This window comes from Streptomyces sp. NPDC104202 (assembly GCF_055584185.1).
Map to the genome: position 1 here is coordinate 1 of NZ_JBVJMN010000065.1, position 48768 is coordinate 48768.

Genomic DNA, 48768 nt, shown 5'->3' on the forward strand with positions numbered 1-48768 from the left:
CCACCCCCCCCCCCCCCCCCTCCCCCCCCCCCCCCCCCCCCCCCCCTCCCCCCCCCCCCCCACCCCCCCCCCCCCCCCGTCCCCCCCCCCCCCCCCCCCCCCCCCCCCCCCCCCCGGGGCGGGCCGTCAGGAGCGGGCGATCGGCTCCTGGAGTTCCGTCACCCATCCCGACGGGTCCTGCGGGCATTCCAGGTAGAGCTCGCGGGCGTAGCCGGCGGAGGTGTACCCGTGGCTGCCGATCCAGGCGGCGAGCGTCTGGGCGGTCGGCAGGATCTCGTCCATCGACCCGCGGTGGACGACGGTCGCCGCCTCCTCGATGCCGGGCAGGACCAGCACCTCGACGCCCTCGGCGGCGGCGCCCTCGGTGACGGTCATGCAGGCGTGCACGACGACGGAGCCGTCGCCCCGGCCGGCGTCCTCGTAGTAGGCGATGCCGGGCCCGAAGCCGCTGACGCCCGCGTCCTCCAGGCGGCGGCACAGCTCCTCGTACAGGGGCCCGATGACCGGGCCGATGTCCCGCGGACCGAAGCCGGCGGCGACGCCGCTCAGTTCGGCGACGCGGACGGCGGGGATCTTCTTGACGACGACGTCCTGGGTGGACATGCGTCCCTCGCTCTCGATGGCTCGGAGCCGCGCGCCGACCTGGGCGAGCCGGGCCCGCGCCTCCGCCACGGCCGATTCCAGCTCGGCCCGGCGCAGACGCAGCATGCCCCGCAGCTCGTCGGCGTCGACCTGCTCGTCGAGGATGGCCCCCACCTGTTCCAGGGTGAAGCCGAGGTCCTTGAGGGCGATGACGCGGTTGAGCCGGGCGAGCTGGTCCGCCGCGTAGAAGCGGTAGCCCGTGTGCGGGTCGACCCGGGCCGGGTGCAGCAGTCCGATGGCGTCGTAGTGACGCAGCATGCGGACCGACACCCGCCCGTGCCGTGCGAAGTCTCCGATGGTGAACATGACGACTCCTACGGAACGCCCTCACACGGTGTCAGGGTCAAACGTCAGGCGGCGCTGCTGAGCGAGAGCTTCGCCGCGAAGCCGAGGAAGAGGGCGCCGGCGGCGGAGGTGGCGCCGGCCGACAGGCGCCTGCGGCGGCGGAAGGCGGCCGCGAGCCGGGTCCCGCCGAAGATGAGCGTCGTGAGGTAGAGGAAGCTGCCGGCCTGGAGCAGGGTGCCGAGGACGAGGAAGGACAGCGCCGGGTAGGCGTAGCCCGGGTCCACGAACTGCACGAAGAACGAGATCAGGAAGAGGATCGCCTTGGGGTTGAAGAGGCTGATGAGCAGCGCCCTGCGGTACGGGTTCTCCCCGGCCGCGACGGCCTCCTCCGGCTCCTCGGCGGGCGTCTCCCCCCGGCTGCGCCACATGCTCCACGCGGCGCGCAGCATCCCGACGGCCATCCAGGTCAGGTAGCCCGCGCCCGCGTACTTCACGATCATGAAGAGCAGCGGTGTCGTCTGGAGCAGCGACGCCGCGCCCAGCGCCGCCAGCGTCATGAGCACCGCGTCCCCGGTGAACACCCCGGCGGCGGCCTTGTACCCGGTGCGCGTCCCCTTCCGGGCCGCGACGGAGAGCACGTACAGCGAGTTCGGCCCCGGCAGCAGAATGATGAGCACGAGGCCCGCGAGATACGTCGGCAGATCGATGACACCCAGCATGAAGCGGAGTGTCGCATGTCAGTACGACACTCCGCTCCTGTGTTTCGCATCGCGGAAGATCAGAAGGCGTCGGTGGGGACGTAGGTGCCCCAGACCTCGCGCAGGGCGTCGCAGACCTCGCCGACGGTGGCCCGGGCCCGGAGCGCGTCCTTCATGGGGTACAGGACGTTGTCGGTGCCCCGGGCGGCGGTCCGGAGGGCGGTGAGGGCGGTGTCGACGGCCGCCTGGTCGCGGTCGGCGCGCAGGCGGGCGAGGCGGGCGGCCTGCCGCTCCTCGATGGCGGGGTCGACGCGGAGCGGCTCGTAGGGCTCCTCGGTCTCGACGGTGTAGCGGTTGACGCCGACGACGACCCGTTCGCCGGCGTCGGTCTCCCGCGCGATCCGGTAGGCGGAGCGCTCGATCTCGCCCTTCTGGAAGCCGCGTTCGATCGCGGCGACGGCGCCGCCCATCTCCTCGACGCGGTCCATCAGGGCCAGCGCCGCGGCCTCGACGTCGTCCGTCATCCGCTCCACGACATAGGAGCCCGCGAACGGGTCGACGGTGGCCGTGACGTCGGTCTCGTAGGCGAGGACCTGCTGGGTGCGCAGGGCGAGGCGGGCGGACTTGTCGGTGGGCAGGGCGATGGCCTCGTCGAAGGAGTTGGTGTGCAGCGACTGCGTGCCGCCGAGGACGGCCGCGAGGCCCTGGACGGCGACCCGCACGAGGTTGACCTCGGGCTGCTGGGCGGTGAGCTGGACGCCCGCGGTCTGGGTGTGGAAGCGGAGCATCAGGGACTTGGGGTCCTTCGCCCCGAACTCCTCCCGCATCACCCGCGCCCAGATCCGGCGCGCGGCACGGAACTTCGCGACCTCCTCCAGGAGCGTGGTGCGGGCCACGAAGAAGAAGGAGAGCCGGGGCGCGAAGTCGTCGACGTCCATGCCGGCGGCGACGGCGGTCCGCACGTACGCGATGCCGTCGGCGAGGGTGAAGGCGACCTCCTGCGCCGGCGAGGCACCGGCCTCGGCCATGTGGTAACCGGAGATGGAGATGGTGTTCCACCGCGGGATCTCGGCCCGGCAGTACCGGAAGATGTCGGCGGTCAGCCGCAGCGACGGCTTCGGCGGGAAGATGTACGTGCCGCGGGCGATGTACTCCTTCAGCACGTCGTTCTGGACGGTGCCGTTCAGCCGGTCGGCCGGGACGCCCTGCTCCTCGCCGACGAGCTGGTAGAGCAGCAGCAGGAGGGCGGCGGGGGCGTTGATCGTCATCGACGTGGAGACCTCGCCCAGCGGGATCCCGTCGAACAGCTCCCGCATGTCGTCGATCGAGTCGACGGCGACGCCGACCTTGCCGACCTCGCCCGAGGCGATCGCCGCGTCCGAGTCGTGGCCCATCTGCGTGGGCAGGTCGAAGGCGACGGACAGTCCCGTCGTGCCGTCGGCGATCAGCTGCCGGTAGCGGGCGTTGGACTCGGCAGCGGTGCCGAACCCGGCGTACTGCCGCATGGTCCAGGGCCGGCCGGTGTACATCGTCGGGTACACGCCCCGCGTGTAGGGGTACGCGCCGGGTTCGCCCAGCTTCTCCGCGGGATCCCACCCCTCCAGCGCGTCCGGTCCGTAGACCGGCTCGACGGGCAGACCCGACTCCGTCTCGCGTGCCATGCGTGCTGCCTCCCGACCGACGTGTCACCCTGCGGTGGCGACCTCGCGACGGACTGTAGCGGGGGCCCCGCCGGACCCGGAGGGACCGCGCCGGGACCTTCCTCCAGGATGCGAGGTCGGTGCCCGGAGAGCGCAACCGCGCAGGCCGGGGAGCGCATCCCTACGTACACACGACTCGTCCCGGGGGGCAATCATGAAGCGGTCCACGACCGTCACGCGCGGATCCGTCATACGCAGAGCGGTACTGGCGGCGATGGCGGTGGCACTCGCCGCGGGCTGTACGCCCGACGCGGCCGGCCCCGCCGCCGGCCCCACGACGGCGCCCGCGTCCCCGTCGGCCGTGGCCCCCGCCCCCTCCTCGGACGCCCCGGGCGGGAGCCCGGCCTCGGACGACAAGCCTCCGTCCCCGTCGGCCTCGTCCTCCACCGGAGCGCCCTCGGCGAAGCCCCTCATGGACGACGGCGACGAGACCGAGCAGGTCCGCGAACTCCAGGCGCGGCTGCGCCAGCTGGACTTCTTCGACCGCGCGCCGACGGGGTTCTACGGGACGATGACCGCGGGGGCGGTGAAGAAGTTCCAGAAGCGGCGGGGGCTGCCGGCGACGGGCACGGTCGACGAGACCACCTGGCGCCAGCTGCTCGACGTGAGCCGGAAGCCGACCGCCGACGAGCTGAAGCCCTCCACCACCAACAAGCTGGACACGCCCGACCCGCAGTGCATGACGGGCCGGGTGCTGTGCATCAGCAAGGAGAGCCGGACCCTCGCCTGGATGATCGACGGCCGGGTCGTCTCGTCGATGGACGTCCGCTTCGGCTCGGAGAACACCCCGACCCGCGAGGGCACCTTCCACGTGGGCTGGAAGGCCCGCGAGTGGACGTCGACGATCTACCACACGCCCATGCCGTACGCGATGTTCTTCAGCGGCGGCCAGGCCGTGCACTACTCGGCGGACTTCGCGGCCCGCGGTTACAACGGCGCCTCGCACGGCTGCGTCAACGTCCGGGACAAGGCGAAGCTCTCGGCGCTCTTCGACGCGGTGAAGGTCGGCGACAAGGTCGTCGTCCACTGGTAGCGGCGACCGGGGAGGAAGGGGCGCGGGTGGGACCGGGGGAACGTGTCCCACCCGCGCCGGGTGCGCGGAGCCGTAGGTACGGGGGGAACCCCGGCTCACTGCGCGGCCGATGACCAGTCGGCTCACTCAGTACTGCGCCGACGGGCCGAGAAGTGTTACACCGGCACCGGAACGCGTGCCCCGGCGGGCGGAGCGACGGGGGTGCGGGCGGGGAACGCCAGGGGGAGACCGGTGGAGAGCGCGGTGGAGAGACCCGCCGAGAGCCGGGTGCGGGGCGCCTCGCCGGTGCGCCGGGTGTCCCCGCCGCCGCGCCCCTCGCTGCCCCGGCCGCCGGTGCGGCCTCGGTCCTCGTCCTTCTTCTTGTCGCCGTCGGACGTGTCCTCGGAGCCGTCCTTGGGCGTGCCCGTCCCGTCCGAGGTTCCGGTGCCGCCGGAGAGGATCCGGTCGCAGTAGCGGCGCAGGGTGTCGCCGTCGCGGAGGGTGCGGTTGAGCTGGGTGCGTCCGGCGGTGTCGAGCTTCCCGGACCGGTAGTCCCGGCAGGCCTTGAGGATCTTCTCGCGGAGGTCGGTGCCGCCGTTGCCGTTGCCGCCGGCGTCGCCCTCGGTGCCGGGGTCGGCTCCGCCGCCCGCACCCGTGTCCGGCGTGGTCCTGTCCGGCGCCGGGGTGACCTCGCCGCGCCCGTCCGGGCCGGGGGTGACCGAGGGGGTGGCGTCGGCGGAGGGGGACGCGCCGGGCGTCCCGTCGCCGTCCGGCACCGCCGGGGGCGTCTCGGGGTCCCGGCGTATTCCGGGCTCCTTCGACACGAGCGTGTCCGCCGTCTCCCCCGCCGTGACGGAGCTGGCCGGCGCGGGGCCCACCAGGGGCAGGACTCCGGTGCCGGCCGCGACGGCGACCCCGCCGACGGTGACGGCGGCGACCGCGGCGGCCAGCCCGTACCGCAGGGAGCGGCCCCAGCGGCGGGCCGGTTCGGCGGCGGGCGCGAGCCGGACCCGGCCCAGTTCGAAGGTCTCGGCCGGCGTGCCGGCCCGCGCGGGCGTCCGGGCGGGCGCGGCGGCGCGGGCCGCGGCGGCCTCGCGGAAGGCGGCGAGGGCCGCCGCCTCGCCCGGGAGTTCGGTGCCGGCGGCCTGGACGCGGGCCGTGCCGAGGGCTTCGGAGAGACGTTTTGCCTGGGTGCGCGCATGGTCGTCGGCGGCGTCGACCGGCTCGCCGCGGAGCAGCCGCTCCGCGGCCTCCTGGTCGAGCCACTGGTACCGCTCGTCGGCCATCACATGTCCTTCTGCGTACGCGGACGTGATTGCGTCACACCGCCGGGGGCCACGGGCCCCGGTCCGCGGCCGCGTTGCGGAGGCACGCCGTCCAGCGGGACGAGCGCCCCGCCCGTCGCTTCCGCCCCGTCCGTGTCGCCGTCGACCCCGAGGAGCTCGGCGAGTCTCTTGAGCCCCCGGTGCGCCGCGGTGCGGACCGCGCCGGGGCGTTTGCCCAGGGTGTCGGCGGCGCTCTTGGCGTCCAGGCCGACGACGACGCGCAGCACGACGGCCTCCGCCTGGTCCTGCGGGAGCTGGGCGATCAGTCGCATGGTGTGGCCGGTGGCCAGGGCCTCCAGGGCCTCGCCCGCGGTGTCGGCGTCGGCGGGCTTGTCGGTCAGTTCGGTCTCGTCGCCTCCGGACGCGGGGCGCCGGCCGCGCATCCGGAGGTGGTCGAGGGCGCGGTTGCGGGCGATCCGGGCGGCCCAGCCGCGGAAGCGGTCGGCGTCGCCGGAGAAGCGGTCGAGGTCGCGCGAGATCTGGAGCCACGACTCCGAGGCGACGTCCTCGGCGTCGGCGTCGCCGACCAGTGTCCGTATGTAGCCGAGCAACCGGGGGTGCACGGCGCGATACACAGTCCGGAACGCGTTCTCGTCCCCGTCCTGCGCAGCGAGCACCGCGGCCGTCAGCTCCGCGTCGTCCCCCAGCACTCCCCAAACCCTGTTCGTCGGTCGCGTCGTCACGGCGCGGCGGCCGGTCACCGCCGCCACGCTGTCTCGCGCATCTGCACGCTACGTCGTGGTGCGGCGTCGCGTCCACGCGGTCCGGGGGTCTTTGTACAACTTGCAACCTTCGACGGTTCGGCGCATGCACGTGCCGGTGCACGTGCGGGTGTGACAGAAAACGCACCGGCGGCGCTGTATGGAGTACGGAGCCGTGCTGCGGCTCCGTGGATGACGACCGGGGCCTCTCCTGTGGGGGGTGGCGGCCCCGGTCGTCTGCCTTTTCCCTCTCCCTCCGGCTCCTTCGCCCCTGGGCACACGTCACCCTCTTCGGTGTCAACCTGCCGTTGACACCTCGCGACTGTCAACCTAGGGTTGCCTCATGACGCATCCCGTCGTTCCCCAGGTCCCCATCCGTCTCGACGAGCTCATCGACGCCATCAAGAAGGTCCATCCCGACGCGCTGGAGCAGCTCTCCGGCGCGGTCATCGCGGCGGACCACCTCGGCGACGTCGCCGACCACCTCATCGGCCACTTCGTCGACCAGGCCCGGCGCTCCGGCGCCTCCTGGACCGACATCGGCCGCAGCATGGGAGTCACCCGCCAGGCCGCGCAGAAGCGCTTCGTGCCGAAGGAGCCGGACGCGGAGAAGATGGACCCGAACGCCGGGTTCAGCCGCTTCACCCCCCGGGCGCGGAACGTCGTCATGGCCGCCCAGAACGAGGCCACGGCCGCGCGCAACGACGAGACCCGGCCGGCCCACCTGGCGCTCGGCCTGCTCGCCGAGCCCGAGGGGCTCGGGGCGCGCTGGATCCTCTCCCGCGGGGTGACCCCCGAACAGGTCCGCGAGGCCGTCACGGCCACCCTGCCGCCGGCCGTCGAGGAGGTCCCGGCCCTGGTCCCGTACGACGCGGCGGCCAAGAAGGTCCTGGAGCTGACCTTCCGCGAGGCCCTCCGCCTCGGCCACCACTACGTCGGCACCGAGCACATCCTGCTCGCCCTCCTGGAGCACGAGGCCGGTGAGGGCGTGCTCACCGGCCTCGGGCTCGACAAGGCCGCGGCCGAGCGGGAGATCGCCGAGGCGATCGCCTCCGCCACGGTGGAGGCGCCGGAGGCCTGACTCCTCCGGCGCCGGTCAGGCGGTGCGGGCGCGGCGTGAGACGACCGCGCGCAGCACCCGGCCGCCCTCGACGGACAGCTCCCGCGCCCGGCGCAGACCGGTCGGGCCGTGGGCGACCGATTCGAGGACGGCCTGCTGGCGCCGGAGCTCCCCGGCGAGCAGCGGGCCGGCGCCCTGGGCGTCGCCGGCCCGGCAGCGCTCCACGAGCCCGTCGGGCACCCCGGCGGCGTCGTACCCGCCGTGCAGGGCGAGGGCGGTCGCCGAGCAGGCGCCGGCCCAGGCGCGCAGTCCCTCGCCCGCCCAGTCGTCCGGCGCCAGGGCCAGCATGCCGCGCACGGCCCCGGCGTCCCCGGGGGCGTCGGCGTCGAGCTCGACGCGGGCCTTGGCGACGGCCTCGCCCCAGGCCCCGCCGTCGCCGCGCGCCACGGCGGCCCACACGGGCCTCAGCGCGTCGCCTCCGTCCGGGGCCAGCAGCGGCAGACAGCGGTCGAGGCAGGCGAGCCCGGCCGCGGCCAGTCCTCGCTCGTCGGCCCCTTCGATCAGTTCCAGCAGGCTTCGGCCGTTCCCCGACGTCATGGACGCCTCCTCGCCACCCGATGCGGACGCAGTACTTCCCCTACTGCGCCGGGGGGCGCCTTTTCGTCACTGCGCGGCCGGAATCATGCCATTCGCCTTGGCGTGCTGCATAGAGGTCAGACGCCGGACGAAAAGGATCGCGAGGACCGCGGCCGCCGCGTCGAGGACGTATCCCGCGAGCGACCACTGGGTCGCCGCCGTCCAGCTCTCGGTGGTGTCCACCGTCTTGTACATCTGGCCGGAGATCCAGTTCGCCAGCGATCCGACGGCCCAGCACGTCCACCAGCCGTTGAGCAGCGCCAGTTCCCCCCGGCCGTCGGCCGCGTACGGCTCCCGGCGGCTGGCCCGCCAGATGTCGACGGCGACGGCCCGCGGGATCCAGAGGTTGCCGATCGGGATGAACCAGGCGCCGACGGCGTAGCCCGGCGTGCGTGCCTGCAGGTCGGGCGCCCAGATCTCGGCGTTCCGCCGGAGCCGGTGGAACCACAGGATGAAGACGATCCCGGTCGCCAGGAAGACCATGAACGACAGGCTGTGGAGGACGTTCACGTTGACCGGGCCGACGTACGTCGGGTCGAAGTCCTCCGTCCGGCCGGCCGTCAGGTCCCGGACGTCGACGACGCCGAGCAGGACGTCGAAGACGACGTTGCCGGCGAGCAGCACCGCCACGGCTCTCGCCAAGCCGTTCGGATCGCGGAGCACGAGTGTGTTCTTCAAGCGGTTCCCCCCAAGGAACGGCGGCGGCCGGGCGGCCGCCGCCGGGGGAACGTACGCGACCGGTGATCTTCGCGTCTACGGCGTTTCTCAGCGCACCTGCGCGGCCAGGGCGCGGAACCGGTCCCAGGTCAGAGTGGGCTTGTCCGGGTTCCAGAGCTTCTGGGAGAGGGCGGCGAGGGGCAGCCGGATGCCGTCGGCGACCTGGGCCGGGGTCTGGGCGCGGGAGAGGTCGCACCAGACGGCGAAGCGGGCGCCGAGGATCTGGGAGTCGTAGCGCGCGGGGACGGGGGCGGTGCCGCGCACGACGAGGGGGGTCCACTGCTCGTAGATGCGGCGGCCCGTGGGGTAGGTGAAGTCGTTGGGCTCGCCGAGGACGTAGTAGAGGTACTCGTCGTTGAGGTTGACCAGCTTGCGGCCGGCGCTCAGGTACGAGACGGGCTGCCGGGCGCCGATCTCCTTGCCCGTCCAGTACTCGACCTCGATGTCCTTCGCCGGGCTGACCACCCCGCCGGTGAAGAAGCCGTCGTTCCACGCCTTGAGGGTCTTGCCGGTGGGGCGGACGGCGGCCGCGCGGTCATTGAGCCAGCCGGTGGCGAGGTCCTGGACGCGGCCGGAGGGGCCGTACTTCGCGCGCGCGGCGCGGGCCAGCTGCGGGTAGGCCGCCTCGGGGTCCTTGGACATCAGCGCGACGTACTCGTCGGCGCCGAGGTGCCACTCGGCCCCGGGGAAGAGCGCGGTGTACTCGCGCAGCAGGTCGTCCACGATCTTCGCGGCGTCCGGGTTCGAGATGTCGACGGCCCCGCGGGGGGCGCGGCCGGTGGCGCTGCGGAGCTGGAGACCGGGGTGGGCGTCGATGACGGCGCCGAGGTGTCCGGGCGAGTCGATCTCGGGCGTGACCGTGATGTGGCGGGAGGCCGCGAGGGCGAGGATCCGCCGCACCTCGGCCTTGGTGAGGTGCTGGGCGGAGACGATCTCGGGGTGGCTGGCGGACTCGATCCGGAAGCCCTGGTCGTCGGAGAAGTGCAGCCCCAGCCGGTTCAGCTTGAGGTCGCCCATCTCGCGGATGCGGTCCTCGATCCAGGCGGCGGTGAAGTGCTTGCGGGCGGTGTCGAGGTTGAGTCCGCGCTGCGGCTTGGCGGGCCGGTCCTGGACGGTGCCCTCCGGCATGGCGCCGGTGGCCTTCACCGACTGCTTCAGGGTGCGGGTGCCGTAGAAGACCCCGGCCTCGTCGGGGCCGCTGATCCGGACGCGGCCGTCGCGGACGGTGAGCGCGTACGACTCGGGGGCGCCGGTCCCGCCGAGGGCCAGCTCCACGTCGCCGGGCCCGGCGGCGACGGCGCCGCGGTAGGGGATGCCGAGCTCGCCGGCGATCAGCTTCCCCTCGTCGGCGAGGCCGTCGCTGCCGGCGGCGAGGACCACGCCGCCGGTGGCCGCGGGCTTCCAGCCCGGGCCGCGGGCGGCCTCGTGGTCGCGGACGGCGGGGACGGTCCGCGGCGCGGCGGAGAGGGGATAGGTCTTCGTCGGCGTGGGGGTCGGCGTCGGGCTGGGCGGGGCGCTGGTGGGCGCGGCGCTCGCGGACGTGCCGGAGGGGGAGGACGGCCCGTTCGGGGAGCCGCCGGAGCAGGCCGCCACGGTGGCCAGTGCCACCGCGGTCGCCAGGAGGGCGGGGCCCCGTCGGGGCCCCCGTATGGAGTACCGCATCATTCGGAATCCTCCCGTACGGAAGCCCGTCGGGCCAATCGGGGGACGGGACGGAGAGCGACGACGGGCCGGTGGCCGTGGGCGGAGCGGAACCGGGCCGTCCATCAGATGTTCCGAAACTCTCCCTTCCGGGTGAAAATCGCGCATCCGTCGGACACTTCCCTCGTCCCGTCGATAACGTTGAGTCACGTCCACCCCACCCGTCCCGGAGTACCGGAGCCCTCGCTGACCAGCGACACCCACGCGCCCTGCCGGAAACCGGGCTCCACGGACGCGCCCTCCCTCCCCGCCCAGCAGGCCCTTCCCCGTCACACCCGCGGTCTCGTCGGGTTCAACGCGGCCTCGCCCGCGGAGGCCGAGGCCCTGCTGCTCTCCTGCTGCCACAGCCCCCGCTGGGCCGAACGGGTGGCGGCGCACCGTCCGTACCCGACCGTCGACGCCCTGCTCGCCGCCGCCGACGAGGCCGGATACGACCTGTCCCGGGCCGAGCTCGACGCGGCCCTGGCCGCCGAGTCCTCGGCGCTGCCGCACCCCGACGCGCCGCCGGCGGCCCGGACGGCGCTGCGGGCCGCCCACGCCGCGTACGAGCACAGCTTCGGTCACGCGTTCGTGATCAGCCTCGACGGAGTGCGTCCGGGCGAGCGGCTCGACCAGGTCCTGGCGGGAATCCGGTCACGTCTCGGCAACGAACCGGAGGAGGAGCGGGTGATCGCGGCCGAGGAACTGCGCCGGCTCGCCCGCGCCCGGCTGGCCTTCCGACTGGCCGAGGGGCTCACGCCCCGACACTCCGAACCGTGAATACGTCCGGAACACGGCGATTCCGGCCTGGGCGATAGCCCGTCCGTGCCTGTTTGATCACACCTATGGACCCCGCGCGAGCGAACCGACAAGTCGTCGCTACGATGACCGGGGCCGGTGGACCGTACCCGGCCGGGCCAGACCGACAGAGAAGCCGGCCGGCCCTGATCCCCGCTCCCGGAGGGTTTTTCCGTGCCGGCTGGAACGCTGTACCGCGGCCGGGAAGGAATGTGGAGCTGGGTGGCTCATCGAGTCACCGGCGTCCTCATCTTCTTCTTCCTGTTCGTACACGTGCTGGACACCGCTCTCGTCCGCGTCTCCCCCGAGGCGTACGACGAGGTCGTCGCGACCTACAAGACGCCGATCGTCGCTCTTCTGGAGTACGGCCTCGTCGCCGCCATCCTCTTCCACGCGCTGAACGGTCTCCGTGTCATCGCCGTGGACTTCTGGTCCAAGGGCCCGCGCTACCAGAAGCAGATGCTCTGGACCGTCGTGGGCATCTGGGTCGTCCTGATGGCGGGCTCGCTGTACCCCGTCCTCGGCCACGCCGCACGTGAACTGTTCGGGAGCTGACGCCACTCATGTCCGCTGACACCTCCGCCGCGATCGGCCCCGTCGAGGGCGGCTCCCACTACGACGTGGACAACCCCGCGCCGTACATCGAGGCCCCCCGCAAGCGCACGGGCAAGACCCCGCGCGCGACCCGCGGCAACTTCGAGATGGCCGCGTGGCTCTTCATGCGCCTCTCGGGCGTGGTCCTCGTCGTCCTGGTCCTCGGCCACCTGCTGATCCAGCTCTTCCTGGACGGCGGCGTCTCCAAGATCGGCTTCGCCTTCGTGGCCGGCCGCTGGGCGTCCCCGTTCTGGCAGGTCTGGGACCTGCTGATGCTCTGGCTCGCCATGCTGCACGGCGCCAACGGCCTCCGTACCGTCATCAACGACTACGCGGAGCGGGCCAACACGCGCCTGTGGCTCAAGGGCCTGCTGTACACCGCCACGGTGTTCACCATCCTTCTGGGCACGCTGGTGATCTTCACCTTCGACCCGAACATCCGCTAGGCACGGGGCTGAGGTAATCCACGTCATGAAGATCCACAAGTACGACACCGTCATCGTCGGCGCCGGTGGCGCCGGCATGCGCGCGGCCATCGAGTCGACCAAGCGCAGCCGCACCGCCGTGCTGACGAAGCTCTACCCCACCCGCTCCCACACGGGCGCCGCGCAGGGCGGCATGGCCGCCGCGCTGGCGAACGTGGAGGAGGACAACTGGGAGTGGCACACCTTCGACACGGTCAAGGGCGGTGACTACCTGGTCGACCAGGACGCCGCCGAGATCCTGGCGAAGGAGGCCATCGACGCCGTCCTCGACCTGGAGAAGATGGGCCTGCCGTTCAACCGGACCCTGAACGGCACCATCGACCAGCGCCGCTTCGGCGGTCACTCCCGCAACCACGGCGAGGCCCCGGTCCGCCGGTCCTGCTACGCCGCGGACCGCACCGGCCACATGATCCTCCAGACGCTGTACCAGAACTGCGTCAAGGAGGGCGTGGAGTTCTTCAACGAGTTCTACGTCCTGGACCAGCTGATCACCGAGGTCGACGGGGTCAAGCACTCCGCGGGCGTCGTCGCGTACGAGCTGGCCACCGGCGAGATCCACATCTTCCAGGCCAAGGCCGTGATCTACGCGTCCGGCGGCACCGGCAAGTTCTTCAAGGTGACCTCCAACGCGCACACCCTGACCGGTGACGGCCAGGCCGCCTGCTACCGCCGCGGCCTGCCCCTGGAGGACATGGAGTTCTTCCAGTTCCACCCGACGGGCATCTGGCGCATGGGCATCCTGCTGACGGAGGGCGCCCGCGGTGAGGGCGGCATCCTCCGCAACAAGGACGGCGAGCGCTTCATGGAGAAGTACGCGCCGGTCATGAAGGACCTCGCGTCCCGTGACGTCGTCTCCCGCTCCATCTACACGGAGATCCGCGAGGGCCGCGGCTGCGGTCCCGAGGGCGACCACGTCTACCTGGACCTGACGCACCTCCCGCCGGAGCAGCTCGACGCCAAGCTCCCGGACATCACGGAGTTCGCCCGTACGTACCTCGGCATCGAGCCGTACACGGACCCGATCCCGATCCAGCCCACCGCGCACTACGCCATGGGCGGCATCCCGACCAACGTCGAGGGTGAGGTCCTCTCGGACAACACCACCGTCGTCCCGGGCCTGTACGCGGCCGGCGAGGTCGCCTGCGTGTCGGTGCACGGCGCCAACCGCCTCGGCACCAACTCGCTGCTGGACATCAACGTCTTCGGCAAGCGCTCCGGCATCGCCGCGGCCGAGTACTCCGCCAAGCACGACTTCGTCGAGCTGCCGGAGGACCCGGAGTCCCTCGTCGTCGCGACGATCGAGAAGCTGCGCAACTCCACGGGCAGCGAGCGGGTCGCCGACCTGCGCCGCGAGCTCCAGGAGACGATGGACGCCAACGTGATGGTGTTCCGCACGGAGCAGACCATCAAGACGGCCGTCGAGAAGATCGCCGAGCTGCGCGAGCGCTACGAGAACGTGTCCATCCAGGACAAGGGCAAGCGCTTCAACACGGACCTCCTGGAGGCCATCGAGCTGGGCAACCTGCTCGAACTGGCCGAGGTCATGGCCGTCTCGGCCCTGGCGCGCAAGGAGTCCCGCGGCGGTCACTACCGCGAGGACTACCCGAACCGCGACGACGTCAACTTCATGCGCCACACCATGGCGTACCGCGAGGTCGGCGAGGACGGCTCCGAGACCGTCCGTCTCGACTACAAGCCGGTCGTGACGACCCGCTACCAGCCGATGGAGCGTAAGTACTGATGGCTACCCCCGTACTGGACAAGGTCGAGGCGGAGTCCGCCGCCTCCCCGTACATCACGGTCACGATGCGGATCCGCCGCTTCAACCCCGAGGTGTCGGACGCGTCGGTCTGGGAGGACTTCCAGATCGAGATCGACCCGAAGGAGCGTGTGCTCGACGCCCTCCACAAGATCAAGTGGGACGTCGACGGCACGCTGACCTTCCGCCGCTCGTGCGCGCACGGCATCTGCGGCTCGGACGCGATGCGGATCAACGGCAAGAACAGGCTCGCCTGCAAGACGCTGATCAAGGACATCAACCCCGAGAAGCCGATCACGGTCGAGGCCATCAAGGGCCTGACGGTGCTCAAGGACCTCGTGGTCGACATGGAGCCGTTCTTCCAGGCGTACCGGGACGTCATGCCGTTCCTGGTCACCAAGGGCAACGAGCCGACCCGCGAGCGCCTGCAGTCCGCCGAGGACCGCGAGCGCTTCGACGACACCACCAAGTGCATCCTGTGCGCCGCGTGCACGTCGTCCTGCCCGGTCTTCTGGAACGACGGCCAGTACTTCGGTCCGGCCGCGATCGTCAACGCGCACCGCTTCATCTTCGACTCGCGTGACGAGGCGGGCGAGCAGCGCCTGGAGATCCTGAACGACAAGGACGGCGTGTGGCGCTGCCGCACGACGTTCAACTGCACCGACGCGTGCCCGCGTGGCATCGAGGTCACCAAGGCCATCCAGGAAGTGAAGCGCGCGCTGATCACGCGACGTTTCTGACCTTCGGTGTGGCGGGAAAGCCCGCTTCTGTACGCTGCGGCGTGCAGGAGCGGGCTTTTTCCTTGCCCGCGTCGTAGTGGAGAGCGGGGACTGATGAGCGAGCCGAATCCTTACGCGGACGGCGAGTACAAGTGGGGGCCGGGACAGCAGGGTGGTGCGTCCGGCACTCCGGCGTACGGGTATCCGCAGGGCGCGACGCCGGGATACGGCTATCCGCAGGCCGGTTCCACCCCCGCCGCGGGCGTGCCGTACCAGCCGACGCTTCCGGGCGGCGTGCAGCTGCCGCCGCAGCCCGCCCCGATGGGCTCGGGTGCGCCGCTGCTGAGCCTCGGCGACATCACGGTGGTCGGCGACCAGATCATGACGCCGGCCGGTCCGATGCCCCTGAAGGGCGCCGTGTGGAACGCGATGGACATGTCGCGGACCGAGGAGAAGATGCCGACGGTCGCGATCGTGCTGGCGATCGTGTTCTTCATCTTCTGCCTGCTGGGGCTGCTCTTCCTGCTGATGAAGGAGAAGCAGACCACCGGCTTCGTCCAGGTCACCGTCACCAGCGGGGGCCGGCACCACGCGACGATGATCCCGGCCACCGGCCCGGACACCATCCACTGGGTGATGGGCCAGCTCAACTACGCGCGCTCGCTGAGCATCTGATCCCCCGCCGGGCCGGGGCGTCCCGGCTCAGGCGTGCCACGCCCCGGCGGGTCCGCCCGCCTCGGCCTGGATCATGATCCGGCGCAGCATGTCGTTGAGCAGGACGCGCTCTTCGGGGGCGAGGACGCCGAGGAGGCGGTACTCCTCGTGGCCGAGGACGTCCATGGCGCCGAGCCAGGTCTGGCGGCCGGCCTCGGTGAGTTCGACGACGACCCTGCGGCGGTCGGTCGTGGACTGGGTGCGGCGGACGAACCCGCGCTTCTCCAGTGCGTCGAGGCGGCCGGAGACGGACGCGGGCGCGAGGTCGAGGTCCTGGGCGAGTTCGGAGGGCGCGGCGCTGCCGCCGCGGCCGGAGAGCTTGTGCAGGGTGTCGAACTCGTGGCGTTCCAGGTCGAAGTCGACGAGGGATTGTTCCCTGACCCGGCGGAAGTGCACCGAGAGCTTCTTCATGCGGGTGACGGCCCCCTCGACGACGGGGTCGAGGTCGGGCAGGACGGGCTGCCAGCGGGCGACGTGCTCGTCGGTCCAGTCACGCGGTTCGGGGGCGTGGGGGGCACGCGGTTCCTCGGGGAGCGCCATGGGGTGATCGTACGTCGGCGGACGGTCCGTCTCACGGGAAAGTATTTCGTTGACGAATTATTCGACACCGAAATACTCTACGGCGCATGCCCGCCTCCCCCGAGGACACCCTCGCGCCCCCGGCCGCACCCCACCCCCTGCGCACCCGCTCCTTCCGGCTGCTCTTCACCGGACGGGCCCTCTCCCTCCTCGGCGACGCCGCGATCCCCGCCGCCCTCGCCCTCGCCGTCCTGGAGGCCACCGGCTCCACCGCGGCCCTCGCCCTCGTCCTCGGCTGCGCGATGGTCCCCAAGCTGCTGCTGCTCCCCGTGGGCGGCGTCGTCGGCGACCGCTTCGACGCCCGCGCGGTCGCCCTCACCACCGACGCGGTCCGCGGCGTCACCCAGCTCGTCGTCGGCCTCCAGCTGCTCGGCGGCACCCCCAGCCTCGCCGTCCTCGCCGTCGCCGAGGCGCTCGGCGGGGCCGCCGGCGCGTTCGCCATGCCGACCGTCTCGCCCCTCGTGAAGGGCACGGTGCCGACCGCCTCGCTGCACCGCGCCAACGCGGCGGTGGGGGTCGCCCAGAGCGCCACCCGGCTCGCCGGACCCGCGCTCGCAGGCTCCCTGGTGCTGACCGTGGGGGCGGGCTGGGCCTTCGTCCTGGACGCGGCCACCTTCGCGGCCAGCGCCCTGCTCCTGGCGGCGGTCCGGGTCGAGCGGATCAGGATCCCCCGCCGCTCGCTCCGCGCCGACCTGGCCGAGGGCTGGCAGGAGGTCCGCTCCCGTGACTGGTACTGGACCAGCCTGATCGGCCACAGCGCCTGGAACGGCGCCGCCGCCGTCCTGATGACCCTCGGCCCCGCCATCGCCCTGCGGCACCTCGGCGGCGCCGGCACCTGGGTCGTCCTCCTGCAGACCGGCGCCGTCGGCTTCCTCCTCGGCGCCCTGCTCGCCGACCGCGTCAGCCCCCGGCGCCCGGTCCTCACCGCCAACCTCGGACTCGCCACGTACGCGCTGCCCCTCGTCCTGCTCGCCGTCGCCGCGCCCGCGCCGGTGACCATCGCGGCGTACGGGATCGCCCAGGCGGGCCTCGGCTTCCTCTCCCCCGTCTGGCAGACGGCCGTCCAGCGCGCCGTCCCCGACCACGCGCTCGCCCGCGTCACCTCCTACGACTGGCTGCTCTCCCTCGCCGCCATGCCCCTCGGCTACGCCCTGGCCCCCCTCGCGGCCTCCGCCTGGGGCCCCGAAGTGCCGCTCCTCGCCGCCGCCGTCATCGTCGGCGGCTGCTGCCTGGGCACGGCCCTGGTGCCCGGGGTGCGGCGCTTCCGGTAGGCCGGGCCCCGGGCCGTCAGCCCGCGGTCGCGGTGGGGCGCTCTCCGGCCTCCCGGGCCGCCGCCTCGGCCAGGAAGGCGACGAGGAGGCGGGCGGTGTCGTCCGGGCGTTCGAGGGCGGGAAGGTGGCCGGCCCAGTCGAGTTCGAGGAGGCGGGCGGCCGGGAGGAGGGCGGCGAGCCGGGCGGCGACGGCCCGGAAGTCGGGGAGGTCGTGGGCGCCGACGGCGACGAGGGCGGGGGCGGGGATGGCGGCGAGCTCGTCCCGGGTGACCTCGGGGTCGACGGGGTCGTACTCCTCCGGCGCGGCGAGCTGGACGTCGAAGGCGCGCCGCTGCCCCTCCCGGACGAGGGCGCGGGCGTCCGCGCCGGCCTCGGGGCCGAGCCAGGTGTCGACGTTCAGCTCGACGGCCCCGTCGAGGTCGCCCGCGTCGAGGAGCGCGTCCTCGCGGGCGCCCCAGGCGCGCAGTTCCGCGCTCGGCTCCATGCCGGGCATGCCCGAGCCGAGGAGGGCGAGGGCGGTGACCCGGCCGGGATGGCGGGCGGCCAGCTCCAGGGCGACGCGGCCGCCGAAGGACGAGCCGACGACGGCGGCCCGGTCGACGCCGAGGTGGTCGAGGAGGTCCCGGACGTCCTCGGCGTGGGTGTGCGGGGCGTCGACGGGGGTGTCGCCGAAGCCGCGGAGGTCGCAGCGGACGACACGGTGTCCGGCGGCGGCGAGGGCGGAGAACTGTCCGTCCCACATCCGGCGGTCGCAGACCCCGGAGTGCAGCAGGACGACGGTCGAGGTGCCGTGGCCGGCCTGGTCGTGAGAGAGCGTCATCCGGCCGACCCTAGAGGGCCGCGAGGGCGGCGGCCACCGGATTCCCGCATGACTTGAACACGTTCAAAGATGGGTCTACAGTCATGACCGTCAGCTTTTGAACGTGTTCAAGGGAGGGTGGGGCATGGACCTCACTGTCGTCGCCTACATCGCCTATCTGCTGATCAGCGTGGCCCTCACGATCTGGGTCGCCCGGACGCTCAGCCGCAACGGAAAGGTCTTCCTGGCGGACGTCCTGCACGGCAACGAGAAGCTCGCCGACGCCGTGAACCACCTCCTGGTGGTCGGCTTCTACCTCGTCAACTTCGGCTTCGTCGCCCTCTACCTGAGCCAGGACGACGCCGTCCTGGACGCCCGCGCCCTCTTCGAGGCCCTCTCGGTCAAGCTCGGCGTCGTCCTGCTCGTCCTCGGCGTCATGCACCTGGCGAACGTCTACGTGCTCAACAGGATCCGCCGGCGCGGGGTCATGGAGCGCGAGCAGGTGCCGCCGGTCGGCCCGCAGGGGTGGACCGCGACCCCCAAGGGCGGCCCCTGGGCCCCGCCGGCCCCCCAGGCCTGAGCCCACCGTGCCGACCCCGACCGCGCCGTCGACCCCGGTGGGACGCCTGACCGTGCTGTACGACGCCGACTGCCCGCTCTGCGTGCACCTGAGGCACTGGCTCCTGCGCCAGCGGCAGCTCGTCCCGCTCGACCTCGTACCCGCCGGATCGCACGAGGCCAGGCGGCGCTTCCCGGACCTCGACCACGCCGCCACCCTGCGGGAGATCACCGTGGTCGCGGACCGGGGCCAGGTCTACCGGGAGACCGCCGCCTGGATCGTCTGCCTCTGGGCCCTGGCCGACCACCGGGCCAAGGCCCACTGGCTGGCCACCCCGGCCGGGCAGCCGTTCGCCCGGGTCACCGTCCTGGCCGCCGCGCGGTGGCGGGAGGCCCTGAAGGGGCCGTCCTGCGACGACGGGCGCTGCGAGGCGCCCGTTCCGCCCGGCTAGGCTCGGCCCCGTGACGGACGTGAACGAAGAGAAGAAGGCCCCCAAGAGCGAGCAGACCCGCACGCTCATCCTCGAGACCGCGCTCCGGCTGTTCAAGGAGCGCGGTTACGACAAGACGACGATGCGGGCCATCGCCCAGGAGGCCGGGGTCTCCGTCGGCAACGCGTACTACTACTTCTCGTCCAAGGAGCACCTCGTCCAGGGCTTCTACGACCGGATCGCCGAGGAGCACCAGGCGGCCGTCGAGCCCATCCTGACCGGTGACGAGAAGGACCTCACGGCCCGGATCCGCGGGGTCTACCTCGGCTGGCTGGACATCGCCGAGCCGTACCACGAGTTCGCGTCCCAGTTCTTCAAGAACGCCGCCGACCCGGACAGCCCGCTCAGCCCCTTCTCCCCCGAGTCGGAGGGCCCGCGCGAGGCCGCCATCGAGGTGCACCGGCGCGTCATCTCCGGCGCCTCGGTGAAGGTCGACCCGGAGCTGAAGGAGGCGCTGCCGCAGCTGCTCTGGCTCCAGCAGATGGGCCTGGTGCTGTTCTGGGTGTACGACCGCTCGGACCACGCCGCCAACAGCCGGCGCCTGGTGGAGCGGCTCGCGCCGGTCACCGCCCGCGCGATCTCCCTCTCCCGCTTCCGCATCCTGCGCCCGCTGGTCAAGGAGACCCACGAGCTGCTCTCCGACTTCATGCCCACGGCAGCCGGAATGGCGGCCTCGGGCAAGCCCAAGCGGGCCACCCCGAAGCCGCCGGCCTCCTAGGGCCTGTCGTACCGGGACCGTGCGGGCCCGGCCCCGGTGGGCCGGACCCGCACGGACGTCTCTAGACCCAGGTGAGCTCCCACAGGCGCCAGATGCCGGTGCCGTCCGTGAGGTACTGGGAGCCGGCGACGCTCTCGGTGGAGAGGACGTAGTCCTTCTTCTGCCACAGCGGGATCAGCGGCACGTCGGAGGCGACCTCGGTCTGGATCTCCCGGAAGTCGGTGGTCGCGCGCGACCGGTCGCTGTACTTCTGCGTCGAGGAGATCAGCGTGTCGATCCGCTTGCTGGAGAAGCCGTTGTGCAGGGTGTTCTGCGTGCCGACGAGCGGCGCGGTGAAGCTGTCGGAGTCCGGGAAGTCGGGGAGCCAGCCGACGGTGTACGCGTCGTAGGCACCGCGCGCGTACCCCTTCTGGAAGTTCTGCCAGTCGGCCTCGACGACGTCGACCTCGAACAGCCCGGTCTCCTCCAGCTGCTTCTTGATCTCGGCGCTCTCGGCCGCGTAGGTCGTGTCCTTGCGGAACCCGAAGGTGAACTTCACCGGCTTGGTGATGCCGGCCCCCCGCAGGATGCGCTTGGCCTTCTTGGCGTCCGGCGCCGGGTCGACGTCGTAGAACGCGGTGCTGTGGCCGACGAACCCCTGCGGGATGAGGGAGTACAGCGGCTCGACCGTGCCCTTGTAGGCGCTGGTGGTGATCGCCGGGCGGTCGATGACCGCGGCGACGGCCTGCCGGACCGCCAGCTTCGCCATCGGCGAGCCGGGGCGGACGTTGAAGTTGATGTTGCGGATCTCGGCGCTCTCCGCCTCGGTGACGCGCGTCCCGTCCCCCGTCTCCAGGGTGGACAGGTAGTCCGGCGGGAGCTGCCGGTGCGTCACCTGGATGTCCTTGGCCTTCCACGCGGCCGCGAGCTCCGAAGACTGGGCGTAGTACTTGACCACGACCGGACCGCCGGCCTTGGTGACGGCGCCCTTGTAGTTCGGGTTGGGCTCCAGGCGGGCGGACTCGCCCTCCTTGTACTCCTTGAGGACGTACGGGCCAGAGCCGTCGACCGAGGTGCCGGGCCGCAGGCCGTCGGCCGGGTACTGGCTGCTGTCGACGATCGAACCGGCGCCCGTGGCCACCTTCAGCGGGAACGTGGCGTCCCGGTCGCTCAGGTGGAACGTGACGGTGCGCCCGTCGGCCGTCACGGTCTTCAGCGTCGGGAAAAGCGGCTGCGGACCGACGTCGGTCTTGATCCGCAGCATGCGCTCGAAGGAGAACTTGACGTCCTCGGCGGTCACCTTGCGCCCGTTGGAGAAGGTGAGGTCGTCGCGGAGCGTGCACTGGTAGGTCGTGAGCTTGGTGCCCACGAACTTGCAGCTCTCGGCGGCGTCGGGAACCGGGGCGCTGAACCCCGGCTTGAACGTCAGCAGCGACTGGAAGACGTTGCTGTACATGGCCCAGGAACCGGCGTCGTACGCGCCGGCCGGGTCGAGTGAAGTGACCTCGTCGGTCGTGCCGACGCTGATCGGATCCGTGCGGCTGCCGTCGGAGGGCAGCAGTTGCCAGCCCCCGACCCCGGCCGCCACCAGTACTCCACAAGTGATGAGGATCCGTAGACGGACCGTCGACCGCATTGCCGTGCTTCCTTACATGTGGTGCCACCCCAGAAGCGACGAACCCCCCGATCACGCCGCGATGGCGCCATCCCATCACACCGTTTTCACAAGCGGAAGAGGAAACTTTCACACCACAGGTATATGTCCGGGATATGGGAATTTAAGTCGATGAGCAGCACGTATCGGCCTCGGCGCAGCGAGTGACCGATGCCGATTACGCCTGTTTCGAGGCGAGTTCGACGATCGTGATGTCCGACGGCGCCCCGACCCGCACCGGCGGCCCCCAGGCACCCGCGCCCCGGGAGACGTAGAGCTGCGTGTCGCCGTACCGTTCGAGCCCGGCGACGGTCGGGTTGGCCAGTTCTGCGAGGAGGTTCCCCGGCCACAGCTGCCCGCCGTGCGTGTGTCCCGACAGCTGGAGGTCCACGCCGTGCCGCACCGCGTCGTGCACGACGACGGGCTGGTGGGCCAGCAGGACCGCCGCACGCGCCCGGTCGCGGTCACCCAGCGCCCGCGCGAAGTCGGGCCCCTGCCCCTCGCTCTCCCCGGCCACGTCGTCCACGCCCGCCAGGTCGAACCCGGCCGCGATCTCCACCCGTTCGTTGCGCAGCGGACGCAGTCCGAGCTCCCGCACGTGGTCGACCCACGCGTCGGCGCCGGAGAAGTACTCGTGGTTGCCGGTCACGAAGAAGGAGCCGTGGCGGGCGCGCAGGCGCGCCAGCGGCTCGGCGGCGGAGCCGAGGTTCTCCACCGTGCCGTCGACCAGGTCGCCGACGACCGCGACGAGGTCCGGCTGCGCCGAGTTGATCGTGTCCACGATCCGCTGCGTGTGCGCCCGGCCCAGGATCGGTCCGAGGTGGATGTCCGACACCACCGCGATCCGGTAGCCGTGCGCCGCCCTCGGCACCTTCGCCAGCGGCACCGTCACGCGCTTGATCCGCGGCCCGCGCAGCACCCCGTACGTGCCGTACCCGACGGTCCCGGCCGCCACGGCGGCCGCCGACCCCGCGACGACCCGCGACACGAACAGCCGCCGCGACACCTCCGCCGGGGAGGACCCGGCGTCCCGCCCCGCGGGCGGCTCGGAGGCTGCGGACGACGTGGACGGCACGGACGGCACGGCCGGCGCCTCCGGGGCCGGCGACGCGGCGGACGGCTTCCCGGCGGGCTCCTCCGTCCCCGCGGAAACCGTCGCGGCCGGCACCGGGGCGGGCGCGGCAGCGGCGGCCGTCTCCGCGCGGCGGGCGAGCCACCGCCGCAGGACGGGGCGCACCGCCTCGCCGACGACCAGCGCCAGCGTCAGGTAGAGCAGCACCGCGAGCCAGAGGAACCCCGGCCAGGCCACGGCCTGCTGGACCACGAACGGGGCCCCCGCGCGTGAGGACACCAGGGCCGCGACGGACAGCACCGGCAGCGCCACCACCACGACCGTGCCGGCCCGGCGCGCGGCGCTCCCGGGCGCCGTCACGTCCCGCACCATGCGCTGCCACACGTACCGGTGCACCGCACCGAGCAGCCCCAGCACCACGACCAGGACCACGACGAACCCGACCACGCCCGAACCCCCTCTTCGTCTTCCGCCCCGTGCCGCGTCAGGCCGTGTGACCGTCGTCGCCGCGTCGGGCGCGCACCCCGCGCAACCCGATCACCCCGATCACCGTCCCCAGGACAAAGGACGTGACCGCGAGCAGCAGATGAACCCAGAAGTAGGCCGTCGGGTCGCCCGCGTCGTCGAAGGCGAGGCCGCTGCCGTCCTTCCACAGGTTTTTGACGAAGGTGATCCAGATGAACCAGCTCCACACCCCGAAGGCGAGCAGGAACCAGGCGACACGGCGGCTGAGCTTCATGGCCCCAGTATCACCGCCCGCCCCACCGGGCCCGCGTCCGGGTGGACGAGCCCGGACGAACCGCCCCGCGGGGTTCGGATCCCTGGTGCGGGCCTGTACGTTCTCGACCGTGTCTGCTTCGAAGAAGACCGCTTGGGCGGTCGCCGCTGCGCTGTTCCTGCCGCTCGTGACCTCCGCGCCCGCCGCGCACGCGGAGGAGAAGGACAAGCAGCCCCTTCCTCCCGCCGTGATGTCGAAGGTCGGCGGCCCGCTGCTCGGACTGCCCGGGACGCAGGTGCGGCTGAACGCGGGCGCTCCGGTCCTGCCGAAGGAGCTGTCCGGCCGCTCCTGGATCGTCGCGGACGCGGAGACGGGCGACGTGCTGGCCGCGCACAACGCGCACTGGCCGCTGGCGCCGGCGTCCACGCTGAAGATGCTCTTCGCGGACACCCTGCTGCCGAAGTTCCCGAAGACCCGGAACCACCTCGTCACCGCCCAGGACATGCTGGGGATAGGGGACGGGTCCAGCCTGGTCGGCATCAAGGAGAAGCAGACCTACAGCGTCCACGACCTGTGGCTCGGGGTGTTCCTCCGCTCGGGGAACGACGCGGTACACGTCCTGACCAGCATGAACAATGGTCTGGCCCGGACCGTGGCGGACATGAACGAGCACGCGGCCGAGCTCCAGGCACTCGACACCGTGGTGGTCTCGCCGGACGGCTACGACGCCCCCCGCCAGGTCTCCTCCGCGTACGACCTGACGCTCATCGCGCGCAACGGCATGCAGAAGCCGGACTTCCGCGAGTACGCGGCCACGTCCCGCGCCGCCTTCCCCGGCGAGGCCAAGCCGGGCAAGAAGCGCGAGACCTTCGAGATCCAGAACACCAACCGGCTGCTCACCGGCGACCTGGGCGTCGCCCCCTACCCGGGCATCGCCGGGGTCAAGAACGGCAACACCACGCACGCGGGTGCCACCTTCACCGGCGTCGCGGAGCGGAACGGCAAGGTGCTGCTCGTCACCGTCATGAACCCCTCCTCGAAGGAGCAGCACGCCGTCTACCGCGAGACGGCCCGGCTGCTCGACTGGGGCTTCGCCGCGACCGGCAAGGTGACCCCGGTGGGCCGGCTGGTGCCGCCGCGGTCCGCGCGGACGGAGTCGGCCGCCCCGGACGGCACGGTCCCGGCACCGGCCCCCGGGAAGAACGCCCCGCACGGCACGACGTCGGCCGCCGAGAAGGCCGGCGGTGTCGGGACCGCCCTCGGCGTGGCGGGCGGGGTGCTGGTGCTCCTCGCCGCCGCGGTCTTCCTGGTCAACCGCCGCTGGCCGCTGGCCGCGTCGGCGGCTCGTCGCCGTCGGCCCCGGGACGAGGACCGCTCGGCGGAGGAGTCCCCTGCGAACCCTGAGTCCCCGGAGTCCCCTGAGTCCCCTGAGTCCCCGGCTCCAGGTTCGTCGCCGGAGACGCCTGAGGCTCAGGAGCCTGCGGAGTCCCCTGCGGCTGCTGCGATTCCTGCGGCTCCTGCGTCGCAGGAGTCTCCCCGTCCCGGCGTGACCCCGTAGCCGTCCAGGCCGCGCAGTACAGCAGCAGCTTCGCGGTGAAGTTGATCCACAGGAGCAGCGCGACCGGGACGCCGAACGCGCCGTACATGGACTTCGCCGCGACGCCCCTCATGTAGCCGCCCAGCAGCAGCTTGAGCAGCTCGAACCCGACGGCGCCCATGAGGGCCGCCACGACGAGCCGGCGGCGGGGCGGGTGGACGCCGGGCAGCAGGGTCAGGACGTAGAGCAGGATCAGGAAGTCGGCGACGACGGCGACGAGGACGGCGGCGGTCTGGAGGAGGAAGCCGCCCGCCCCGTCGCCGGAGAGGCCGATCCGGTCGGCGCTCCAGCCGACGGCGGTGGAGCCGAGCCAGGACGCGGCGAGCGAGGCGAGCGCGACGCCGCCGAGGCCGACGAGGATGAGCCCGTCCTTGCCCTTGAGGAGGACGGGGTTGCCCTCGATGTCGTCGAGGCCCCAGACCGCGCGCAGGCACTCCCTCATGGAGCCGACCCAGCTGATGCCGGTGACCAGCAGGACGGCGCCGGCGACGAGCCCGATGGTGCCGGCGTTGGCGACGAGCCCCCCGATGTCGAGCTGGTCGGAGATGCCCGGCACCTGGTCGGCGATCTTCTCCTCGATCGTGTCGAGCTGGTCGGTGCTGAGCAGCGCGGCCCCGACCGCGGCGGCGACCGTGATGAGGGGGAAGAGGGCGAGGAAGGACAGGAAGGTGATCGCGGCGGCGAGCCGGGTCCAGTGGGCCGCGTCGAGGGTCTCGTACGAACGCCAGGCGTGGGTCCGCATGAGGCGGACGGCCACGGGGCCGATGACGGGAAGCTTGGTCAGCCAGTCCATGGCGTACGTGTACCCCTTGATCCGTTGCGTGAGATGACCGGAGTACGAGAATCCCCCGCCGCGGCACGGGGGGCCGCGACCGACATCCCGTAACGAACCGCCTTGCAATACCGGCATAAGCGACAGAGGCGGCTATACGGTCACCCTCATGGCTGTCGAGACCCACGCCCTGGACGACGACCGCGCGCCGCTCGCCCCCCGTGCGTCCCGGCCTCGGGCCTGTCCCGCCGTCTCGCCCTCTGAGGAGGACCCACCATGAAGGACGCCTTCGGTGCCCCGCACTCCCTGCTCGTGCTCGGCGGCACCTCCGGGATCGGGCTCGCCACCGCGCGCCGGATGATCGCCCGCGGCACCCGTACGGTCTGGCTGGCCGGCCGCCCCTCCCCCGGCCTGACCGCCGCCGCGGACGGGCTGCGCGCGCTGGGGGCCGAGGTGCGCACCGTGCCCTTCGACGCGCTCGACACGGAGTCCCACGAGGAGCGGCTCGGCAAGATCTTCACCGAGGGCCCCGTCGACGTCGTGCTGCTCGCCTTCGGGGTCACCGGCGACCAGGCGCGCGACGAGTCCGACCCCGTCGCCGCGGCCCGGGTCGCCCAGACCAACTACACCGGCGCGGTCTCGGCGGGGCTGGTGTGCGCGGGCGCGCTCCAGGCGCAGGGGCACGGCTCGCTCGTGGTGCTGTCCTCCGTGGCGGGCGAGCGGGCCCGCCGCGCCGACTTCATCTACGGCTCGTCGAAGGCCGGTCTCGACGCCTTCGCGCAGGGCCTCGGCGACGCGCTGTACGGCACCGGCGTCCGCGTCATGGTGGTGCGCCCGGGCTCCCTGCGCGCGCGGACGACGCGAGGGCGCGCCGGGGGGCCGCTCGCGACCACGCCCGAGGCGGTCGCGACGGCGATCGAGCTGGGGCTGCGGCGGCGCTCGGAGACGGTGTGGGTGCCGGGGGCGCTGCGGATGGTGATGGCGGCCGTACGGCACGCCCCGAGGCCGCTCCACCGGCTCCTGTCGCTGTGAGTCACGCGGGGTGCGGCACGCGACCCGCGACGGGTGGCGTGCGCCGCGCGCGGTGGGGCGGGTGACGTGGGGCACGCCTGCGCCCGGCCGGTCCGGCCGGGCGCGGACGTCAGCGGGCGGGGGTGCCCGTCGGCTGGTCGACCGGGCTGCCCTGGGCCGGGACGGCGGAGATCGGGCGGCCGCTGCCGAACAGGTAGTCGTACAGCTTCCGCCACACGCCGTCCGGCCCCTGCTCGTACAGGGCGAAGGAGCGGCAGGTCCAGGCCGCCTCGTACCCGGCGAGCTCCTCGTACGCCCGGTCCATCCCCTCCTCGGAGATGCCGTGGGCGACGGTCACGTGCGGGTGGTACGGGAACTGGAGCTCGCGCACCAGCGGCCCGGCCTCGTCGCGGATGCGGTGCTGGAGGCGGTGGCAGAGCGAGACGCCCTCGTCCACCTTGACGAAGACGACCGGGGAGAGCGGACGGAAGGTCCCGGTGCCGCGGAGCCGCACGGGGAACGGCTGGTGGTCGGCGGCGACACCGGCGAGGTGCGCCTCGATCGCCGGCAGCCGCTCCTCCGCTACCTCGGTCGGCGGGACCAGGGTGACGTGCGTGGGGATGCCGTAGGCGGCCGGGTCCCCGAAGCCGGCGCGCCGCTCCTGGAGCAGGCTGCCGTAGGGCTCCGGGACCGCGATCGAAACGCCGAGCGTTACGGTCCCCACGTCGTTCTCCTCCGTCGTCGGTCGACTTGTGTGCGGGTGGTACAGCCGCCAGTGTGCGGCCTCCACCGCCTTGGTGGCCAGGGTCCTTGGACTCAGTGCTTGGCGGGCAGGAAGCCGATGCGCTCGTACGTCTGCGCCAGCGTCTCCGCCGCGACCGCACGGGCCTTCTCCGCTCCCTTGGCCAGGACCGAGTCCAGCGTCTCCGGGTCGTCCAGGTATTCCTGGGTGCGGGCCCGGAACGGCGTGACGAAGTCCACCATGACCTCGGCGAGATCCGTCTTCAGCGCGCCGTACATCTTGCCCTCGTAGCTCTTCACCAGGTCGTCGACGGAGGTGGAGGTGAGCGTGGACATGATCGTGAGCAGGTTGGAGACGCCGGCCTTGTTCTCCGGGTCGAAACGGATCACCGTGTCGGTGTCGGTGACCGCGCTCTTGACCTTCTTGGCGGTGGTCTTCGGGTCGTCCAGGAGGTTGATGAGGCCCTTCGGCGTGGACGCCGACTTGCTCATCTTGATCGTCGGGTCCTGGAGGTCGTAGATCTTCGCCGTCTCCTTGAGGATGTACGGCTTGGGGATCGTGAACGTCTCGCCGAAGCGGCCGTTGAAGCGCTCGGCCAGGTCGCGGGTCAGCTCGATGTGCTGGCGCTGGTCCTCGCCGACCGGGACCTCGTGGGCCTGGTAGAGCAGGATGTCGGCGACCTGGAGGATCGGGTACGTGAACAGGCCGACGGTGGCGCGGTCGGCACCCTGCTTGGCGGACTTGTCCTTGAACTGGGTCATGCGGGAGGCCTCGCCGAAGCCGGTGAGGCAGTTCATGACCCAGCCGAGCTGGGCGTGCTCGGGGACGTGGCTCTGGACGAAAAGGGTGCAGCGCTCCGGGTCGAGACCGGCGGCGAGCAGCTGGGCGGCGGCGAGCCGGGTGTTCGCGCGCAGCTCCGCGGGGTCCTGCGGCACCGTGATGGCGTGCAGGTCGACGACCATGTAGAAGGCGTCGTGGGTCTCCTGGAGGGCGACCCACTGGCGGACGGCGCCGAGGTAGTTGCCGAGGTGGAACGAGCCTGCGGTGGGCTGGATTCCGGAGAGCACGCGGGGACTGTCAGAGGCCATGCACATCATTCTCTCAGGTGTGGGAACCGATCCCCGTCGGCCGGTGTATCAAGAGTGTGAGGACGCGGGAGGGGGGCCTGGTCGACGACGAGGCCGTGGTGATCGCACGGGTGCGCGCCGGAGAGCCGGAGGCGTACGCGGAGTTGGTCCGCGCGCACACGGCGGTGGCGCTGAGAGCTGCGGTGGCGTGCGGCGCGGGCCCCGAGGCCGAGGACGTCGTGCAGCAGGCCTTCTTCAAGGCGTACCGGTCGCTGGGGCGGTTCCGGGACGGCTCGGCGTTCCGGCCGTGGCTGCTGCGGATCGTCGCCAATGAGACCAGGAACACAGTGCGGTCGGCGGGTCGGCGGCGCGCCGTCCGTGACCGCGAGGCGGGGCTGCTCGGGCCCGAGCCGCTGATACCGGAGTCGGCGGACCCGGCGGTGGCGGCCGAGGAGCGGGAGCGGAGCCGGCGGCTGTGGGAGGCGCTGGACGGGCTCGCCGAGGACCACCGGCAGGTGGTGGTCCACCGCTACCTCCTGGAGCTGGACGAGACCGAGACGGCGCTGGCCCTGGGCTGGCCGAGGGGGACGGTGAAGTCCCGGCTGAGCCGGGCGCTGAGGAAGCTGGGACGGGTGCTGGAGGACGGCGCGGAGGGAGGTGGGAGGCGTGGCTGAGGAGGGTCTGCCGGACGAGCTGAGGGAGCTGGGGCGGCGGCTGAGGGTGCCGGACGTGGACGGCGGGTCGATGGCCGAGCGGGTCCTCGCGCAGCTCCTCGCCGAGCGGGTCCCCACGCCGGTGCCGGCGCCCGGCCCCCTCCGGCGGCGGTGGTGGGCATCGGTGCGCGCGGGGGCGCGCGCGCGGTGGCGGGCGCTGGTGGCGGGGGTCACCGGGGTGCTGATCGTGCTGCTGCTCACCCCGCCGGTGCGGGCGGCGGTGGCGGAGTGGTTCGGCTTCGGCGGGGTCGCCGTGCGGTACGACCCGGACGGCCCCGTGCGGGCCGCCGGCGCGGTGCCCGGCTGTCCGGACCCGGTCCCGCTGGGTGAGGCGGGCCGGCTGGCGGGCTTCGAGCCGCTGGTGCCGGGCACGCTCGGCGCGCCGGACGCGGTGTCGGTGACGGGGTCGGCCGCCGGCGGCCGCGCGGTGATCACCCTGTGCCGGCGGGAGGGGGCGCGGACGGTGCGGCTCGACGAGTTCCCGGGCCGTCTGGACATCGGCTTCGCCAAGCAGGTGCGGATCCCGCCCCGCTGGGTGGACCTTCCCGACGGCGCCCGGGGGTACTGGTTCGCCGCCCCCCAGCGGCTCACCTTCCCGATGACCGACGGCGCGGGCGGGGCCTGGACCCACGAGGTCCGCACCGCGGGGCCCACGCTCCTGTGGACGGGGAGCGGGGGCGCGCCGACCTTCCGGCTCGAGGGCATACCGGACCCGGAGGAGGCCCGCCGCACCGCCGGGTCGACGGGGTGACGGGCCCCTCCGGGCCGGGGGTCAGGCCGGGAGGCCGGGGGCCGGGAAGACGGACATGAGGTCGGCGACCTCGGCGCGGACGGCGCGGAGCGCGTCCTCGTCTCCGGTGCCGGCGGCGGTGACGGCACGGTCGATCCAGTCGGCGACCTGGTCCATGTGCTCCGCGCCCAGGCCCCGGGAGGTGAGGGAGGGGGTGCCGATGCGGATGCCGGACGGGTCGAAGGGCTTCCGGGGGTCGAAGGGGACGGTGTTGTAGTTGACGACGATGCCGGCCCGGTCGAGGGCCTTCGCGGCGATCTTGCCGGGGACCTGCCGGGAGGTGAGGTCCATCAGGATCAGGTGGTTGTCGGTGCCGCCGGAGACGAGGTCGAAGCCGCGGGCGAGGAGGGCGGCGGCGAGGGCCCGGGCGTTGGCGACGACCGCGTGGGCGTAGTCGCGGAAGGAGGGCTGGGACGCCTCGCGGAGGGCGACGGCGATGGCCGCGGTGGTCTGGTTGTGGGGGCCGCCCTGGAGGCCGGGGAAGACGGCCTTGTCGAGGGCCTTGGCGTGCTCCTCGGTGGACATGAGCATGGCGCCGCGGGGGCCGCGGAGGGTCTTGTGGGTGGTGGTGGAGATGACGTCCACGTGCCCGGCCGGGGACGGATGGGCGCCGCCCGCGATGAGGCCGGCGATGTGGGCGACGTCGGCGACGAGGACGGCGCCGGCCTCGCGGGCGATCTCGCCGAAGGCGGCGAAGTCGATCGTGCGGGGCAGGGCGGTGCCGCCGCAGAAGAGGACCTTCGGGCGCTCCTTGAGGGCCAGTTCGCGGACCTCGTCGAGGTCGACGAGGCCGGTGTCGTGGCGTACGCCGTACTGGACGCCGCGGAACCACCGGCCGGTGGCCGAGACGCCCCAGCCGTGGGTGAGGTGGCCGCCCATCGGCAGGGCCATGCCCATGACGGTGTCGCCGGGCTCGGCGAAGGCGAGGTAGACGGCGAGGTTGGCCGGGGAGCCGGAGTAGGGCTGGACGTTGGCGTGCTCGACGCCGAAGAGGGCCTTGGCGCGCTCGATCGCGAGGGTCTCGACCCGGTCGACGTTCTGCTGGCCCTCGTAGTAGCGGCGGCCGGGGTAGCCCTCGCTGTACTTGTTCTGGAGGACCGTGCCGGACGCCTCCAGCACGGCGGCGGAGACGTAGTTCTCGCTGGGGATGAGGCGCAGGGTCTCGCTCTGGAGGCGTTCCTCGGCGCCGACGAGGGCGGCGAGTTCGGGGTCGGCGGCGGCGAGGGCGGGGTGGTGCTGCGGAGCGGTCATGTGGGTGTCCTCCGGGCGTCGGGGGTCCCGGGGCACTGCGTGGAAGGCGCGGCGCCACGCGGGACTTCGGTCCCGTGACGCCCAGGCGAGCGGCGTCTCGTGTGGTCTGCCGCGCACGGCTCCCCCGGGGTCGCTTCCCCGTACGCCAGTCGCCGTGCGTGTTTCCAGACTAGCGGGCGCGCCGTCGCCGAGGTTTCCCCGTCCGGCATCCGAGCGACGATATGAAAGGGGCCACAGCCCCCTGGGTCACCCCCGATCCGCAGGACGAACGGAGATCCCGTGTCGAGGACAGAAGACGCGATCGCTTCCGCGGACGCGCACAGCGCGCACAACTACCACCCCCTTCCGGTCGTCGTCGCCTCGGCGGACGGCGCCTGGATGACCGACGTCGAGGGCCGTCGCTACCTCGACATGCTCGCCGGGTACTCGGCGCTCAACTTCGGGCACGGCAACCGGCGTCTGATCGACGCCGCGAAGGCCCAGCTGGAGCGGGTGACGCTGACGTCCCGGGCGTTCCACCACGACCGCTTCGCCGAGTTCTGCACGCGGCTCGCGGAGCTGTGCGGCAAGGAGGCGGTGCTGCCGATGAACACCGGGGCCGAGGCGGTCGAGACGGCCGTGAAGACGGCCCGGAAGTGGGGGTACGAGGTGAAGGGCGTGCCGGACGGGCACGCGAAGATCGTGGTCGCGGCGAACAACTTCCACGGCCGGACGACGACGATCGTCAGCTTCTCGACCGACCACGAGGCGAGGGACCACTTCGGTCCGTACACGCCGGGGTTCGAGATCGTGCCGTACGGGGACCTGACGGCCCTGGAGGCGGCGGTCACGGAGAACACCGTGGCGGTGCTGCTGGAGCCGATCCAGGGCGAGGCGGGGGTCCTGGTGCCGCCGGCCGGCTATCTGGCGGGGGTGCGGGAGCTGACGCGCCGGCGCAACGCGCTGTTCATGGCGGACGAGATCCAGTCGGGCCTGGGCCGGACGGGGCGGACGTTCGCGTGCGAGCACGAGGGCGTGGTCCCCGACGTGTACATCCTGGGGAAGGCGCTGGGCGGGGGCGTGGTGCCGGTGTCGGCGGTGGTCGCCGACCGGGACGTGCTGGGGGTGTTCCGGCCGGGCGAGCACGGTTCGACCTTCGGCGGGAACCCGCTGGCCTGCGCGGTGGCCCTGGAGGTGATCGCGATGCTGCGGACGGGCGAGTACCAGGAGCGGGCGACGGAGCTGGGCGAGCACCTCCACGCGGAGCTGGGGCTGCTCGTCGGCGGCGGCGCGGTCGAGGCGGTGCGCGGGCGCGGGCTGTGGGCCGGGGTGGACATCGCGCCCTCCCGGGGCACCGGCCGTGCGATCTCGGAGCGGCTGATGGAGCGGGGGGTGCTGGTGAAGGACACCCACGGTTCCACGATCCGGATCGCGCCTCCGCTGGTCATCTCGAAGGAGGACCTGGACTGGGGTCTGGAGCAGCTGAGGGCCGTCCTGTCGGAGTGACGGCGCCCGGCCGGGGGCGCGGACGGGGCGCCGGAGAGGGTGCGGGACGGGGCAACTCGGTGCATTGACACGACAGTTGGTCTAGGCCAATGATGCGGCCATGCCGAGACTCCGTCTGCGCCACGCGATGCGTGCCGCGCTCGCCGCCCTCGTCCCGCCCTCGTCCCGCTCGCGCTCCTCGGCGCGGTCACGGGACCCGCGCACGCCGCCCCCCGGGCGGCCTGGCCCGAGCCCGTCCCGGTGGTCTCCCGCGTCGAGACCACCGACCCGGTCGTCTTCATCACCGTCGACGACGGCTGGAACCACGACCCGGCGGCCGCGCGGCTGCTGCTGGACCGCCGGGTCCCCGCCTCGCTGTTCCTGCTCCCCGGCGCCTACTCCTACGACTCCGGCTACTTCCACCCTGCTCGACCAGGGCCGCTCCCGCGTCGAGAACCACACCGTCGACCACCCGGACCTCACCACCCTCGACGCCGCCGGCCAGAAGGCCCAGGTGTGCGGGGCCCGCGACCGCCACCTCGCGCAGTTCGGCGACGGGTCGCGGCTGCTGCGCCCGCCCTACGGCACCTTCGACGCCACCACCCGGACCACCGCCCGGGCCTGCGGGGCGAAGGCGGTCGTGACCTGGACGCACGACCTCACCACCTGGGGGCAGTGGACCCCGCCGGCCCCGCGGCTCAAGGCCGGCGACATCATCCTGCTGCACTTCAACGAGACGGTGACGCAGGACCTGGCGCGCGCCCTCGACCTGGCCGAGGCCGCCGGACTGACACCGGCGCCGCTGCGGGAGTACGTCGCGGAGTAGCCGCCGGGGAGCGGAAGGGCCCGGGGCGTACGGGCCACGGCGAACGGGCCCTTGCGCGCGGGACCCGGGCGCGCGGGCTGCTCAGAGGATCACGTGCGGGAGGAAGCGGGCGTACTCGTCGGTGACGGGTCCCGCCGACTCCCGGATCCCGAGGCCCGCCGCCTCGTCCTCGACGACCCACGCGCCGAGCACCACCCGGTTGCCGTCGAAGTCCGGCAGCGGGGCCAGCTCCTGGTAGCAGCACGCCTCCCCGTCCCGGACGAAGGGCTCCGTGCCGGCCTCGTGCAGCGTGACGCCCGCGCCCTCGCGGCCGAGCAGGGGCTTGGCGACCCAGCCGCCGGTCGTGGCCAGTTCGCGCGGTCCGTCGAGGTAGGCGGGGAGCAGGTTCGGGTGGCCCGGGTACAGCTCCCACAGGACGGCGAGCAGCGCCTTGTTGGAGAGCAGCATCTTCCAGGCCGGTTCGATCCAGCACGTGGTGCCGGTGCCGCCGCCGTTGTCGAGGGTGTCCAGGACGTGCCGGCCGAACCGGTCGGTGGTCAGCCACTCCCACGGGTAGAGCTTGAAGCAGCTGCGGATGAAGCGGAGCCGGTCGTCCACGAACCGGCGCGAGAGCCGGTCCCAGCCGATCCGCTCGACGGACAGCGCCTCCGTGGCGAGCCCCGCCTGCTGGGCCGTCTCCCGCAGGTACGCGACCGTCATCAGGTCCTCGCCGAGCTCGTCGCCGTCCGAGTGCGCGAAGTGGAGCGGGCCGGGCGGGAGCAGGGGCGCCTGCCGCCTCCAGGCGTCGACGAGCCGTTCGTGCAGGGAGTTCCACTGGTCGGCGCCGGGGAACCGTTCCTCCATCCAGAACCACTGCGGGCTGGCGGCCTCCACGAGCGAGGTCGGCGTGTCGGCGTTGTACTCCAGCATCTTCGCCGGGCCCGTGCCGTCGTAGCGGAGGTCGAACCGGCCGTAGAGGGAAGGGAGTTCGGCGCGGCGCCGCCACGACTCGGCGACCAGGTCGCGCAGCCGGGGGTCGGTGATCCCGAGCTCGGCGAACCGGTCCCGCTCGACGATGTGCGCGGCCGCCGCGAGGCTCATCGCGTGCAGTTCCTCGACGACCTCCTCCAGCGCCTCGACCTCGGGCAGGGTGAAGGAGTAGTACGCGCTCTCGTCCCAGTACGGGCGCAGCGAACCGTCCGGGTGGCGGGTCAGCGGATAGACGAGCCCCTGCTCCTCCACCGTCTGCTGCCAGCCCGGGCGGGGCTCGATGGTGTGCCGTTCCACGGTGCCGCGCCGCCTCAGCCGCCGCCGGTGCCGGAGCAGCCGAAGCCGCCGGTGTCGACGGCCTTCTTGTCGAAGCTGCCGCCGCTCACCTTGCGGTCGCTGACGGAACCGCCGTAGTAGTACGCGCCGCGAGGCGTGGAGCCGTTGCTGTCGTCGTCGCTCCCGCCGCCGCTCTCGCAGCGGTAGCTGGGCAGCTCCTCGCGGGTCAGCGGGTCGACGCACCGCTTGTCCGGCTCCGCCCCGCACGCGGTGATCGTCGCCGCGAGCACACCCATCCCACCGAGCACCACCGTGCTCGACCTGAGCCTGCGCATGTCCGTCGCCCTCCCCTTCGCGGTCACGTCCGTCGCGGTCACGACCGTCGCGACCGCACAGTGTAGGCCGGTGATTTCCGGCCTCGGCATCTAGAGTCGTTTCGTGCTACTCGGGATGATTTGCGCGCTGGCCTCGTCCGTCTGCTTCGGCGCGGCCTCGGTGTTCCAGGCGATGGCGGCGCGCGCCGCCGAGCCGGGGACGGGCAGCGGGGTCGACGTCGCGCTGATGTGGCGGGCCCTGCGGCAGTGGCGGTACATCGCCGGGCTCGGGATGGACGGGCTGGGGTTCGCCCTGCAGATCGTGGCGCTGCGGACGCTGCCGATCTACGTGGTGGGCGCGGCGCTCGCCGCGAGCCTGGCCGTCACGGCGGTGATCGCCTCCCGGGTGCTGCGCGTGCGGCTGAAACGGGTGGAGTGGACGGCGGTCGGCGTGGTCTGCGCCGGTCTCGCGATGCTGGCGGTCGCCTCCGGCAAGGAGGGCCACCGGGAGGTCTCGGAGGCGCTGCCCTGGGCGCTGCTCGCGGTCTCCTTCGGAGTGCTGCTGCTCGGGATGGCGGCGGGTCGGCTGCCGCCGCGCTCCCGGGCCCTCGTCCTGGGTCTCGGCGCGGGGTTCGGGTTCGGGGTGGTCGAGGTGGCCGTCCGGCTGATCGACGGCATCGACTTCGCCGACCCCGCCTGGTACGCGCTCCTCGTCGGCGGCGGGGCCGCGTTCCTGCTGCTGACCTCGGCGCTGCAGCGCGGCTCGGTGACCACGGCGACGGCCGGCGCGGTGCTCGGCGAGACGGTCGGCCCGGCCCTCGTCGGGGTCGTCTGGCTCGGCGACCGCACCCGCGAGGGCCTCGGCTGGCTGGCGGTCACCGGCTTCGCCGTCGCCGTCGCCGGCTCCCTCACCCTGGCCCGCTTCGGCGAACCGCCCGCGCAGCCGGACGGGACGGGCCCCGGCGGGCAGGAGACGCCCCTGGGGGCGGACCCGTCCCCGGGGACGGGTCCGGAGGCGGCCCCGGGGAGGAACCCGGGGCCGCCCTGACGCGAGCGCCCGGCCGGGTCAGGGCAGCACGCGGCACAGGGCGCGGAGGGCGTTCTGCCAGCCGCTGTCCGGGGGCGTGGCGTAGCCGACGACGAGGCCGTCGAGGGTGGCGGGCACGGAGGGGCGGCGGAACTGGTCGAGGCCCTGGACGGCGAGGCCGTGCCAGGCGGCGGCCCGCAGGACCTCCTGTTCGGTGCCGGGCGGGAGGGCGAGGACCGCGTGGAGCCCGGCGGCGATGCCGCTGACCCGGGTCCCGGGCGAGTGGGCGGCGACGGCCGCCACCAGCTGGTCGCGGCGGCGGCGGTAGCGCAGCCGGCTCGCCCGGACGTGCCGGTCGTACGCCCCCGAGCCGAGGAACTCCGCGAACGCCAGCTGGTCCGGGGCGCTCGACACCCAGTCCACGGCCCCCTTCGCGGCGACGACCTCGGCCATCAGCTCCTCGGGCACCACCATCCAGGCGAGGCGCAGTCCGGGCGCGAGGGACTTGCTCGCGGTGCCCAGGTAGACGACCCGCTCGGGGTCGAGCCCCTGGAGCGCGCCCACGGGCTGCCGGTCGTAGCGGAACTCCCCGTCGTAGTCGTCCTCCAGGACGAAGCCGCCCGCGGCGCGCGCCCAGTCGACGAGGGCGGAGCGCCGGTCCGGGGGCAGCGCGCCGCCCAGCGGGAACTGGTGGGCGGCCGTCATGAGGACGGCCCCGGTGCCGCCGAACGCCTCCTCGGCGAGCTCCTCGACCCGGGTGCCGCGGGCGTCGTAGGGCAGCGGCGGGGTCCCGAGCCCGGCCCGCTCCAGGAGCCGGGCGTGGACGTCGAGCCCGTACGACTCGACCGCCACGTCCCGGACCCCGCGGCCGCGCAGCACGTCGCCCATCAGCATCAGCCCGTGGACGAAACCCGCGCAGATCATGATGCGTTCGGGCCGGGCGTGGACGCCGCGGGCGCGGGAGAGGTACTCGGCCAGGGCGGTGCGGAGTTCGATCCGGCCGCGCGGATCGCCGTAGCCGAAGGCCTCGTGCGGGGCGGCGGTGATCGCCCGCCGGTACGCCTTGAGCCATTCGGCGCGCGGGAAGGAGGCGAGGTCGGGGGAGCCGGCCTTCAGGTTGTGCGCGGGGGCGCCCGCACGCCAGGGGCCCGCCGGCGCGCCCGGCCGGGCGCCGCCCGCCGGAGGCGGGGCCGGAGGCCGCTCCGGCGCGGGGCCGGGCGCCTGGACCGGCGGCCTGCGGGGGGCGGCGCGCCGGGCGACCCGGGTGCCGGAGCCCTGCCGGGCCGTGAGCCAGCCCTCGGCGACCAGCTCCGCGTAGGCGTCGGCGACGGTGTTGCGGGCCATGCCGAGGTCGGCGGCGAGGGACCGGGAGGACGGCAGCCGGGTGCCGGCCTCCAGGCGGCCGCTGCGCACGGCCTCCCGCAGGGCCTCCATGAGGCCGGCGCGCAGCCGCGGACCACGGAGTTCCAGATGCAGGTCGGCCCCGAAAGTGGCCCACTCGTTCGCCATGGAAATGGACCATACCCGTGCGCCACAGCGGTCGTACGGTGATCGGTATGACCACCACGACACAGCCCGCCGCGGCCCCCGCCGAGCCGACCGCCCACGCCCACGAGCACGCGCCCCGCCTCTCGCTGGCGGAGCTGCTCCCCGAGTACTACCGGGCGATGGTCCGGCTGGAGACGGCGGCGGCGAAGGACGTCGACCCGACCCTCTACCACCTGATCAAGATCCGCGCCTCGCAGGTCAACCACTGCGCGTTCTGCATCGACATGCACACCAAGGACGCGCTGGCCGAGGGCGAGACCGTCGAGCGGATCGTGCAGCTCTCCGCCTGGGAGGAGTCCCGGCACTTCTACACCGAGCGGGAGCTCGCCGCCCTCGCGCTGACCGAGGCCGTCACCGTCCTCACCGACGGCTTCGTCCCCGACGAGGTGTACGCCCGGGCCGCCGCGCACTTCGACGAGCTCGAACTCGCCCGGGTCATCGCCGCGATCACCACGATCAACGCCTGGAACCGCATCGGCGTCACGACCCGGCTGACCCCGGGCCACTACACCCCGCGCTCCGCGTGAGCGCGGACTCCGGGACCGCGGTCCTGCGCGCCCTGCACCGGGGGCGGGCCGCGGCGGATCCGCTGGTGCTGCCCGGCCCGTGGGACGCGGCGAGCGCCCGCGCCTTCGAGGCGGCCGGGTTCCCCGCGCTCGCCACGCCGAGCGCCGGGATCGCCGCCGCCCTCGGACACCGGGACGGGGCGACGCCCGCGGACGAGATGTTCGCCGCCGTCGCCCGGATCACCCGCTCGGTCTCCGTCCCCGTCTCGGCCGACCTGGAGGGCGGCTACGGCCTCGCCCCGGCGGAACTGGCCGAGCGGGTACGGGAGTCCGGCGCGGTCGGCGTCAACCTGGAGGACACCGGCCCGGACCGGGCGCTGAAGGACCCGCGCGCCCACGCCGACTGGCTGGCCGCGGTGCGGGACGCGGCGGGCCCCGGGCTCGTCCTCAACGCGCGCGTGGACGTGTACCTCCGCGGCGTGCCCGAGCCCGCGGAGGCCGCGGTGGCCCGCGCCCGCCTGTACGCGGCGGCCGGGGCGGACTGCGTCTACCCGATCGGGGCCCCGCCCGCGGACCTGCCGGTCCTGCGCGCCGCCCTCGGCGACCTCCCGATCAACGTCCTGGCCGTCCCCGGCGGCCCCCCGTTCGCCGAGCTGGGCCGGCTCGGCGCGACCCGCGTCACCTTCGGCGACGGCCTCCTCCTGCACGCGCTCGACGACCTCGCGGCCCTCGCGGCGAGGCTGCGGGACGGCGGGGCGCCCGGCGCCTGACGCCGTCCCTGAGGTCCGTCAGTAGGCCCCCGGGCGGAAGAACTCCAGGGCCACGCGCAGCACTTCGCGTTGCTTGGGCCAGTCGGCCTCGGGACCGGCGGCCAGGATGGCGTAGTGGGTGCCGTCCTCGGCCGTGAAGGCGCGGTCGACGACCTTGCGCCGGCCGCCCTCGCGGTCGTAGGCGTACACCAGCTCGGCGGCGTCGGCCGGTGCGCCGGGTTCGCCGGTGACCCGTTCGAGGCTGATCTCCTGGTAGCCGGGCTTGTTGGTCCGGCCGTCCTCGGACACCCCGCGCAGCGCCTCGTACGGGGTCAGGCCGTCCTCGGTGACCACGAAGACCTGGACGAGGCTCCGGCCGTCCGGCGCGTTGAAGAAGACGCCCTGGTCGGACTCGGTGCGGTTCCAGCCGTCGGGCACCCCGATGGTGAAGCCCTTGACGTCCCGCTGCGCGCTGTAGCCGGGCGGCGGGACGTCGGCGGCGGGCGTGGTCGTGCCGGACGCCGACGGGATGGCGGTCGCGGGGTCGTCGGTGGGCGCGGGAGCGGTTTGGTCGCCGGACTCCGGCGGCGCCGACACCGAGGCCGCCGGGCCGTCGGCGGCCGGGTCCTTGCCGTCGCCGCGGCCCCAGACCAGCCAGCCCGCGGAACCCGCGGCGAGCACCGCCACGGCCACGCCCGCCACGAGCGCCGCCCGCGGCCGTGGCCGGGGCGCCGCCGGGGCGGCCCCGGGCATGGCGTACTGCGGGCCGCCCGTCTCGGGGACGTACGCGGGCCCGGGACCGTAGGACGGGTCGTGCGCCGGACCGTACGACGGTTCGTGCGCCGGCGCGTACTCCGGCGGAGGGGGGACGACCGGCGTCCCCGGCTCCGGGGTCCCCGGAGCCGGGGAGCCCGGAGCCGGAAAGGCCGGGGCGGGAGCCGCCGGTGCCGGAACGGCCGGGGTGGTGGCGGCCGGTGCGGTGGTGGTCTCCCAGCTCTGCGTCTCGTCGTTCCAGCGGGCGCCGCTCATCTCACCCACCGAGGAGGGTGCCGACGGCCTGGCCGACGGCGACGCCCGAGGCGAGGATCCCGGTCACCGCCCCGGCGTCCGCGAGGGCCTGGCGCAGGCGGCGCAGGCGGCCGGTGCCGGCGCCGCCGGTGCCCTCGATCTCGTCCTCGGCGTCGGACAGTTCGTCGTCGAGGGCGGCCGTCTGCTCGGAGGGGACGACGCCGGCCAGGTCGCCGCGGAGCCGGCGGATGGCGAGGAGGAGCTCCTCCTGCCGCGGGTCGCGGGCCGGCTGGGCGCCGTGCACGGTGCTGGTGACGGTGTTGTGGTCGCCGATCGTGACGTTGCCGCCGGTGTTGGTGACGTGAATGCCGCGCGGGTCACGGGTGCCGTCGGTGTCAGCCACGGTCGCCTCCGGGGGTCGAGGTGAAGTTCCTGGTGGTCACGGTGTTGTGGTGGCCGAGGGTGACGTTGCCCTTGGTGTTCTCGATGAAGGTGCCGCCCTCGGCGACGTGCACGATCTTCTGCTCGAACTCGGCCGTCTCGTAGCCGGCTTCGCGGAGCGCGGCCGTGACGCCGTTCGCGACCCGGTCCTGCACGCTCTTCAGGTAGCGGCTGACGTCCATCTCCTGGAACAGCGAGGCCTCGTCGTCGGAGCCGAGCTCGCGGACGGAGGCCGCGGGCCCCTCGGGCAGGGCGTGGGCGTGACCCGCCGTCAGCACCCGCCAGAGGTGACCGAGGGCGCGCCAGACCGTGACCAGCGCCTGCCCCGCCGAGCGGGGGGTCTGGCCGAGGGCCCAGACGGCCTTGCCGAAGTGGTGGTTGTGGCGGTAGCGGTGGGCGATCCGGTCGGCGTACCGGAAGAGCGGCTTCACCGGCCGCAGGACGTGCGGGGCGACCTCCAGCATCAGCATCCCGCCCTGGGTGTGGACGCGGACGAAGACGGTCGTGACGATCTCCTCGCCCCAGCCGCCGACCCTGATCCGCAGGAAGTGGCGGCGGGTCTCGCCGCCCTCCTCGATCGCGCCGGAGCGGTGCGCCTCGAACCCCTCCGCCGAGTACGGCGCGGCGGTGCGGGCGGGCAGCCCGTCGACGGGCAGGAAGACGACCTCGTCGATCTCCAGTTCGCGCAGCCGGTCCCGTACGGCGGCCTGGAGCCGCGGCGAGCCGTGCGGGGAGGGCACGCGCAGGGCCTCCACCAGCGGGACGACGTGACGCATGACGGCGCTGTTGTCGAGCGGTTCGGGCGCCTTGCCGTCGAGGTTCTTGCGGGGGCGCAGCTCGATGGAGAGCGACCAGGGCTCGTACGGCTCGCCGGCGCCGCAGAACGGGTCGTCGGCGCCGTACAGGACGAGCCGTGCGTGCTGCTCGGTGCGGATGCGGTCGCGCAGCCGCCGCGACCGGGCGCCCTCGGCCTGCTCGGCCGGGTCGGCGTGCCGGTCGGGGAACCGCTCCCGGGACAGCTCCTCGGTGAGCGCGCGGGCGAACTGGCCGCGCTGGGTGGCCACCGCCCAGGCCACGAGCAGCGGCACGGCGATGGTGATCCACGCCTCCGGCCTGCCGATGCCCCACATCTCCTGGGCGACGAGGGAGACCGCGAGGTCGAGGACCTCTCCGCTCTCCGAGACCTCGCCGAGGAGGCCACCGTCGGACTCCTCGTCGCCGATGACGAGGAAGAGGAGGAGCAGCGCGGACTGGAGGAAGAGCAGCCGCCCGTACCAGCGCAGGACGAAGGCGGGGACGAGCCGGTAGACCGGGACGTCCGCGGAGCGGCCGCGGATCCAGCGCGCCGCGCCGAGCACCAGGTACGGCGCGATCAGGAGGGCGACCAGGCCCTTGGTGAGCGGGATCGCGACGATCCAGAGGGCCAGGATGCCGACGGCCCAGCCGAGTTCGACGCGGCGGGCGCGCAGGGCGTGGGCGAGGACGCGGGTCGCGTCGTAGCCGAGGGAGGGCGCGGCGAAGCGCTCCTCGTGGACGTACAGCTCGTCGATGACCGCGTCACGGAAGCCGTCGTCGAGGTAGGTGCCGGCGCAGAGGAGGCGGGTCGCCTCGCTGGCCTCGGGCAGCCGCCGCGGGTCGACGGCGGACGGCGGACCGGGCGGTGCGCTCGGCGGCGGACCGGGCTGCTGGGGTAACGAAGACTGCGCCAAAACTCCCCCGAAATACGGAACTGTCCCTGTTCACGGCCCGGTTGGCCCGGACCGGTGGGACAGCATAGGGGAGGTGGGCGCTCCGTGTCGGCGCATAAGACGGCGCCCCCGGGCCGCACGGTCGGTCGTGCGGTCCGGGGGCGCCGAGCGCGTGGAGCAGGACTCAGATCAGGCCGAGCTCACGGACCGCGTCGCGCTCCTCGGCGAGCTCCGCCACGGACGCGTCGATGCGGGTGCGGGAGAAGTCGTTGATCTCCAGGCCCTGGACGATCTCGTACGTCCCGTCCGTGCAGGTGACGGGGAAGGAGGAGATGAGGCCCTCCGGGACGCCGTAGGAGCCGTCCGACGGGATGCCCATGGAGGTCCAGTCGCCCGCGGCGGTGCCGTTGACCCAGGTGTGGACGTGGTCGATGGCGGCGTTCGCGGCGGAGGCGGCGGAGGACGCGCCACGGGCCTCGATGATCGCGGCGCCGCGCTTGGCGACGGTCGGGATGAAGGAGTCGGCCAGCCACGCCTCGTCGGCGACGACCTCGGCGGCGTTCTTGCCGGCGATCTCCGCGTGGAAGATGTCCGGGTACTGGGTCGCCGAGTGGTTGCCCCAGATGGTGAGGCGCTTGATGTCCTCGACCGAGGAGCCGGTCTTCCGGGCCAGCTGCGACAGCGCGCGGTTGTGGTCCAGGCGGGTCATCGCGGTGAAGCGCTCGGCCGGCACGTCCGGGGCGGCGGCCTGGGCGATCAGGGCGTTGGTGTTGGCCGGGTTGCCGACGACGAGGACCTTGATGTCGTCCGCGGCGTGGTCGTTGATGGCCTTGCCCTGCGGCTTGAAGATGCCGCCGTTGGCGGCGAGCAGGTCACCGCGCTCCATGCCCTTGGTCCGCGGGCGGGCGCCGACGAGCAGCGCGACGTTCGCACCCTCGAAGCCCTGGTTCGGGTCGTCGAAGATGTCGATGCCCTTGAGGAGCGGGAAGGCGCAGTCGTCGAGCTCCATGGCGGTGCCCTCGGCGGCCTTGACGCCCTGCGGGATCTCGAGGAGGCGCAGCTTGACCGGCACGTCCGCGCCGAGCAGGTGGCCGGAGGCGATGCGGAAGAGCAGCGCGTAGCCGATCTGGCCGGCCGCGCCGGTCACGGTGACATTCACGGGAGTGCGGGTCATGGCGATCTCCGTAAGACAGCTGGCGGTGGGGGTCCCTGCCCCTGGTGCTGGACGTCCCTTCTGATCGACGATCGATCGGTCTGATCGATCGGTGTCTCGACGTGAAGAGAATTCCAGCGGTCAGGCTATCCGACCCGGGGCCTCCCCGACCCCCACCCCCTTGTGGTCCGGCTCACTGCCACCCGTCCGGGACCCCCGGGGGCCGTGCGTGCGAGTCCGTCGGGCGCGCCCGCCGGACGTCGCCGGGGCGGAGGCCGTGGGGCGGGCGTCGCGCGCGGGGCGGTAACACCCCGGCGCCTCCTAGGAGTCGGTGGTGCAGCCGGTCCGCCCGTCGGCGAGCGTGCCGCAGGCGCGCGCGTCCGCCGCGGCGGCGACGGGGAGCATCGGGGTGTACGCGTCGGTGTCGGCGCCCTCGGGGACGACGGCGCGCTCGGCGGCGCCCGCGACCTCCACGGTGACGGCGTCCCCCGGGGTCGCCTTGGAGATCCGCGCCCAGACGGCGGAGCAGGTGGGGCTGTGCCGGACCTCCACGAGCGCGGACCCGACACGGGCCCGCGCGACGGTGGTGGCGAGCTCGCCGCCGCAGCCCATCGCCTCCGGGTCGCGGCCGGCGCAGTCGGCGCCCTCGCACTTCACCCCGGCCGGGAGGGTCCTGGGCGCGGTGGCCGGGGCGGTCGTCGACGGCGGCGCCGCCGTCGGCCGGTTCCCGTCGTCCCCTCCTCCGAGGTCGACGAGGAGCAGCGCGGCGGTGACGACGAGCAGCGCGCCGACGACGCCGGCCACGTAGAGCAGGACGTTCGGCCGGCGGGCGGGGGCGGGCTGGGCGGCGGCGGGGGCGGCCGGGGCCGGTGCGGCAGCCGCGGGGGCGCGGGGCGGTGGGGGGCCGGGGACCCGGTCGAGGCGGCGGATCTCCATGGTGCGGTCGTCGCCGGGCTCGGGTCCGGCCTTCGCGGCGTCGGCCGGGGGCGCGGCCGGCGTCTCCGCAGGGGTGGAGGCCGTCGCCGTGGCCGTGGGGCCGGTCTGCCGGGTCGTACGGGACCAGGCGCGTTCGGCGCGCTCCCAGGCGGCCGCGAGGCTGCCGATGTCGCTGCCGGTCGCCTCGGCGAGGGTGACGGCGGCGTTCCTGGGCACGGGCTGACGTGCGTCCAGATACCTGTCCCACGCGGCCCGTTCGTGGCCCGTGCGTTCGGCGACGGCCGCCACGCCGAGACCGCTGCGGTCGACGAGGCGGCGCAGCCGCTCGGTGAACGCGAGGATGTCCGGATCGAGTTCGCCCGGCAGCGCCTTCCAGCGAGGCATGTGCGGTCCCCCTTGTCCCTGCCTCCCCGAAGGATGGCAGGTCCGCGGCCGACGCGCGCCCCCCGGTGCCGGGCCCGAGGTACCGGAATGGTCACTTCCGTGCCACAGCGCGCCGACGGAGCTTGTCCTCGCATTGGCACGTACATGACCCTTGATCGTGACGGCGCCCGCCCTCCCACGGGGGAGAGGGCGGGCGCCGTCGCCGCACGCGCGAGCCGGACGGGTCCGGCCGCCGGCCTACGTGACCGTCAGGTGGAGGACGTCCTCCAGGAATGGGATGCGCAGCCAGGGCTCCGGCTGCACCATGAGGGCGAGCAGCACGATCAGGCCGCCCATCACCCCGTACGTGATCATGTCCGTGAAACGGGACCGGACGGCCAGCATGCCCACCGACGGCAGCATCCGGCGCAGCACGGCCCCGACGAGGAGCGCGGTCCCGACGAGGACGGTGCCCACCCGGAACGCCTGGGGGAAGGCGTCCGTGCCCACCACGAGCAGGCCGAACCCGGCGAGCCCGAGGACGGTGAGCAGCGGCCACTGCCGGGCCGGCGCGGGAGCGTCGCCGGGCGCCGCCCGGCCGCCGCCCTCGGGCCGCGCGGTGTCGGTGGTGAGGGTGGGCGCGGGCCGCTTCCACGGGCCGGCCTTCGCCCCGTCCCCGGCCACCACCGTCTCCCCGTCGGTCTCCGCGGCGTCGGCCGCCGGGCCGCCGCCCGCCGTCGCGTCCGGCCCGCCCGTGCCCCCGGGCGACTCCGGGGTCCCGGAGGTCACGTCAGAGCGCCGCGGCCGCGCGCTCCGCGGCCTCGACGACGTTGACGAGGAGCTGCGCGCGGGTCATCGGGCCGACGCCGCCGGGGTTCGGGGAGATCCAGGCGGCCACCTCCGCGACGTCCGGGTCCACGTCGCCGAGGATCTTGCCCTCGCCGTTGCGGGAGACGCCGACGTCGAGGACGGCCGCGCCCGGCTTCACGTCCTCGGCCTTGATCAGGTGCGGCACGCCGGCCGCCGCGACGATGATGTCGGCGTTGCGCAGGTGGGCCGAGAGGTCCCGGGTGCCGGTGTGGCACTGGGTCACGGTCGCGTTCTCGGAGCGGCGCGTCAGGATGAGCGGCATCGGGCGCCCGATGGTGACGCCGCGGCCGACGACGACGACCTCGGCGCCGTTGATCTCCACGCCGTGGGCGCGGAGCAGGGTGACGATGCCGTTGGGCGTGCAGGGCAGCGGGGCGGGCTCGTTGAGCACGAGGCGGCCGAGGTTGGTCGGGTGCAGGCCGTCGGCGTCCTTGGCCGGGTCCATCAGCTCCAGGATGCGGTTCTCGTCGATGCCCTTGGGCAGCGGGAGCTGGACGATGTAGCCGGTGCAGGCGGGGTCGTCGTTGAGCTCCCGGACGACCGCCTCGATCTCCTCCTGGGTGGCGGTGGCGGGCAGCGTGCGCTGGATCGAGGCGATCCCGACCTGCGCGCAGTCACGGTGCTTCCCGGCCACGTACTTCTGGCTGGCCGGGTCGTCGCCGACCAGGACGGTACCGAGGCCGGGCGTGACGCCCTTCTCCTTGAGGGCCGCCACACGGACGGTCAGATCGGACTTGATCGCGGCTGCGGTGGCCTTGCCATCGAGAATCTGGGCGCTCATACGGACATCCTCCCGGATGACCCCCGCCTTGTTCCAATTCGCTCGCGCCGAGGGCTCCGTCCTGCGGAGCGACAGGTTGCACTTGCACAACTCCGCCACGTATCGACTGGACAAAAAGTCGACGGTACGACGACGATGATCCGCGCAGTACCGCGGAAAGTGCCGGGGGGAAATCCGCTCAAATGCCGTGAAAGTCCTCCGCGCGGGCCGCGTCGTCCCCGCACAGAGATATTCACGGAGGAACCCGCGATGAGCTTCGGCGACCCGAACAACCCCTACGGCCAGCAGCAGGGCCAGGGCCAGCAGCCCGGCTACGGCTACCCGCAGCAGACCCCCCAGGGCGTCCCGCAGCAGGGTTACGGCTACCCGGCCGCCCCGCCGGTCTCGCCGTACGGCGGCTACCCGGCCGGCCCGACCGAGATGCCCGGCGGGGTGAAGGCCGCCCGCGTGATGCTGTGGATCCTCGGCGCCTTCAACCTGATCGGCGGCATCGCCGTCATCGGTCTGTCCTTCGCCGTCGACGGCGAGCTGGAGAAGTCGGGCGCCTCGTCGGCCGACGCCGAGGCGTTCGCGGACTTCGGCCAGGGCCTCCTGATCGTCGCGGGTGTCATCTCGCTCGTCTTCGCGGCCGTCGGCATGGTGCTGGCCGCCAAGTTCCGCTCCGGCGGCAACGGCGTCCGCATCGGCTCGATCGTCTACGGCGCCGTCGGCGCCCTGTTCAGCCTCTTCTCGCTGCCCCTGGGCATCGTCAGCCTGGCGCTCGCCGTCCTGGTGATCGTCTTCACGGCGAAGTCGGACGGCTCCGCCTGGTTCAACCGGAACAAGCAGCAGTACTGAGTCCGACACGCCCGAGGGGCGGGATCCGTGCGCGGATCCCGCCCCTCGCGCGTGCCCGCGCCGTCTACTGCCGCTTGAGGACCGCGAAGCCCTCCGAGCGGTGGGTGATCACGTACCGCGCCTCCGGATGCAGTTGCGAAGCCAGCTGCGCCGGGTCGGACACCTGGGACGACCAGCCGCGCAGGTCGAAGGCGAGGTAGTCGGGGGTGGCGCCCTTGGAGGTGCCCACCCAGAAGACGCGGTGGTCCGCCGTGAGGTGGGCCAGGAGGGAGACGTCGGCCTCCACGCTGACCCCGTCCGGCACCGCGTCGACCGCGGCCCGCGCCTGGGCGGCCCGGGCGTCGGAGCGGTACGTCTCCGGCTTCGTCAGCTCCCGCAGCGGCAGGTTCGCGGCGAGGACCAGCGAGACGGCCGTGGCCACCGGGACGACGACCTTCCCGTACGAGGCGAGCCAGGCGCGCGGCGAGGTGCGCACGGAGCGGACCGCGTCGACCAGGGCGAGGAAGACCACCGGCATGAGGACCGCGCTGTAGTGCCAGTGCATGCCCCAGTGGTTGGGGTCCTGGGAGAGGAAGCGCCAGCCGAGCGTGGGCAGGACGAGCAGGATCAGCGGGGAGCGCAGGGCGAGGAAGCCGGTGACGGCGAGCAGGTAGAGGACCATCTCCCAGCGCTCGCCCGAGGCGAGCGCGTCGCCGACGACCTGGGCGAACGAGGTGTCGGTGCCCTGCCCGGTCTTCTCGATCTTGGACCAGTAGTCGTACTGGCCCAGTCGGCTCGCCGTCGGGATCAGGACGAGGACGGTGAGGGCGAAGGCCGCCACGCCGAACCCGGCCAGGGCGGCGCCCAGCCGCTTCCGCCCCTTCAGGAAGAGGACCGCGCCGACCATGGCGACGGTGAGCCCCATGTCCTCCTTGACCAGGACGAGCGGCGCGGACCAGGCCACGGCCGCGGTCCAGCGGTTCAGGAGCAGCGCCCGGCAGGTCAGGGCGAGCATCGGGACGGCGAAGGCGATCTCGTGGAAGTCGGACTTGACCGCTTCCTGGAGCCCCCAGGAGAGCCCGTACGCGACGGTGAGGCCGATCCCGGCGGCCCGGCTGCCCAGGATCTGCTGGGTGGTGCGGCCGACGACGACGGCGGAGCCGGCGAACAGCGCGGCCTGCCCGAAGAGCAGGGCGGCCGGCGAGGGCCAGATCCAGTACAGCGGCGCGAGGAGCGCGGTGACCGGGCTGAAGTGGTCACCGAGTATCGGGAAGCCCGGGCCCTTGATGTCGGCGACGGGGACGCGGAACTCGGCGTACGCCCGGACCGACTGCCCGAAGATCCCGAGGTCCCAGGAGGGGGTCCGGAAGTGGGTGTACTGCACCCAGGAGTAGAGGAAGTACAGCGCGCAGAGGACCACCGCGAGGATCACGTACGGGCGGAGGGGGGCGGGGGAGAGCCCCTCGGCCGGCTCGGCTTCGACGGGATCCGCAGCGGGCCTGTTCAGTACGTCCAACACCACGTCCCCCACTACCGGCGGCCGACAAAAGAGCAACCCATTAGACCAGAGACCACCCGATCGACGGACCCTTCGCCACGGTCCGGAAAGGCAGTCGTCGCCGACCGGGACGACGGACGGGGGGGGGGGGGGGGGGGGGGGGGGGGGGGTAGGGGGGGGGGGGGGGGGGGGGGGGGGGGGGGGGAAAAGGGGGGGAAACGAACCGGC

49 protein-coding genes, 1 pseudogene and 1 riboswitch are annotated in these 48768 nt (G+C 73.3%); of the genes and pseudogenes, 22 read left to right on the forward strand and 28 right to left on the reverse strand.

Annotated features, from left to right (window positions below; all coding sequences use genetic code 11):
* Positions 1-126 precede the first annotated feature (126 nt).
* Genes ACZ60W_RS31030 through ACZ60W_RS31040 form a run of 3 tightly spaced genes read right to left on the reverse strand, consistent with a single transcriptional unit; the run spans position 127 to position 3286 of the window.
* Positions 127-948 carry a MerR family transcriptional regulator gene (locus ACZ60W_RS31030; protein ID WP_469758726.1) on the reverse strand — a complete coding sequence of 274 codons (822 nt, stop codon included), beginning with the start codon at positions 946-948 and terminating at the stop codon, positions 127-129.
* Between the two features lie 44 nt (positions 949-992).
* Positions 993-1646: a leucine efflux protein LeuE gene (leuE, locus tag ACZ60W_RS31035; protein WP_469758727.1), complete on the reverse strand. Its 654-nt coding sequence runs from the start codon at positions 1644-1646 to the stop codon at positions 993-995.
* Between the two features lie 59 nt (positions 1647-1705).
* Positions 1706-3286: an acyl-CoA mutase large subunit family protein gene (locus ACZ60W_RS31040; protein ID WP_469758728.1), complete on the reverse strand. Its 1581-nt coding sequence runs from the start codon at positions 3284-3286 to the stop codon at positions 1706-1708.
* Positions 3287-3479: 193 nt separating this feature from the next.
* Between ACZ60W_RS31040 and ACZ60W_RS31045 the strand changes: the two genes are divergently transcribed.
* Positions 3480-4358, forward strand: a complete 879-nt coding sequence (locus ACZ60W_RS31045) for a L,D-transpeptidase family protein (protein WP_469758729.1) — start codon at positions 3480-3482, stop codon at positions 4356-4358.
* A 155-nt stretch (positions 4359-4513) separates the two neighbouring features.
* On the opposite strand, the gene ACZ60W_RS31050 is transcribed toward ACZ60W_RS31045, so the two are convergent.
* Both ACZ60W_RS31050 and ACZ60W_RS31055 read right to left on the reverse strand, forming a co-directional pair.
* Positions 4514-5623 carry a hypothetical protein gene (locus ACZ60W_RS31050; protein WP_469758730.1) on the reverse strand — a complete coding sequence of 370 codons (1110 nt, stop codon included), beginning with the start codon at positions 5621-5623 and terminating at the stop codon, positions 4514-4516.
* Positions 5623-6312 carry an RNA polymerase sigma factor gene (locus tag ACZ60W_RS31055; RefSeq protein ID WP_469758731.1) on the reverse strand — a complete coding sequence of 230 codons (690 nt, stop codon included), beginning with the start codon at positions 6310-6312 and terminating at the stop codon, positions 5623-5625. The genes ACZ60W_RS31050 and ACZ60W_RS31055 overlap by 1 nt, the downstream gene beginning before the upstream one ends.
* 394 nt (positions 6313-6706) lie before the next feature.
* Between ACZ60W_RS31055 and ACZ60W_RS31060 the strand changes: the two genes are divergently transcribed.
* Complete coding sequence (locus tag ACZ60W_RS31060; RefSeq protein ID WP_469758732.1) at positions 6707-7444, forward strand: Clp protease N-terminal domain-containing protein; 738 nt, start codon at positions 6707-6709, stop codon at positions 7442-7444.
* 15 nt (positions 7445-7459) lie between these two features.
* On the opposite strand, the gene ACZ60W_RS31065 is transcribed toward ACZ60W_RS31060, so the two are convergent.
* From ACZ60W_RS31065 to ACZ60W_RS31075, 3 genes are all read right to left on the reverse strand, one after another.
* Positions 7460-8020, reverse strand: coding sequence for a hypothetical protein (locus tag ACZ60W_RS31065; RefSeq protein ID WP_469758733.1), 561 nt, complete (start codon positions 8018-8020; stop codon positions 7460-7462).
* Between the two features lie 66 nt (positions 8021-8086).
* Entirely contained in the window at positions 8087-8737 is a 651-nt protein-coding gene (locus ACZ60W_RS31070; protein ID WP_469758734.1) for a DUF4328 domain-containing protein, read from the reverse strand.
* 87 nt (positions 8738-8824) lie between these two features.
* On the reverse strand, positions 8825-10441 hold the full coding sequence (locus tag ACZ60W_RS31075; protein WP_469758735.1) for a beta-N-acetylhexosaminidase: 1617 nt from the start codon (positions 10439-10441) through the stop codon (positions 8825-8827).
* A 177-nt stretch (positions 10442-10618) separates the two neighbouring features.
* On the opposite strand from ACZ60W_RS31075, the gene ACZ60W_RS31080 reads away from it, so the two are divergent.
* The 6 genes from ACZ60W_RS31080 to ACZ60W_RS31105 all read left to right on the forward strand — a co-directional run bounded on the left by ACZ60W_RS31080 (position 10619) and on the right by ACZ60W_RS31105 (position 15486).
* Positions 10619-11236, forward strand: coding sequence for a 2-oxo-4-hydroxy-4-carboxy-5-ureidoimidazoline decarboxylase (locus tag ACZ60W_RS31080; RefSeq protein WP_469758736.1), 618 nt, complete (start codon positions 10619-10621; stop codon positions 11234-11236).
* Positions 11237-11428: 192 nt separating this feature from the next.
* The gene (sdhC, locus tag ACZ60W_RS31085) at positions 11429-11809 is read left to right on the forward strand and encodes a succinate dehydrogenase, cytochrome b556 subunit (protein ID WP_015035721.1); all 381 of its coding nucleotides are present in this window, start codon (positions 11429-11431) and stop codon (positions 11807-11809) included.
* An 8-nt stretch (positions 11810-11817) separates the two neighbouring features.
* Positions 11818-12294, forward strand: coding sequence for a succinate dehydrogenase hydrophobic membrane anchor subunit (locus tag ACZ60W_RS31090; RefSeq protein ID WP_469758737.1), 477 nt, complete (start codon positions 11818-11820; stop codon positions 12292-12294).
* A 25-nt stretch (positions 12295-12319) separates the two neighbouring features.
* Positions 12320-14074 (forward strand): succinate dehydrogenase flavoprotein subunit, encoded by a 1755-nt coding sequence (sdhA, locus tag ACZ60W_RS31095; RefSeq protein WP_469758738.1) that lies wholly within the window; start codon positions 12320-12322, stop codon positions 14072-14074.
* Positions 14074-14832: a succinate dehydrogenase iron-sulfur subunit gene (locus tag ACZ60W_RS31100; RefSeq protein ID WP_030318427.1), complete on the forward strand. Its 759-nt coding sequence runs from the start codon at positions 14074-14076 to the stop codon at positions 14830-14832. The genes sdhA and ACZ60W_RS31100 overlap by 1 nt, the downstream gene beginning before the upstream one ends.
* Before the next feature lie 93 nt (positions 14833-14925).
* Positions 14926-15486, forward strand: coding sequence for a hypothetical protein (locus ACZ60W_RS31105; RefSeq protein WP_469758739.1), 561 nt, complete (start codon positions 14926-14928; stop codon positions 15484-15486).
* A gap of 27 nt (positions 15487-15513) precedes the next feature.
* On the opposite strand, the gene ACZ60W_RS31110 is transcribed toward ACZ60W_RS31105, so the two are convergent.
* Positions 15514-16065, reverse strand: a complete 552-nt coding sequence (locus tag ACZ60W_RS31110) for a MarR family winged helix-turn-helix transcriptional regulator (RefSeq protein ID WP_469758740.1) — start codon at positions 16063-16065, stop codon at positions 15514-15516.
* Between the two features lie 86 nt (positions 16066-16151).
* Here ACZ60W_RS31110 and ACZ60W_RS31115 point away from each other — a divergent pair, with 86 nt between their 5' ends.
* Entirely contained in the window at positions 16152-17375 is a 1224-nt protein-coding gene (locus tag ACZ60W_RS31115; RefSeq protein ID WP_469758741.1) for an MFS transporter, read from the forward strand.
* A gap of 16 nt (positions 17376-17391) precedes the next feature.
* Here the strand turns inward: ACZ60W_RS31115 and ACZ60W_RS31120 are convergent, their stop codons facing one another.
* Entirely contained in the window at positions 17392-18195 is an 804-nt protein-coding gene (locus ACZ60W_RS31120) for an alpha/beta fold hydrolase (RefSeq protein ID WP_469758742.1), read from the reverse strand.
* Between the two features lie 124 nt (positions 18196-18319).
* On the opposite strand from ACZ60W_RS31120, the gene ACZ60W_RS31125 reads away from it, so the two are divergent.
* The 3 genes from ACZ60W_RS31125 to ACZ60W_RS31135 are packed head-to-tail and all read left to right on the forward strand — an operon-like array spanning position 18320 to position 19941.
* A complete protein-coding gene (locus ACZ60W_RS31125; protein ID WP_469758743.1) occupies positions 18320-18754 on the forward strand; it encodes a hypothetical protein in 435 nt (144 codons plus the stop codon).
* Between the two features lie 7 nt (positions 18755-18761).
* Positions 18762-19184 carry a thiol-disulfide oxidoreductase DCC family protein gene (locus ACZ60W_RS31130; RefSeq protein ID WP_469758744.1) on the forward strand — a complete coding sequence of 141 codons (423 nt, stop codon included), beginning with the start codon at positions 18762-18764 and terminating at the stop codon, positions 19182-19184.
* Positions 19185-19194: 10 nt separating this feature from the next.
* Positions 19195-19941 (forward strand): TetR/AcrR family transcriptional regulator, encoded by a 747-nt coding sequence (locus tag ACZ60W_RS31135; RefSeq protein ID WP_469758745.1) that lies wholly within the window; start codon positions 19195-19197, stop codon positions 19939-19941.
* Between the two features lie 61 nt (positions 19942-20002).
* On the opposite strand, the gene ACZ60W_RS31140 is transcribed toward ACZ60W_RS31135, so the two are convergent.
* From ACZ60W_RS31140 to ACZ60W_RS31150, 3 genes are all read right to left on the reverse strand, one after another.
* Positions 20003-21556: an ABC transporter substrate-binding protein gene (locus ACZ60W_RS31140; RefSeq protein WP_469758746.1), complete on the reverse strand. Its 1554-nt coding sequence runs from the start codon at positions 21554-21556 to the stop codon at positions 20003-20005.
* A 196-nt stretch (positions 21557-21752) separates the two neighbouring features.
* Positions 21753-23093: a metallophosphoesterase gene (locus tag ACZ60W_RS31145; protein ID WP_469758747.1), complete on the reverse strand. Its 1341-nt coding sequence runs from the start codon at positions 23091-23093 to the stop codon at positions 21753-21755.
* Between the two features lie 37 nt (positions 23094-23130).
* On the reverse strand, positions 23131-23385 hold the full coding sequence (locus ACZ60W_RS31150; protein WP_469758748.1) for an SCO4848 family membrane protein: 255 nt from the start codon (positions 23383-23385) through the stop codon (positions 23131-23133).
* 229 nt (positions 23386-23614) lie between these two features.
* Between ACZ60W_RS31150 and ACZ60W_RS31155 the strand changes: the two are divergent.
* A pseudogene (locus ACZ60W_RS31155) lies at positions 23615-24385 on the forward strand (D-alanyl-D-alanine carboxypeptidase family protein); the annotation flags it as partial.
* A 289-nt stretch (positions 24386-24674) separates the two neighbouring features.
* On the opposite strand, the gene ACZ60W_RS31160 reads toward ACZ60W_RS31155, so the two are convergent.
* Positions 24675-25754, reverse strand: a complete 1080-nt coding sequence (locus ACZ60W_RS31160; protein WP_469758749.1) for a YihY/virulence factor BrkB family protein — start codon at positions 25752-25754, stop codon at positions 24675-24677.
* Between the two features lie 255 nt (positions 25755-26009).
* Here ACZ60W_RS31160 and ACZ60W_RS31165 point away from each other — a divergent pair, with 255 nt between their 5' ends.
* Complete coding sequence (locus ACZ60W_RS31165; protein WP_469758750.1) at positions 26010-26765, forward strand: SDR family NAD(P)-dependent oxidoreductase; 756 nt, start codon at positions 26010-26012, stop codon at positions 26763-26765.
* 109 nt (positions 26766-26874) lie between these two features.
* On the opposite strand, the gene ACZ60W_RS31170 is transcribed toward ACZ60W_RS31165, so the two are convergent.
* Together ACZ60W_RS31170 and trpS are read right to left on the reverse strand one after the other, a co-directional pair.
* Entirely contained in the window at positions 26875-27468 is a 594-nt protein-coding gene (locus tag ACZ60W_RS31170) for a 2'-5' RNA ligase family protein (protein ID WP_469758751.1), read from the reverse strand.
* Positions 27469-27560: 92 nt separating this feature from the next.
* The gene (gene trpS / locus ACZ60W_RS31175) at positions 27561-28574 is read right to left on the reverse strand and encodes a tryptophan--tRNA ligase (RefSeq protein ID WP_469758752.1); all 1014 of its coding nucleotides are present in this window, start codon (positions 28572-28574) and stop codon (positions 27561-27563) included.
* A gap of 56 nt (positions 28575-28630) precedes the next feature.
* On the opposite strand from trpS, the gene ACZ60W_RS31180 reads away from it, so the two are divergent.
* Together ACZ60W_RS31180 and ACZ60W_RS31185 are read left to right on the forward strand one after the other, a co-directional pair.
* Positions 28631-29227: an RNA polymerase sigma factor gene (locus ACZ60W_RS31180; RefSeq protein WP_469758753.1), complete on the forward strand. Its 597-nt coding sequence runs from the start codon at positions 28631-28633 to the stop codon at positions 29225-29227.
* Entirely contained in the window at positions 29220-30017 is a 798-nt protein-coding gene (locus ACZ60W_RS31185; protein WP_469758754.1) for a hypothetical protein, read from the forward strand. Before ACZ60W_RS31180 ends, ACZ60W_RS31185 begins: the two co-directional genes overlap by 8 nt.
* 21 nt (positions 30018-30038) lie before the next feature.
* Here ACZ60W_RS31185 and ACZ60W_RS31190 read toward each other — a convergent pair whose 3' ends face one another.
* Complete coding sequence (locus ACZ60W_RS31190) at positions 30039-31307, reverse strand: serine hydroxymethyltransferase (protein WP_469758755.1); 1269 nt, start codon at positions 31305-31307, stop codon at positions 30039-30041.
* Positions 31308-31379: 72 nt separating this feature from the next.
* A riboswitch (ZMP/ZTP riboswitch) is annotated at positions 31380-31470 on the reverse strand.
* A 116-nt stretch (positions 31471-31586) separates the two neighbouring features.
* Here ACZ60W_RS31190 and rocD point away from each other — a divergent pair.
* Both rocD and ACZ60W_RS31200 read left to right on the forward strand, forming a co-directional pair.
* Complete coding sequence (rocD, locus tag ACZ60W_RS31195; protein ID WP_469758756.1) at positions 31587-32792, forward strand: ornithine--oxo-acid transaminase; 1206 nt, start codon at positions 31587-31589, stop codon at positions 32790-32792.
* 127 nt (positions 32793-32919) lie between these two features.
* A complete protein-coding gene (locus ACZ60W_RS31200) occupies positions 32920-33597 on the forward strand; it encodes a polysaccharide deacetylase family protein (protein ID WP_469758772.1) in 678 nt (225 codons plus the stop codon).
* 81 nt (positions 33598-33678) lie between these two features.
* Here the strand turns inward: ACZ60W_RS31200 and ACZ60W_RS31205 are convergent, their stop codons facing one another.
* The gene (locus ACZ60W_RS31205; protein ID WP_469758757.1) at positions 33679-34863 is read right to left on the reverse strand and encodes a glutathionylspermidine synthase family protein; all 1185 of its coding nucleotides are present in this window, start codon (positions 34861-34863) and stop codon (positions 33679-33681) included.
* Positions 34864-34877: 14 nt separating this feature from the next.
* Positions 34878-35177: a hypothetical protein gene (locus ACZ60W_RS31210; RefSeq protein WP_469758758.1), complete on the reverse strand. Its 300-nt coding sequence runs from the start codon at positions 35175-35177 to the stop codon at positions 34878-34880.
* A gap of 115 nt (positions 35178-35292) precedes the next feature.
* On the opposite strand from ACZ60W_RS31210, the gene ACZ60W_RS31215 reads away from it, so the two are divergent.
* On the forward strand, positions 35293-36204 hold the full coding sequence (locus ACZ60W_RS31215) for a hypothetical protein (protein ID WP_469758759.1): 912 nt from the start codon (positions 35293-35295) through the stop codon (positions 36202-36204).
* 18 nt (positions 36205-36222) lie between these two features.
* Here the strand turns inward: ACZ60W_RS31215 and pdxR are convergent, their stop codons facing one another.
* On the reverse strand, positions 36223-37692 hold the full coding sequence (pdxR, locus tag ACZ60W_RS31220; RefSeq protein WP_469758760.1) for a MocR-like pyridoxine biosynthesis transcription factor PdxR: 1470 nt from the start codon (positions 37690-37692) through the stop codon (positions 36223-36225).
* Positions 37693-37739: 47 nt separating this feature from the next.
* Here pdxR and ACZ60W_RS31225 point away from each other — a divergent pair, with 47 nt between their 5' ends.
* Both ACZ60W_RS31225 and ACZ60W_RS31230 read left to right on the forward strand, forming a co-directional pair.
* The gene (locus ACZ60W_RS31225; protein ID WP_469758761.1) at positions 37740-38258 is read left to right on the forward strand and encodes a carboxymuconolactone decarboxylase family protein; all 519 of its coding nucleotides are present in this window, start codon (positions 37740-37742) and stop codon (positions 38256-38258) included.
* Entirely contained in the window at positions 38255-39007 is a 753-nt protein-coding gene (locus ACZ60W_RS31230) for an isocitrate lyase/PEP mutase family protein (RefSeq protein WP_469758762.1), read from the forward strand. Before ACZ60W_RS31225 ends, ACZ60W_RS31230 begins: the two co-directional genes overlap by 4 nt.
* Positions 39008-39025: 18 nt before the next feature.
* Here the strand turns inward: ACZ60W_RS31230 and ACZ60W_RS31235 are convergent, their stop codons facing one another.
* From ACZ60W_RS31235 to ACZ60W_RS31265, 7 genes are all read right to left on the reverse strand, one after another.
* Positions 39026-40015, reverse strand: a complete 990-nt coding sequence (locus tag ACZ60W_RS31235; protein ID WP_469758763.1) for a hypothetical protein — start codon at positions 40013-40015, stop codon at positions 39026-39028.
* Between the two features lies 1 nt (position 40016).
* Positions 40017-40397, reverse strand: a complete 381-nt coding sequence (locus tag ACZ60W_RS31240) for a hypothetical protein (protein WP_469758764.1) — start codon at positions 40395-40397, stop codon at positions 40017-40019.
* Positions 40390-42144 (reverse strand): hypothetical protein, encoded by a 1755-nt coding sequence (locus tag ACZ60W_RS31245; protein WP_469758765.1) that lies wholly within the window; start codon positions 42142-42144, stop codon positions 40390-40392. The genes ACZ60W_RS31240 and ACZ60W_RS31245 overlap by 8 nt, the downstream gene beginning before the upstream one ends.
* Positions 42145-42307: 163 nt before the next feature.
* Positions 42308-43297, reverse strand: coding sequence for a malate dehydrogenase (locus ACZ60W_RS31250; protein WP_469758766.1), 990 nt, complete (start codon positions 43295-43297; stop codon positions 42308-42310).
* A gap of 300 nt (positions 43298-43597) precedes the next feature.
* Complete coding sequence (locus ACZ60W_RS31255) at positions 43598-44596, reverse strand: helix-turn-helix domain-containing protein (RefSeq protein WP_469758767.1); 999 nt, start codon at positions 44594-44596, stop codon at positions 43598-43600.
* Positions 44597-44833: 237 nt separating this feature from the next.
* Positions 44834-45364: a DUF3017 domain-containing protein gene (locus tag ACZ60W_RS31260; RefSeq protein ID WP_469758768.1), complete on the reverse strand. Its 531-nt coding sequence runs from the start codon at positions 45362-45364 to the stop codon at positions 44834-44836.
* 1 nt (position 45365) lies between these two features.
* Positions 45366-46226, reverse strand: coding sequence for a bifunctional methylenetetrahydrofolate dehydrogenase/methenyltetrahydrofolate cyclohydrolase (locus ACZ60W_RS31265; RefSeq protein ID WP_469758769.1), 861 nt, complete (start codon positions 46224-46226; stop codon positions 45366-45368).
* 249 nt (positions 46227-46475) lie between these two features.
* Here ACZ60W_RS31265 and ACZ60W_RS31270 point away from each other — a divergent pair, with 249 nt between their 5' ends.
* The gene (locus tag ACZ60W_RS31270) at positions 46476-47063 is read left to right on the forward strand and encodes a hypothetical protein (protein ID WP_469758770.1); all 588 of its coding nucleotides are present in this window, start codon (positions 46476-46478) and stop codon (positions 47061-47063) included.
* Positions 47064-47127: 64 nt separating this feature from the next.
* Here the strand turns inward: ACZ60W_RS31270 and ACZ60W_RS31275 are convergent, their stop codons facing one another.
* Entirely contained in the window at positions 47128-48558 is a 1431-nt protein-coding gene (locus ACZ60W_RS31275) for a DUF2079 domain-containing protein (RefSeq protein WP_469758771.1), read from the reverse strand.
* Positions 48559-48768: the final 210 nt, after the last annotated feature.

What these genes read in the sequence shown, in the direction of transcription:
- ACZ60W_RS31030 (WP_469758726.1), bottom strand. Translation starts at nt 948, where the DNA reads ATGTTCACCATCGGAGACTTCGCACGGCACGGGCGGGTGTCGGTCCGC.
- leuE (WP_469758727.1), bottom strand. Translation starts at nt 1,646, where the DNA reads ATGCTGGGTGTCATCGATCTGCCGACGTATCTCGCGGGCCTCGTGCTC.
- ACZ60W_RS31040 (WP_469758728.1), bottom strand. Translation starts at nt 3,286, where the DNA reads ATGGCACGCGAGACGGAGTCGGGTCTGCCCGTCGAGCCGGTCTACGGA.
- ACZ60W_RS31045 (WP_469758729.1), top strand. Translation starts at nt 3,480, where the DNA reads ATGAAGCGGTCCACGACCGTCACGCGCGGATCCGTCATACGCAGAGCG.
- ACZ60W_RS31050 (WP_469758730.1), bottom strand. Translation starts at nt 5,623, where the DNA reads ATGGCCGACGAGCGGTACCAGTGGCTCGACCAGGAGGCCGCGGAGCGG.
- ACZ60W_RS31060 (WP_469758732.1), top strand. Translation starts at nt 6,707, where the DNA reads ATGACGCATCCCGTCGTTCCCCAGGTCCCCATCCGTCTCGACGAGCTC.
- ACZ60W_RS31065 (WP_469758733.1), bottom strand. Translation starts at nt 8,020, where the DNA reads ATGACGTCGGGGAACGGCCGAAGCCTGCTGGAACTGATCGAAGGGGCC.
- ACZ60W_RS31075 (WP_469758735.1), bottom strand. Translation starts at nt 10,441, where the DNA reads ATGATGCGGTACTCCATACGGGGGCCCCGACGGGGCCCCGCCCTCCTG.
- ACZ60W_RS31090 (WP_469758737.1), top strand. Translation starts at nt 11,818, where the DNA reads ATGTCCGCTGACACCTCCGCCGCGATCGGCCCCGTCGAGGGCGGCTCC.
- sdhA (WP_469758738.1), top strand. Translation starts at nt 12,320, where the DNA reads ATGAAGATCCACAAGTACGACACCGTCATCGTCGGCGCCGGTGGCGCC.
- ACZ60W_RS31100 (WP_030318427.1), top strand. Translation starts at nt 14,074, where the DNA reads ATGGCTACCCCCGTACTGGACAAGGTCGAGGCGGAGTCCGCCGCCTCC.
- ACZ60W_RS31105 (WP_469758739.1), top strand. Translation starts at nt 14,926, where the DNA reads ATGAGCGAGCCGAATCCTTACGCGGACGGCGAGTACAAGTGGGGGCCG.
- ACZ60W_RS31110 (WP_469758740.1), bottom strand. Translation starts at nt 16,065, where the DNA reads ATGGCGCTCCCCGAGGAACCGCGTGCCCCCCACGCCCCCGAACCGCGT.
- ACZ60W_RS31115 (WP_469758741.1), top strand. Translation starts at nt 16,152, where the DNA reads ATGCCCGCCTCCCCCGAGGACACCCTCGCGCCCCCGGCCGCACCCCAC.
- ACZ60W_RS31120 (WP_469758742.1), bottom strand. Translation starts at nt 18,195, where the DNA reads ATGACGCTCTCTCACGACCAGGCCGGCCACGGCACCTCGACCGTCGTC.
- ACZ60W_RS31125 (WP_469758743.1), top strand. Translation starts at nt 18,320, where the DNA reads ATGGACCTCACTGTCGTCGCCTACATCGCCTATCTGCTGATCAGCGTG.
- ACZ60W_RS31140 (WP_469758746.1), bottom strand. Translation starts at nt 21,556, where the DNA reads ATGCGGTCGACGGTCCGTCTACGGATCCTCATCACTTGTGGAGTACTG.
- ACZ60W_RS31150 (WP_469758748.1), bottom strand. Translation starts at nt 23,385, where the DNA reads ATGAAGCTCAGCCGCCGTGTCGCCTGGTTCCTGCTCGCCTTCGGGGTG.
- ACZ60W_RS31160 (WP_469758749.1), bottom strand. Translation starts at nt 25,754, where the DNA reads ATGGACTGGCTGACCAAGCTTCCCGTCATCGGCCCCGTGGCCGTCCGC.
- ACZ60W_RS31165 (WP_469758750.1), top strand. Translation starts at nt 26,010, where the DNA reads ATGAAGGACGCCTTCGGTGCCCCGCACTCCCTGCTCGTGCTCGGCGGC.
- trpS (WP_469758752.1), bottom strand. Translation starts at nt 28,574, where the DNA reads ATGGCCTCTGACAGTCCCCGCGTGCTCTCCGGAATCCAGCCCACCGCA.
- ACZ60W_RS31190 (WP_469758755.1), bottom strand. Translation starts at nt 31,307, where the DNA reads ATGACCGCTCCGCAGCACCACCCCGCCCTCGCCGCCGCCGACCCCGAA.
- ACZ60W_RS31200 (WP_469758772.1), top strand. Translation starts at nt 32,920, where the DNA reads ATGCGTGCCGCGCTCGCCGCCCTCGTCCCGCCCTCGTCCCGCTCGCGC.
- ACZ60W_RS31210 (WP_469758758.1), bottom strand. Translation starts at nt 35,177, where the DNA reads ATGCGCAGGCTCAGGTCGAGCACGGTGGTGCTCGGTGGGATGGGTGTG.
- ACZ60W_RS31215 (WP_469758759.1), top strand. Translation starts at nt 35,293, where the DNA reads ATGATTTGCGCGCTGGCCTCGTCCGTCTGCTTCGGCGCGGCCTCGGTG.
- pdxR (WP_469758760.1), bottom strand. Translation starts at nt 37,692, where the DNA reads ATGGCGAACGAGTGGGCCACTTTCGGGGCCGACCTGCATCTGGAACTC.
- ACZ60W_RS31225 (WP_469758761.1), top strand. Translation starts at nt 37,740, where the DNA reads ATGACCACCACGACACAGCCCGCCGCGGCCCCCGCCGAGCCGACCGCC.
- ACZ60W_RS31235 (WP_469758763.1), bottom strand. Translation starts at nt 40,015, where the DNA reads ATGAGCGGCGCCCGCTGGAACGACGAGACGCAGAGCTGGGAGACCACC.
- ACZ60W_RS31250 (WP_469758766.1), bottom strand. Translation starts at nt 43,297, where the DNA reads ATGACCCGCACTCCCGTGAATGTCACCGTGACCGGCGCGGCCGGCCAG.
- ACZ60W_RS31255 (WP_469758767.1), bottom strand. Translation starts at nt 44,596, where the DNA reads ATGCCTCGCTGGAAGGCGCTGCCGGGCGAACTCGATCCGGACATCCTC.
- ACZ60W_RS31265 (WP_469758769.1), bottom strand. Translation starts at nt 46,226, where the DNA reads ATGAGCGCCCAGATTCTCGATGGCAAGGCCACCGCAGCCGCGATCAAG.
- ACZ60W_RS31270 (WP_469758770.1), top strand. Translation starts at nt 46,476, where the DNA reads ATGAGCTTCGGCGACCCGAACAACCCCTACGGCCAGCAGCAGGGCCAG.